The organism is Rhodococcus xishaensis (assembly GCF_004011825.1).
GTDB classification, from domain to species: domain Bacteria; phylum Actinomycetota; class Actinomycetes; order Mycobacteriales; family Mycobacteriaceae; genus Prescottella; species Prescottella xishaensis.
Window position 1 is genome coordinate 57,672 of record NZ_RKLO01000006.1, and the last position, 56,815, is coordinate 114,486.

Genomic DNA, 56,815 nt, shown 5'->3' on the forward strand with positions numbered 1-56,815 from the left:
GGTCTGCAACAGGTGCTCGTGTACACCCTCGACGGGAACGAGCGGTTGTGGTCGAACACCGACTGCTACCCGTACGGCGAGCCGGGGGTGGAGGTCCTCGAGCCGGGTGGGCAGAGGTTCTTCACGATCAGGTGGTCGGGTACGACGTCGGACCCGGGCTGCCTTACTACGCGCAACCAGGTTCAACCCGGCGCCTACACACTGGTCGCCCAGCTTGGTGAGCTGCGCAGTTCCCCGGAGCCCTTCAACCTCGTCTGACGATCGGCTCGGGTTCGCTACTCGTAGGGGCCGGTGATCGAAGCCTCCGCGAGACGGGAGAGCCCCTCGCGGATGTGCCGCGCCCAAAGACCCCCGATGCCGTCCACCGACTGCAGGTCCGCGGAGGTGGCTGCGAGCAACGCTTGCAGTGTGCCGAACGAGCTCACCAGCCGGTTGATCTGCACGAACTGCAGTCGCGGAACCCGGGTCAGGATCCGGTAGCCGCGGGGGCTCATCGGTGCGTCGAGCGCCTCGATGGTGTCGGGGTATCCGAACGTGCTTGCCAGGATCGTCAGGTTCAGCAGGTCGACGTCGGTGAGCTTGTCGAGCGAGGTGAGGGTGTTCTCGACCGCCTCCGTCGCCGCCGGCTCGGGCCCCGCCAGGTAGTCGCGAACCATGAGGTTGCGGACAGCGTCGTTGTCGCCGACCAGTTCTTCGCGCTGCAACGCTAGCTGCCGACCGTCGGTGCCGAGCTCGAGCACGTCCTGCTCGATCTCGGCGGACGTGCGCCGCACCATCTCGAGCCGCTGCACGACGGTGAGCGCGTCACGCAGCGTCACGAAGTCCTCGATCTCGACGACCGAGAGCCGTCGCGTCTCCTCGTCGAGGCGCGCCTTGTACCGCTCGAGCGTCGCAACGGCCTGGTTCGCCCGCGACAGGATGGTTTCCGACGGCTTGATGACGTGACGGATCCCCCTGACGTACACACTCACGATGCTCATCGACTGGCTCACCGACACGACCGGGTAGCCGGTCTGGATCGCCGTGCGTTCGGCGGCACGGTGTCGGGTGCCGGACTCCACGGTCGGGATCTTGTGGTCGGGCACCAACTGCACATTGGCGCGCAGGATGCGGGTGCCATCGGTAGAGAGCACGACGGCACCGTCCATCTTGGACAACTCGCGCAGACGGGTCGGCGCGAACTCGACGTTCAGCTCGAATCCGCCGTCGCACAGGGCTTCTACCTGTTCGTCGTACCCGAGGACGATCAGTGCACCCGTGCGGCCACGGAGGATGCGTTCGAGCGCGTCACGCAGGCTGGTTCCGGGAGCTAGGCGGGCGATGGTGCCGCGGAGCACAGCCTCTGGCGTGGCATCGTTCATCGCGGGATCCCCCTGGTGCGGTTGTGCTTGGCAGTCTGCACTTCGAATTCGATCCGCGTGATCCGACTGAGTTCGACGTCACATCTGGCCGAGCCGTGTTCGGGCCGCGGTCTGGACGGCTCTACATTACCTAGTTGTGAGCAGTACTTGGACCTTGCCCGATGACCTCGTCAAGCCGGAAGTGCCGGACTTTTTCCCGGCTCCCGGCGACCCGCTACCCCAGCACTGGTCGAAGTGTTTCGGTTGCGGTGACGACCAGCCCGCCGGCATGGCGATGAGCTTCACCGCCGGCGAGAACTGCTCCGTGACGGGTCGACTGGAGGTCGCCAAGCGATACCAGGGCGGTCCGGGCGTGATCCACGGCGGCATTCTCTCGTCCGCGTTCGACGAGGTGCAGGGCACGGCGTGCATGATTCTCGCCGTCCCGGTCGTGACCGCACACCTCGAGGTCGACTTCGCCCGTCCCATCCCGCTCGGCGCGGTGCTCGAGTTCCGGGCGCGTCTCGAAGGCACGGTCCGCCGCAAGGTGTACACCTCCTCGGAGGCGTACATCGTCGAGGGGCCAGGCGCCGACCCCAACACCCCGGTCGCGACGTCACGGGGCCTGTTCCTGACGGTCTCGTCCGAGCACTTCGCGCCGACCGCGGCTTTCGTCGACGGGGTCCCGACGTCGCCGTTCGAAACCTCCGCGGTCTGATATTCAGCGAAGGCGCAACGCTCGCAAGGCGTCACCTACGTTCGAGACTTCGACGGGGCGGATGCCCTTCGGGAGGTCTCCGGAATCGACGGGTACCACCGCGCGGGTGAATCCCATCCGCGCGGCCTCCGCGAGCCTGCGGCCGACACCGGTGACTCGGCGGACTTCGCCGGCCAGTCCCACCTCGCCGAGCACGATCGTGCCGGCGGGGATCGGCCGGTCCTTGCCGGCCGAGGCGACCGCGATGGCCAGCGCGAGGTCACACGACGGGTCGGTCATCCGCATCCCGCCGACGGTCGCGGCGTAGACCTCCCGGTCGGACAGCTTGATGCCGTGGCGTCGTTCCAAGACCGCCAACACCATCGACACCCGGGCCGAGTCGAGCCCACTCACTGCGCGACGGGGCGAAGGGTTGTGGGTGGGGGCGACCAGCGCCTGTACCTCGCCGAGCAGCGGACGTTTCCCGTCCATCGTGACGGTGACAGCGGTGCCGGACACCTCGTCGGCTTGATGATGGAGAAAGAGTCCGGACGGGTCGCTGACTCCGGCGATGCCGTCCTCGCGTAGTTCGAAGCAGCCCACCTCGTCGGCCGCGCCGAACCGGTTCTTGATGCCGCGGATCATCCGAAGCGTTGAGTGCCGGTCGCCCTCGAAGTGCAGCACGACGTCCACGAGATGTTCGAGCGAGCGAGGGCCGGCGACCGCGCCGTCCTTGGTGACATGGCCGATCAGCAACACGGGAATGCCGCTGGCCTTCGCGAGCGACGTCAGCGCACTGGTAATGGCCCGCACCTGCGTAACGCCGCCGACGACGCCCTCGACGTCGGCGGCGAGCATCGTCTGCACCGAGTCGACGATCAGCAGTGTGGGGCGGACCTGCTCGATGTGGCCCAGTACCGTCGCGAGATCGGATTCGGCCGCAAGGTATACCCGCTCATGCACCGCGCCGGTGCGATCCGCCCGCAGTCGTACCTGACCGGCCGACTCCTCGCCGGTCACGTACAGAGCTCGGTCGTCGGGCCCACGCGACGCCCACCGGCGGACGACCTCGAGCAGCAATGTCGACTTCCCGACGCCGGGCTCACCGGCGAGCAGCACCACCGAACCGGGGACGACGCCACCACCGAGCACCCGATCGAGTTCGTCGACACCAGTGGGCTTGGCGCGGGTGGCCGTGCCGTCGATCTCGGTAATCGGCGCCGCTGGTGTGGTCGGCAAGAGCGCCGCGGCGCCGCTGCGGGCCAGCGAAACGCCGGGACGGGCCGCCACCGCCGCGAGAGCGGGCGCCTCGTCCATCGAACCCCAGGTGCCGCACTCGGGGCAGCGGCCCACCCACTTCGCGACCGTGTGCTGGCATGACGAACACCGGAAGCTCGACTTCGCTCTTGCCACGCCGGCAGCCTAGTGGGATCACCCGACACCAGACGGTATCCACGCCCGCTCGGTTCTGAAGGCAACCCGACGAAACAGATGATCCCAGGTGACAGAGTCACCTGGGATCATCTGGAAGCGCTGCGGAGAATCCAGGCTGCGGAGAATTCAGTGGGTCAGTGGGCACCTTCGGTCACCACGTCGGGGGACAACTCCGACTCGTGACGCTCGGTGGTGGGGCCGGCATCGACCGGAACCTGCACGACGACGTCGCCGGCGTTCTGGAACGTGAAGGTCACCGGGAAGGTCAGGCCCGGTCGGACGCCCTCCGTGATGTCTTCGAGGGTGACGTCGATCAGGCTCAGGGTCTCGGGGGCCTCCTCGGGAACCGTGATGTCCGGATTGCCAGCACCGAGGGAGGTCTGGGGCCTGATCTCGAGGGTGCCGTCGAGCTCGTCGACGGTGACGGAACCGGCGAAGTCGGTCTGGATGGCCGTCAGCTGGTCGGTCTGGTGCTCGCTGAGGTTGATTGCGGTGAACGCGAGCTGGACGTCGCCGCCGGGCTCGAGGCTGTACTCCTCGGAGTTGGGGTAGACGACGTGCACGTTGCGCAGTGCGATGTTGTCGGCATCGGCCTTGTTGCCGTTCACGGCTGCGACCTGGGTGGCCGTCTGAGAGATCTGACCTGCGCCGCACGCGGACAGCACCAGCGTCGCGCCGGCAGCGAGAGCGACGGCGGTGGCGACTCGACGAGTAGGCGACGCCTTGAGAGCAGTCACGGGTTGTCCTCCATGGGTCAGTTTCACATCCACTAGGCAGAGTAGTAGTCAGCCTCGACCGGTAGTTCGGTGGGTACTCGTAACGACCTCGTGACGGGTCCACAGCAGAGCCTGCGTCGGTCCCCGAAGGTGCCCAGGCGTTCCCGATCCGGCACTTCGGACGGTCGGAAATGCACGATTGAGGCCTCCTGTCAAGCCCTAAGATCAGGCAAGGAAGCCCCTGACCTGCACCGTTGATGAGCCGATCCTTTGGTCACGTGTTAAACTCGGAAGATCGAAAGGGGCACGGGACAGATGATTTTTAAGGTCGGAGACACCGTCGTATACCCCCATCACGGAGCGGCGCTGATCGAGGCGATCGAAACCCGCACCATCAAGGGTGAACAGAAGGAATACCTCGTTCTCAAAGTCGCTCAAGGCGATCTCACCGTCCGCGTTCCCGCGGAAAACGCCGAGTACGTCGGCGTGCGTGACGTGGTCGGCCAGGAAGGGCTCGACAGAGTGTTCCAGGTGCTTCGTGCGCCGCACACCGAGGAGCCGACGAACTGGTCTCGCCGCTACAAGGCGAACCTGGAGAAGCTCGCGTCGGGTGATGTGAACAAGGTTGCCGAGGTCGTGCGCGACCTGTGGCGGCGTGAGCAGGACCGTGGGCTGTCCGCGGGCGAGAAGCGGATGCTGGCTAAGGCCCGGCAGATCCTCGTGGGTGAGCTCGCGTTGGCGGAAGGAACCGACGACGCCAAGGCCGAGACCATTCTCGACGAGGTTCTGGCCGCAGCCTCCTGACGGTGAGCGAGAATCGAGGGCCGGTCGTTGCACTGGTCCCGGCCGCCGGACGCGGAGTTCGGCTTGGTGAATCGATTCCGAAAGCCTTCGTCGAACTGGCCGGTCGAAGCATGCTTTGTCGGGCCGTCGACGGCCTGCTCGAATCCGGGGTCGTGGACACGGTCGTAGTGATCGTGCCCGAGGAACTGGTCGATCGTGCGCGGGCGGATCTACCCGACAGCGTTGTGGTCGTCGCCGGCGGGGATGAGCGGGCCGATTCGGTTCGCGCCGGACTCGCTGCGGCGACCGACGCCGAACTAGTGCTGGTGCACGACGCGGCTCGAGCGCTCACGCCACCGTCGCTGATCGCGCGTGTCGTCGCCGAACTGCACGCGGGCCGCACCGCGGTGATCCCGGTGCTGCCGGTCAGCGACACCATCAAGACGGTCGACGTGCTCGGCACCGTAACGGGCACACCACCGCGTTCGGAGCTGCGAGCGGTCCAGACGCCGCAGGGCTTCGACGCGAACCTACTCCGCCGCGCCTACCGCGACGTCGACGGTGACGCGACCGACGACGCGGGACTTGTCGAACGGCTGGGCGAGCGGGTACGCACCATCGTCGGTGAACCCCAGGCATTCAAGATCACGACACCGTGGGATCTCGCTTTGGCCCGGGCTCTGCTCGGGCAGGCCTGAACCGCGAAACTCCGGGCAGTCCTCGAGCAAGGGAGCTTCACGCGTGCGAGTAGGAATCGGCACCGACGTTCATCCCGTCGAACCCGGCCGCCCGTGCTGGATGGCGGGTCTGTTGTTCGAAGACGCGGACGGTTGCGCCGGACACTCCGACGGCGACGTCGCGGCACACGCGCTGTGTGATGCCCTGCTGTCGGCCGCGGGACTCGGTGACCTCGGCTCGGTGTTCGGCACCGGCCGACCCGAGTGGGACGGCGTCAGCGGTGCGCGGATGCTTGCCGAGGTTCGGCGGCTGCTCGAGGACGCCGGCTACGTCGTGGGTAACGCGGCGGTGCAGATCATCGGCAACAGTCCCAAGATCGGCCCGCGTCGCGAGGAAGCCCAGCGCGTGCTCGGCGACGTCCTGGGTGCACCCGTGTCGGTATCTGCGACGACCACCGACGGACTCGGACTCACCGGTCGCGGTGAGGGCGTCGCCGCGATGGCGACCGCGCTGGTCATCCCCACCGATAGCGCCCGGTAGAATCGCACGTCGTGACCCTGCGCCTATACGACACCGTGACACGGGCTTTGCGCGACTTCGTTCCGCTGACCCCCGGGCATGCGTCGGTGTACCTGTGCGGCGCCACCGTTCAGGGCGAGCCCCACATCGGGCACGTCCGCAGCGGCGTCGCGTTCGACGTCCTCCGGCGCTGGCTGCTTGCGCACGACTACGACGTGGCTTTCGTGCGCAACGTCACCGACATCGACGACAAGATCCTGAACAAGGCCGCCGAGGCCGGTCGCCCATGGTGGGAGTGGGCCGCGACCTACGAGCGGTCGTTCGACTGGGCCTACCTACAGCTCGGGGTGCTGCCGCCGTCGGCGGAACCGCGCGCGACCGGCCACATCACGCAAATGGTCGACATGATGCAGCGCCTCGTCGACAACGGTCACGCGTACGCGGCGCAGGGTGACGTGTACTTCGACGTCGCGAGCTTCCCCGACTACGGCAAGCTGTCGGGACACAAGCTCGACGACGTGCATCAGGGTGAGAGCGAGGCCGCAGGCAAGCGTGACCCGCGGGACTTTACGTTGTGGAAGGCCGCGAAGCCGGGGGAGCCGTCGTGGCCGACGCCGTGGGGGCCAGGACGGCCGGGATGGCACCTCGAGTGCTCAGCTATGGCCGTGTTCTACCTTGGGCGGGAGTTCGATATTCATTGCGGTGGAATGGATCTGGTATTCCCGCATCACGAGAACGAGATCGCGCAGGCGAAGTGCGCCGGCGACGGCTTCGCACGGTACTGGCTGCACAACGGCTGGGTCACGAAGTCCGGCGAGAAGATGTCGAAATCGTTGGGCAACGTACTCTCGGTGCCCAATGTGCTGAAACTTGTTCGCCCGCAGGAACTTCGGTACTACCTCGGCAGCGCCCACTACCGATCGATGCTCGAGTACTCCGAGGAGGCGCTGCAGGAAGCCGCGATCGCGTACCGCCGTTGCGAGTCCTTCGTGATGCGCACGGTCGAACGCGCCGGTGAGGTCCATGTCGGAAAGTGGACCGAGCAGTTCGCGGCTGTGCTCGACGACGACCTGAACGTGCCCGCGGCGCTCGCGGAAATTCACGGACGGGTGCGCGAAGGCAACATCGCACTCGAATCGGGCGATTCGGAGGGCGCGCGAGCACTAGCAGCGCAGGTGCGGGCGATGCTCGGGATTCTCGGTATGGATCCGCTCGACCCGCATTGGACCGAGGCGACGGACAGCTCGGCGGCCATGGGCGCCCTCGACGTGCTCGTGCAGGCCGAACTCGACCGGCGTCAGCAGGCCCGGGCGGACAAGAACTGGGCGTTGGCCGACGAGGTCCGGGACCGGTTGGCAGCGGCGGGCATCGCCGTGACCGATACCCCGAGTGGGCCCGAGTGGTCGCTCGAACGATCTTCTTCCAACGAATCGGGTACGTGATGGCAGGCAATTCGAGTAGGCGTGGTGCGGTCCGGAAGGGCGGGACCAAGAAGGGCCAGGTCGTCGGGTCCGGTGGCAAGCGCCGTAAGGGCCTCGAGGGGCGTGGCGCCACGCCTCCCGCCGAGGCACGGACCAAGCATCCCGCAGGCAAGAGGGCTCGCGCATCCGCGAGGGCCGCGGAACAACGCCAGGCCCAGCGCGTCGCGGCGATTCGCCGAGCCGAGGACGCCCCGGAAACGGTGCTCGGACGCAATCCCGTCGTCGAGTGTCTGCGCGCGGGTGTGCCGGCGACCGTGCTGTACGTGGCGGTGGGTGCCGAGACCGACGATCGGCTCAAGGAAGCGGTACAGCGCGCCGCCGACACCGGCATCTCCATCCTCGAAGTACCGCGGACCGATCTGGACCGGATGAGCTCGAACGGGATGCACCAGGGCATCGCACTCCAGGTGCCGCCGTACAGGTACGCACACCCGGACGATCTGCTCACCCGGGTCCGCTCCGACCAGGAACCGGCGTTGCTGGTCGCGCTCGACAACATCACCGATCCTCGCAACCTCGGTGCCGTGGTGCGTTCGGTGGCTGCTTTCGGTGGTCACGGCGTCGTCATTCCGCAGCGTCGCAGCGCGAGCGTCTCGGCGGTCGCGTGGCGTACCAGCGCCGGTGCGGCGGCCCGAATGCCCGTCGCACGAGCCACGAATCTGACTCGTACGCTTAAGGATTGGCAGGCCAAGGGCATCCAGGTCGTGGGCCTCGACGCGGGCGGCGACACGAGTCTCGACAACTACGACGGCACCGACCCGGTCGTGATCGTCGTCGGCTCCGAGGGCAAGGGTCTTTCTCGGCTTGTTCGCGAAACGTGCGACACGATCCTCAGCATCCCGATGGCCGGTGAGGTCGAGTCGCTCAACGCATCCGTCGCCGCCGGTGTGGTGCTGTCCGAGATCGCCCGGCAACGCCGCGGCTGACCGTGCACCGGATCGCTACACCCGGTGAAATCTGATGCGAGACCCCGGTCGTAGCTGCGCTGCGGCCGGTATGTCGTCTTCCACGACGACCGCGATCACCGGGTAGCCACCCGTCACAGGGTGATCGACCAGAAACAGCACCGGCATGCCGTTCGGTGGCACCTGCAACGCCCCGGTCACCATGCCCTCGCTGGGCAGTTCACCTTGGTTGGCCCGGAGCAGCGGAGCCGGACCCTCCAAACGTGTGCCGACCCGGTCGGTGTCGGCGGTTACCTCCCACGTCTGCCGCACAAGTGCCGTCCGGGAGTCGGGCGTGAACCAGTCGTCCCGCGGGCCCATGTGGATCCGCAGTTCGACTGGGTCGGTGGCCGGCGCCGGAGGGGGAACGAAGTTCTCGATCGGCAACTCGCCGTGCAGGTTTCCGATCAGGAGTCGGACCGAGTCGCGGATCGGTTCGGGGCCGATCCCGGAGAGGGTGTCGGTGCAGCGGCTGCCGAGGACGGCGGGGACGTCGATCCCGCCACGTACCGCGAGATAGGAGCGCAGTCCGGCAAGGGCGATACCGAGCGCCACTTGGTCGCCGTCCTGCAGATGGATCGTCGAGTAGAGCGGGCCGGGCGCGCCGTTGATCGTGAGGGGGGTGGGCGCGCCGGTAACCGCGATCGTCGCCGGACCGACCGCGCGAATCTGGAGTCCGCCCAACGTGACCTCGAGGGCGGCGGCCGATGGGTCGTTACCGACGAGGCGGTTGGCACAGTCGTGCGCGGTGATGTCCGCGGCGCCCGCAACCCCAACTCCCAGTGACGCATGGCCGACCCGCCCACGATCTTGGACGGTGGTACGCGCGCCGGCGCGCAGGACTTCGAGCCATGCCATGCGTCGATTGTTGCCGATCGAGCTGGGACGCAAGCCCGGACGACCAACCTCACACGGCGACGAATGTGACCGCCACGCCTGGCCGCAACAGCGCCGGCGGGTCGCGGTCGACGTCCCACATTCGTTCGGTAGTCGTTCCGATCAGTTGCCAACCACCCGGTGAGCTGCGGGGATAGATCCCGGAGAACTCGCCGGCGAGCCCGACGGCACCTACGGGGACCGTCATACGGGGTGAGGCGCGGCGGGGGACGTGCAGGCGCGGGTCGCCACCGATGAGGTAGCCGAAGCCCGGACTGAAGCCGACGAACGCCACGGTCCACGTTCGGCCGGTGTGGGCGGCGACGACACCGTCAGCGCCGAGCCCGGTGAGCGCGCCGACCTCCTCGAGATCGGGCCCGTCGTAGTGGACAGGGATCTCGATGTGGTCGATCTGGGACGGGTCCTCGGCGTTCATCGGCGCGGTCGCTCGCACCCACGCCGCGATGCTGTCGGGTCGGGCTCCGTGGAACTGGACGAGGACGGTGCGAGCCGCGGGCACGAGATCGGTGACGGCGGGGTGGCATTCGGCCACGAGTCCTCGGTAGTGCGCGAGCGTCTCGTCGAGCCCGTCGAACTCGACCAGCAGCGCCCGGTCTCCCGCGTCGAGGATGCGCATCACACGAACGGCTTCACTTGGATCTTCTTGTCGTCGAGGAGCTTACGGATCGCCGCCGCCATCTCGACGGCAGCAGGCGTGTCACCGTGCACGCAGATCGTCTCCGCCGGAACCTCGATCCGTGACCCGTCGATCGCTTGTGTCGTTCCCTTGGTGACCAACTCCAGCACCCGCTGCGCGACTGCGTCGGGTTCGTGCAGGACCGCTCCCGGCTCGGTGCGAGGGACCAGACGGCCCTCGGGGGTGTAGGCGCGATCGGCGAACGCCTCCCGGACGGCCCGGAGTCCAGCCGCCTCGGCCTCCTCGAGGAAGGCCGATCCGGGTAGGCCGAGAACCGGCAGCGACGGATTCACCGCGCGCACCGCATCGACGACGGCGCGCGCCTGATCGCGATGGTGCACGATCGCGTTGTACAGCGCGCCGTGTGGCTTGACATACGTGACAGCGGAACCGGCCGCACGGGCCAACGCATCGAGCGCGCCGATCTGATAGATGACGTCAGCGGCCAGATCCGCGGACGAGATGTCGATGAATCGTCGTCCGAATCCGGCGAGGTCGCGGTAGCCGACCTGTGCACCGATCCGCACCCGGCGTTCGGTCGCATCGCGGCAGGTCCGGAACAGCGTGGTGGGGTCACCGGCGTGGAAGCCACATGCGACGTTCGCGCTCGTGACGAGGTCGAGCATCGCCGCATCGTCGCCGAGGGTCCAGGCGCCGAAGCTCTCGCCGAGGTCACTGTTGAGATCGATCACCGCCATGATGTTGATCCTAGGCCGACCCCGGGTGGGACTCAGGCCGCTATTCGCTCCTCCACGACAACGGCGACCCGTCCCGAGGTCCGGCGACGGGCCGACCCGATCCCGCGGCACACCAGGTAGATCATGAACGAGATGGCGGTGACGAAAGTCGACACCGGCACGCCCGGGGCCAACGAGAGCAGGATGCCGCCGACCGCGGCGAGTTCGGCGAATGCGACAGCGAGCACCGTCGCCCGCAGCGGGCTGGCGGTGACGTGCGCGGCGGCGGCCGCCGGGGTGATGAGCAGGGCCATCACGAGGAGGGCGCCGACGATCTGTACGCCCAGAGCGGCGGTGATGCCGACGAGTACGGCGAACACGATCGACAGCCCCCGCACCGGCACCCCACGCGCGGCGGCCACGTCTGGGTCGGTGCTGGCGAACAGCAGCGGACGGTAGACCACCGACAGCGTTCCGAGCACCACGACCGCACACAGCAGCAGCAGCGCGAGCCCGGAGATACCGGGCGCGACGATCTGCCCGACGAGCAGTGAGAAGCTGGTGCCGGTACGGCCCTCGTATGCCCACAGGAACAGCACCGACAGTCCCAGACCGAACGCCATGATCACACCGATCACCGAATCACGTTCCCGTGCTTTGGTTCCCAGCAGACCGAACAGGACGGCCGCCACGACGGATCCGACGATGGCGCCGATACCGACGCCGATGCCGATCAGCAGTGCTGCGGACGCACCGGTCAGTGACAGCTCCGACGTCCCGTGCACCGCGAACGACATCTGCCGACTCACGATCAGCGGGCCGATCATGCCTGCGAGCAGGCCGAGGATCGCGCCGGCGATCAGGGCTTGCTGGACGAAGTCGTACTGCAGCAGATGGGCCGTCGCGGAGACGTCGAACAGACGTGACATCGCGTCGGTGAATTTGTTGCTGCCGAACTCGATGCTCATGCGTGGTCCTCGGTGTGGTGGACGCCCTCGCCGGGGCGGGGCCCGCCGCCGCTGCCGAGCGCGTCGATGGCGTCGCCGGTACCGACGACGACGAGTCGGCCGCGTACGTGCAGTACCTCGACCTCGGTGCGGTACAGCTCGGAGAGCACCTCGGCGGTCATGACCTCGTCGGGGGTGCCGATCCTGAACTGACCGTCCACGAGGTAGAGCACGCGGTCGACGAGCGGGAGGATCGGGTTGATCTCGTGGGTGACGAACAGGACGGCGGTGCCGTGTTGGCGCCGCCGCCTGTCGATCAAGTCCGAGACACGGTGCTGATTCGCGATGTCCAGGCTGAGCAGCGGCTCGTCGCACAGCAGGACCTTGGGGTCGCCAACGAGCGCCTGCGCAATCCGCAGCCGCTGCTGCTCGCCCCCGGACATCGACCCGATCGGGCTGTCGGCGTACGCCTGCGCGCCGACCTGGGCGATCGCGGAGTCTACGATCGCCCGCCGCTTGGCCCGGTCGCGCAGCCCGATGCCCCAGCGCTGTCCGTCGACGCCGAGTCCGACGAGGTCGCGTCCGCGCAGGGGTAGGCCCTCGTCTAGGGACCTCTGCTGCGGCACGTACCCGACGTTCGCGTTGCCGGCACGGGCCGGGGTGCCGGCGATCCGCACGCTGCCGGACGTCGGCGCGAGCTGGCCGAGCAAGACCTTGAGCAGCGAGGTCTTGCCCGACCCGTTCGGGCCGAGGACGGCAAGGAACTCGCCCTGCTGCACGGCCAGGTTCAGATTCGACCACAGGGTACGGTCACCGAACGACAGGCACGTCTCACGCAGTTCGACGGCGGGCGTGGTACCCGTTGCTGTCGTGGTGCTCGTTGTGGTCATGACAATCAGGATGCCGCATTCAGTGCATCAGCGAGTGACTGCGCGGTCTGTGTCTGCCATTGCACGAAGTCCATCCCCTCGGGCAGGGTCTCGGTGACCTCGACGACGGGAATATCGGCGGCCTCAGCAACCTCGCGGATACTCTGGGAGACCCTGTCCTCGGTCTGCGTGTTGTAGATCAGTACGCGGACCTTCTTGTCGGAGAGCAGGTCCCGGGTCTCGGCGATCGCCGCCGGCGATGGGTCGGTGCCCTCCTCGACAGCGTTGCTGAACTCCGGGGGAGTGATGTTGTCCAGTGACGCGGCCTCGATCAGGTAGTGCGCGATCGGTTCCGTTTGTGCCACGGGTTCGCCGCCGTACGCGGAAGCGATCTCAGCCGTCGTCTCCGAGACCTGTCGCAGTTGCGCGCGGAACGCCTCCGCGTTGTCGGTGTACGTCGCAGCGCCTTCGGGGTCGAGCTTGCCGAGTTGCTCGGCTATCGCGCTCGCGGTGGCGTCGACGGTCGGCATGTCGTACCAGACGTGCTCGTTCTCTGCTCCATGCGCGTGGCCGGCGTGCTCTTCCTCGGACTCGCCCGCGTGTGCGTCGGCGGCTTCTTCGTCGGAGTGGGCGGCGTGTTCTTCCGCGGACTCGCCCGCGTGCTCGTCTGTGTCGGAGTCGCTCGCGTGCTCGCTGGTGCCCTCCTCGTACAGTTCGAACGCGTCGACGATCGGCTTGTCCTGGGTAGACCCGAGAATGTCCTCGACGAACTGGTCGTAGCCACCGCCGTTGAGGACGACGAGCGACGCGTCGACGATCTTGGCGGCGTCGGAGGGACTGGCCTCGTACGAGTGTGGGTCGGCGGACGGCTCGGTGATGATCGAGGTGACCTCGAGCCGGTCTCCGGCGACGGCCTGCGCGACGCTGCCCCACACATTGGTAGATGCAACGACGCTGATCTGCCCGTCGGCGTCGGGAGAGCTACCGCAGGCGGTCAGGAACGCCGCGGCGAGGGTCGCTCCGGCGGCCACTGTGGCCGAACGCAAAGCAAGGGACTTGCGGGATATGCGCACAACTTTCTCCTGGTCACGATTTCGAAACGGCCCGGTTTGGAACGGCCGCGGCTCCTTATTGGTAACGGTTCTCGTTTACACTTTAGCGGAGTCATTTTGGTCGCTTCTCACCAGGCAGCCATCCGAGTTAGCTCTGTTGTCGCCGAGCCGCTACCGTCCCGTTATGCCAAGGTCTCGTCAGCCGCGCCCCCGAGCCACGCTGGCGTCGCTCGCCGCCGAGCTGAAGGTCTCGCGGACGACCGTCTCCAATGCGTACAACCGACCCGACCAGTTGTCGGCCGAGTTGCGCGAACGGGTGCTGCTCGCGGCCAAGCTGCGCGGCTATCCCGGACCCGATCCGGTGGCCCGCTCACTTCGCACCCGACGTGCCGGGGCGGTCGGCTTGCTACTCACCGAGGCGCTGAGCTACTCGTTCCGGGATCCGGCCGCGATGAGCTTCCTCGCGGGCCTCGCCGAATCGTGCGAGGCTGCCGGGCAGGGCCTGCTGCTCATACCAGCCGGGCCCGGCACCGACGACGCCGAGGCCGCTGCGGTGGTCCAGCAGGCCGGAGTCGACGGCTTCGTCGTGTACTCCGTCGCCGACGATGACCCCTACCTCGCGGCAGTGCGGGAGCGGCGCCTGCCGACCGTCATCTGTGACCAGCCACGGGGGGTGCCAGGGGCCTCGCTGGTCGGCATCGACGACCGGGCCGCGATGAGGAAGGTTGTCGACCACCTGATCGATTTGGGACACCAGGAGATCGGTGTCCTGTGCATGCGTCTCGGTTGCGAACGCTCCGACGGCGTCGTCGAGCGGGAGCGTCTGCACGCCCCCAATTTCCACGTCCAGCGCGAGCGCATCGCCGGAGTCCAGGACGCACTCGCGGATGCCGGCCTGGACCCGACGTCGCTCACCGTCGTCGAGCGGTACGAGCACACCGCCCGCGCCGGGCAGTCCGGCGCCGCAGAGGCACTCGCGGCCAACCCGCGTATCACCGCCCTCGTGTGCACCACTGACGTCCTCGCACTCGGTGCCTTGGACTGGGCACGACGCGAGGGCGTCGACGTCCCAGGCCAGCTGTCGATCACCGGTTTCGACGGCATCGAACAGGCCCTACGCGAGGGCCTGACCACGGTGCGTCAACCGCAGGAGGACAAAGGTCGACGTGCCGGCATCCTATTGCTCTCAGACTCCGACTCCGGCGTCGCTACCGTCGAGACACTAGAGACGCAACTGGTGGGCGGTCGGACCACCGCGTCCCCACCCGGACACGCCGTCGAGTCGGTCATCGCCGAGACGGCGTAAGGGCGGACGTCAGGTCTCGGCGAACCTGTCGGAACTGAGCAACTGTGCACAGCGCAGCAGGCCGAGATGGCTGTACGCCTGGGGGTGATTTCCTAGTGAGCGCTCGGTGACTGGGTCGTACTCCTCGGCGAGTAGGCCCGTCGGACCTGCCGCATTCACCAACTGCTTGAACAGCGCCTCGGCATCGGAGCGTTGCCCGATCAGGAGGTACGCCTCGACCAACCACGCGGCGCAGAGGTGGAATCCGCCCTCGGAGCCCGGCAGTCCGTCGTCGTGGTGGTACCGGTACACGGTCGATCCGCTGCGCAGTTCGGCCTCGGTCGCGACGACGGTCGCCGCGAACCGCTCATCGGCGGGGTCGATCAGCCCGGACAGTCCGATGTGCAGCGTCGCTGCGTCGAGGTCGGTGCCGTCGTAGGCCGCCGTGTAGGACTCGACGTCGGCGTTCCAGCCCTTCTCGGTCACCTCCTCGGCGATCTCGTCGCGCAACGCAGCCCACCCAGCGCCGGCCTTGCGGCCGAAGTTCTCGGCCAAGGTCAGCGCCCGGTCGACGGTGAGCCAGCCCATCACCTTCGAATACACGTGGTGGCGCGGGTTGTCGCGGATCTCCCAGATGCCGTGGTCGGGCTCAGTCCAGCGTCGTTCCACCGCGGAGACCATGGCGCACACCAGTTCCCAGTCTCGGTCGGTGAGCGCCCCGGAACCAGTGATGCCCTTCTTCTCGCGCGCGTGGGAGAGGCTCGAGATCAGATCGACGATGGGTCCGAACACGTCGAGTTGGACCTGCTGGTTGGCGGCGTTGCCGACGCGCACCGGCCGCGATCCCGCATATCCGGGAAGCGAGTCGATCACCGCCTCCGGTGGCAGTCCGCTGCCGTACAGCGTGTACAGCGGGTGCAGGCGCTCTGGGCCGGAGAGCGTCTCGAGCACGCCGTGTACCCATTCGAGGTAGCCCTCGGCCTCCTCGAGCGAACCCAGGCTCACAAGCGCCGACGCCGTCAGCGCGGCGTCACGCAGCCAGCAGTAGCGGTAATCCCAGTTGCGCACGCCACCGATCTCCTCCGGCAACGAGGTGGTCGCCGCCGCGATTATCGATCCGCTCGGGGCGTGGACCAGTCCGCGCAGCGTCAGCGCCGACCGCTTCATCAGATCCCGTTTCAGCGGGGGTAGCTCGAGAGTCTTCGCCCAGTCCCGCCAGTACGACTCGGCGATCTCGCGCCGCTCTGGCTCGGGTGTGTTCGATGGACTGAGATCGTCTGTTCCGAAACGTAATTCGAGCACGATCGGGCCCTGTGAGGGGTCGACGACGGCGTATGCCGTTTGCTGCGTGCCGTCGGTGGTGATGTTCCAACGCACGCCGGGAGAGCGCAGCACCATGGGTTCGTTGGTGCCGAAGACCCGCAGGCCGTCGGTGTCAGGCTCGAACTGTACGGGCACCTGGCCGAACTCGGGACGAGGAGCAAAGCTCACGACCGCCTTCGCCCGACCGGTGATGACGCGGGTCAGGTCGGTACGGCCGGCGTCGACGTCGTGCGGCAGGTAGTCGGTGACCGCGAGACTGGCCCACCGGGTCTGCACCGTCATGGTGCTGTCGATGTACTGCTGGCTCAGCGGCAGTGCCTCCCGCTGCGGACCGACGCTGAAGTGTCCGGCCTCGGTACCGCCGAGCAGGTGCGCGAACACCGCGGCCGAGTCCGGCTCGGGGTGGCACATCCAAGTCACGTTCGCATCGGGGGTGATGAGGGCGACCGAGCGGGGGCTGGCAAGCATCGTCAGCCGCTCGATCGGTGGTGCGTCCGCGCCGGAGAGCCACGTGCGCCGCTCCTCGAGCAGGAGCGCCAGCGCGGCCGCGACGTCCTCGGACGAGTCGACGCGGTACTCGGCCGAAGTGTCACCCTCACCGACCTTGATGCCGATGTCCGGGCCCTGCAGGCGTCTGAAGGCCTTCTCGTCGGTGACGTCGTCGCCGAAGAAGACCGTGGCGGTCGCGGCCTCCTGATGGCGGAGGATGTCGAGTGCGTTGCCCTTGTCCGTTGGGATGACAGCGAGCTCGATGACAAACTTGCCTTCGGTCACCTGCACTCCGGTCCACAGCGCGGCTTCGGCGTGGACCGCGGCGAGGGCCTTCGCCCCCACCTCCGGAGTGGCGTTGCGTACGTGCAGCGCCGCGCTGGCGGGCTTTGTCTCTACGGACACCCCGGGGTGCAGGTCCGCGATCCGGGACAACTCCGATGTCACCTCGCCCAGCAGCTTGCGGGCGTTCGCGTCGATCGCGTGCACGAATCCGATGTCGAACTCCGATCCGTGGCTGCCGACCAGCTGGACTTCGACCGGCAGCCGCGACAGCGTTGCGAGGTCCTTGAGTGCGCGCCCGGAGATGACTGCGGCGGTGGTGCCGGCGAGCCCGGCCAGAGCGCGCAGTGCCCGCACCGATTCGGCATGGGGATACGCCTTCTCCGGATCGGAGACGAACGGCGCCATCGTGCCGTCGTAGTCGGACGCCACCAGCAGGCGAGGAGTCCGGGCCACGGTGGACAGGGCCCGGCGGAGTTCGATCGGCAGATCCAGAGCGCTCACAGAAACAAACCTAAGCGATCGGAGGCACGCTGGCGCACAGTCCTCCCCCCGCTGGTGCGGCGGACACCACCTATACGTGTGCTTTCGATCCGTTGCCGAGGAGCAGCTCGACCGTCAGTTCCAGACGCTTCGCGACATCGGTGGCCGAGGATCGGCGGGTGAGCCACGCCACAAGGTTCGACAGCCACACGTCGCTGATGACGCGCGCGATCGCGAGCTCTTCCTCGGTGGGCACCCCGTCGGTGATCGCACGGGCGAACAAGGTGTCCATCAGCTTGCCGACCTGATCGACCTCGGCGGCCGCCGACGCGTCGGCAAACATGAATGCGCGGGTCATGGCCTCGGCGAGCAGGGGATCGCGCTGCATGGCCTTGGTGATCTGGCCGAGGATGAGCTGCATCCGCTCGAGCGGGCTGCGGCCCGGCGGGATCTTGCCTTTCGACTCGATCCGTGCAAACTCGCGGGCGAGCGCGGAGACGAGCAAGTGCACCTTCGACGGGAAGTAGCGGTACAGCGTGCCCACGGCGACATCCGCGCGCTCGGCGACCGCCCTCATCTGCACTGCCTCATAGCCGCCCTTGGAGGCCAGCGCGAGGGTGGCGTCGAGGATCCTCTTGCGTCGCTCACGCTGAGCGTTCGAACTGAGGTCGTCGTCGCTGAGGGTCGAGACCGGCCCCCCGGCGGCCTGGGATCGTGATGAGGTGGTCATCGACAGTAGTTCCTTCGCACCTTGACTCCTGACTGCCGATCATATTAGAACACGTTCTAGATGAAGTTGTCATCAAGAGAGGTGTAGCCGTAGTGACAATCGCCACGACCGACGAACAGAAGGCTGTCCAGAGGTCGATTCAGGCGTGGGCCCGCTCCGCGAACCCGACCGCCATCCTACGCGAGGGACCTGGGGATTTCTGGCGTCAGTCGTGGCCCGCCGTCGCCGAACTCGGGCTGTTCGCGGTGGGTGTTCCCGAGTCCGTCGGCGGCGTCGGCGGCGAGATTGTCGACTTGGCCGCGATGTTGGAACAGACGGCGGCCGAACTCGTGGGTGGCCCACTATTGCCCACCGCTCTCGCCGGACTGGTCCTCGGACGCAGCGCCGATGCCGCCGCCAAGCAATGGGCCGGGGAGATCGCAGAAGGCGATCTCCCGGTCTCGATCGTGGTCGATGGGGGTGACCTGTCCTCCACCGCCGAAGCCGACGGAGGATTGGTCCTCAGTGGCCATGCGGGCAACGCTCTCGGTGGCGGACCGGACATCGCGGTCCTCGTGCCGGTACGCGCCGGAGACGACCTCGTGTGGTGCCTGGTCGACGGTGCTGCACCAGGTCTGGTGGTCGAGGAGCTCGACATCCTGGACAAGAGTCGCGGCACGGCCCGAATCCGTTGTGAGAAAGTTGTAGTGGCGCCGGACCGGATCGTCTCGGGCGTGGCGCCGGAACTCGTGCTCGACCTCGCGGCGGCGCTCGCGGCCGCGGAGGCGGCCGGCGTGGCCGGTTGGACCCTGAACACCGCGGTCGAGTACGCCAAGATCCGCGAGCAGTTCGGCAAGCCGATCGGCTCGTTCCAGGCGATAAAGCACCTGTGTGCCGAAATGCTGTGTCGTACCGAGCAGACGCGCGCGGTGGCCTGGGATGCCGCGGTCGCGGCCGAGGAAGCCCTGCCGGACCCGGACACGGGTCGGTCCGCTGTGTCGGAACTGCCGATCGCCGCGGCCGTGGCCGCATCCATCGCGCTCGATGCGGCGGTCCAGAATGCGAAGGACTGCATTCAGATCCTCGGCGGCATCGGCTTCACCTGGGAGCACGACGCGCACTACTACCTGCGCCGCGCGGTCTCGCTCAAGCAGTTCCTAGGTGGCAGCAACCGCTGGCGTGCCCGGGTGACGGAACTGACCCGGGCCGGTGCCCGCCGCCATCTCACGATCGATCTGTCCGAACTCGAGTCGGAGCGCGCGGCGATCCGCGCCGACGTCGCCGCCCTCGCGGATGTGCCGGACTCGGAACGCCGCGTCGCGCTCGCCGAGTCGGGGTACGCGGCACCGCACTGGCCGCGTCCGTACGGTCGCGGCGCTAGCGCCGCCGAGCAGATCCTGATCGCCGAGGAGATGGCCGCCGCCGGCATCGACCGCCCCGACCTCATCATCGGCTGGTGGGCGGTTCCGACGATCCTCGAACACGGAAGTCCGGAGCAGATCGAACGTTTCGCGCTGCCGACGCTGCGCGGCGAGATCACCTGGTGCCAGTTGTTCAGCGAACCCGGTGCCGGATCGGACCTGGCGTCGTTGCGCACGACCGCGGAGAAGGTCGACGGCGGCTATAAGCTCAACGGGCAGAAGGTCTGGACGTCGCTCGCCCGCGAGGCGGACTGGGCGATCTGCCTGGCGCGCACCGACAAGGATGCGCCCAAGCACAAGGGCATCACGTACTTCCTGCTCGACATGCGTACCGCCGGGATCCGAATCTCGCCGCTGCAGGAGATCACCGGCGAGGCACTGTTCAACGAGGTCTTCCTCGACGACGTCTTCGTCCCCGATGAGTGCGTCGTCGGGCAGGTGAACGGCGGGTGGAAGCTGGCCCGCACGACCCTGGCGAACGAGCGGGTCGCGATGGGCGGGGGGTCGTCGCTCGGCAAGGCGGTCGAGGAACTACTCGAACTCGCGGGTGATCCCGATCCGGTGACCGCCGACCGCCTGGGCGCACTGATCGCCGAGGCGCTGGTCGGATCACTGCTCGAGCTCCGCACGACACTGCGCCAACTCGACGGCCAGGATCCCGGGCCGGCGTCGAGTGTGCGCAAGCTCGTCGGAGTACGCAATCGTCAGGACGTGGCGGAGTTCGCCGTCGAGCTCGCGGGTGAGGCCGGCTGGGTCGAGGGTCCGCTCACGCGGGAGTTCCTCAACTCGCGGTGCCTGTCCATCGCGGGGGGCACCACCCAGATCCTGCTGACGGTCGCCGCCGAGCGTCTGCTGGGGTTGCCACGCGACTGACCTGCGGCGGGGTCCGGTCGCAGGAGAAATTGGTGGAACGTGTTCTCGTGCGACCGGACCTTTCTTCGATATCCTGCAGGTGATACAACAGGAACACGTTCTAAATCGTAGGCGGGATTGGCAGCGTGGATTTCTCTCTGGATCAGACACAAGAAACGGTGGCGGAGATCGTCGTGGGTCTGCTGGCTCGCGAGCACACCGATCCTGCCGACACCGGCGGCTTCAGTGACGAGTTGTGGCAGGCGCTGGCGAAAGCCGACCTGCTCTCGCTCGCCGTGCCGGAGCGGCTCGGCGGTGACGGCTTGGGTGTGCTCGAGATCGCGACGACGCTCACCGAGATCGGGCGCGGTGCCGCGCCCGTCCCGGCGCTCGCGACGCTCGGCTTCGGCGTCCTCCCGGTGCTCGCGCTTGGTACTGCCGAGCAGCAGGACGCGCTGCTCGACGGCGTGGCGACCGGGCGGGTGCTCACCGCTGCACTGGCGGAGCAGGGTGCTGCGTTCCCCGCGACGCCGTCGACGACCGCTGTGGCGGATGGAGACGACGTCGTCGTGACCGGGCACAAGATCGCGGTGCCGTTCGCGGACATCGCTCACCGCATCCTGGTGCCAACCGACGGCGGAGTGGTGCCGGTGGCCCCGGACGCGCCGGGGGTCACGCTCACCAAGAGCCCTAGTTCGGGCGGTGGGCCGGAGTTCTCGGTCCGGCTGGACGCGGTCCGGGTTCCATCAGCGGACGTCCTCGGCGAGGGACTCGACGGCGTCGCGGCTCTTTACCGGTTTGCTCTCGCGAGCATCGGTGCCTACGCCGACGGACTCCTCGCCGGTGCCACTGCACTGGCCGCCGAGCACCTGTCCACCCGGGAGCAGTTCGGCAAGCCGCTCGCGACCTTCCAGGCCGTCGCCCAACAGATTGCGGACGTCTACGTTACGTCCCGGACGCTGCACGTGTCCGCGCTCGCCTCCGTGTGGCGGGTGTCCGAAGAGCTCGATGCCGCAGACGATCTCGATGTGATGGCTTACTGGATCGCGACCGAGGTCCCGGGCGCGATGCGGACGCTGCATCACCTGCACGGCGGTATCGGCGTCGACGTCACGTACCCGATGCATCGCTACTTCTCCATCGCCAAAGACTTGGCGCGCCTCGTCGGCGGCGCCTCGTACCGACTCGACCTCGTGGGGGCCCGGTGTTCATCGATCTGACACCCGAGCAGCGTGAGCTGCAGGCGGAACTGCGCCGCTACTTCTCCGAACTGATCTCTCCGGCCGAAGCCGAAATCATGATGACCGAACGGCACGGCCCCACCTACCGCGAGATCATTCGCCGTATGGGTAAGGACGGCTGGCTCGGTGTCGGTTGGCCCGTCGAGTTCGGTGGCCGCGGCTTCGGCGAGATCGAGCAACAGATATTCGTCAACGAGGCCGTGCGAGCGGACATTCCGCTGCCGTCCGTCACGCTGCAGACCGTTGGCCCGACGCTGCAGGTGTACGGGACCGAGGAACAGAAGCGCAAGTTCCTGCCCGCGATCCTCGCCGGCGAGGTGCACTTCGCGATCGGCTACTCCGAGCCCGATGCGGGTACCGACCTCGCCGCGCTACGAACCACGGCGGTCCGCGACGGCGACGAGTACGTCATCAACGGCCAGAAGATCTTCACCACCGGTGGCCACGACGCCGACTACATCTGGCTCGCGGTTCGCACCGGCGACGCCGAGTCCCGGCACCGCGGCATCTCGATCCTGATCGTCGATACGAAAGATCCCGGTTTCTCATGGACGCCGATCATTACCTCCGACGGCGCACATCACGTCAACGCCACCTACTACTCCGACGTCCGTGTCCCGGCGAGCATGCTCGTCGGCGAGGAGAACAGGGGCTGGAAGCTCATCACGACGCAGCTCAATCATGAACGCGTCATGCTCGGACCCGCCGGTCGGGTGGCTGGCGTGTACGAGAAGGTGTACCACTGGGCGGCCAAGCGGAATCTGTTGGACCTGCCCGACGTCCGCCGTGGACTGGGCGAGATCCATGCCACCTACCGCCTCAACGAACTGCTGAACTGGCAGGTCGCCGCGGCGACCGGCGACGTCGACATCGCCGATGCGTCGGCCACCAAGGTCTTTGCGACCGAACGTATTCAGCGCGTGGGCCGGATCGCGGACGAGATCGTCGGCGCTCACGGCGACCCAGGTGATCCCGAGACTGCAGCACTCATGCGCTGGCTCGACGTCCACGTGAAGCGAAACGTGGTCATCACCTTCGGTGGTGGCGTCAACGAGGTCATGCGTGAGCTCATCGCCATGGCCGGACTCGGACTGCCGAAGGTGCCGCGATGACAGACAACGACACGACAGCACAGATCCTCTCCGGCGCCGAGCAGGTCAGGGCGGGTGGGCCGAGCAAGGCGCGTGCCGGCCGCGATCCGATCAACATGCCGATGATCCGCAACTGGCTCGAGGCGATCGGCGACGAGAACCCGATCTACGTGGACGAAGACGCGGCGATTGCGGCGGGCCACGGCGGTCTCGTGGCACCGCCCGCGATGGCGCAGGTGTGGACCATGCGCGGCCTCGGCGCAATCCGTGAGGAGGACGATCCGCTCGGTCGGATGACACAGATCCTCGACGATGCCGGGTACACGTCGGTGGTCGCGACCAACTGTGACCAGACCTACCACCGCTACCTTCGTCCAGGCGAGGAGGTGACCATCGAGTCGACGCTCGAGGACGTGGTCGGCCCGAAGAAGACCGGGCTCGGCGAGGGCTGGTTCTTCACCACACGCCACTTCTGGAAGGTGGGCGACGAGGTCGTCGCCGAGATGCTCTTCCGGATCCTCAAATTCGCTCCACCGAGTACGTTGTCGACCGAGACTGCTTCGGTCCCTGATGATCTCGATCCATCACGGATGCTCCGACCGATGCCGTCGCGCGACACCCAGTTCTTCTGGGACGGCGTTGCCGCGCACGAGTTGCGGATCCAGCAACGACCGGACGGATCGCTGCAACACCCCCCGGTACCGGCGGTGTGGAAGGACAAGACCGAGACCACCGACTACGTGGTCGCCTCCGGTCGCGGCACCGTCTTCAGCTTCGTCGTCCATCACGCCCCCAAGGTTCCGGGCCGCTCGCTGCCGTTCGTGGTGGCGCTCGTCGAACTCGAGGAGGGCGTTCGCATGCTCGGCGAGCTGCGCGACGTCGACCCGTCCGAGGTCGCGGTCGACATGCCGGTGGAGGCGTGCTACCTGGACTTCCCGGGCGATGACGAAACCGGGAACGAGCCCTGGACGCTGTACGCGTGGCGTCCGGTGAAGGAGTCGTAGATGACCAGCGCACTCGAGATCTCCGTCGGCGACAAGCTCCCGGGCCTGTCCATCCACGGGGATCCAACGTTCATCGTCTCGACGGCGTTGGCCACCAGAGACTTCCAGGACGTGCACCACGACCGGGACAAAGCACAGCAGCGAGGGTCCAAGGACATCTTCGTCAACATCCTCACCGACACCGGGTTGGTGCAGCGATTCGTCACCGACTGGGCCGGTCCGCGGGCGCGGATCACGTCGATCAAGCTGCGCCTCGGTGTGCCGTGGTACGCATACGACACGCTGCACCTGTCCGGTGAGGTCGTGGCGGTGGAAGACGGGGTCGTGACGGTCAAGATCGTCGGCAAGGACAGCCTCGGGGACCACATCACGTCCACGGCCACTTTGGTGATGAACGACGACTCGGATGGAGGACGAGCATGAGCGGGCTGTCCGGGAAGGCCGCGATCGTCGGCATCGGTGCCACCGACTTCTCCAAGGACTCAGGACGCAGCGAACTGCGCCTGGCAGCCGAGGCGGTCAAGGCGGCGCTCGACGACGCGGGACTGAAGCCGTCCGACGTCGACGGTCTGACGTCGTTCACGATGGACACCAACACCGAAGCGGCCGTTGCTCGTTCGGTTGGGATTCCGAGTCTGAAGTTCTTCAGCCGGATCCACTACGGCGGCGGCGCGGCGTGCGCCACCATCCAGCAGGCAGCGATGGCGGTCGCGACCGGGGTCGCGGACGTCGTGGTGGCGTACCGAGCCTTCAACGAGCGGTCGGGCGCCCGCTTCGGTCAGGTCAACGCCGGGCTGGTGCAGCAGGTCAACTCCTCGGGTACGGACAACGCGTTCTCGTACCCGCACGGGCTGGGGACCCCGGCGTCGTTCGTCGCGATGGTCGCCCAGCGGTACATGCACGTCTACGGCGCCACCAGTGAGGATTTCGGCCGTGTCGCGGTCGCAGACCGCAAGCACGCCGCTACCAATCCCAAGGCATTCTTCTACGGCAAGCCGATCACGCTCGAGGACCATCAGAACTCACGGTTCATCGCCGAACCGCTGCACCTGCTGGACTGCTGCCAGGAGTCCGACGGTGGCATCGCGATCGTCGTCACCTCGCCGGAGCGGGCCCGCGATCTGCCGAACAAGCCGGCGATTGTCGCGGCGGCAGCGCAGGGCAGCGGAGCCGACCAGTACATCATGACCAGCTACTACCGCGACGGCCTGACAGGACTGCCCGAGATGGGGCTGGTCGGGGACCAGTTGTGGGAGCAGTCGGGGCTGCGTCCTTCCGAGATGCAGATGGCGGTGCTCTACGACCACTTCACCCCGTACGTACTGATGCAGCTCGAGGAACTCGGCTTCTGCGGTCGCGGCGAGGCTCGCGATTTCATCGCCGACGGTGCGATCGAGCTCGGTGGGCGGTTGCCGATCAACACGCACGGCGGCCAACTCGGTGAGGCGTACATCCACGGGATGAACGGCATCGCCGAGGGGGTGCGGCAGATCCGGGGCACCTCGGTCAATCAGGTGCCCGACGTCGAGAACGTCCTCGTGACCGCCGGCACGGGTGTGCCCACCTCGGGACTCGTGTTGTCCGCGTAGTTGTTTCGGTCACTCGGCGTAGCTCGTGCCCAGCGTTAGTTCCCGCCATTGCTCCACATCGGAGCCGCGAGCCTGGTAGACGCTCTGAAACCTGTCGTAGGCGTCCTCGCCGAGCAGGAGCAGGAACGGTGAATCCGGAGCTTCGACGGCTGTGACGATCGCCCGCGCGGCCTTCGCGGGGTCTCCCGGCTCCTTGCCGTACCCGGTGGCGTTCTCCTTGCGTCGCTTTCCTGCCGTCTCGGCGTAGTCGACGAGCGCCTCGGCGGACTGGGCCAGCGAGCGGCCCGCGAACTCGGTGCGGAACCCACCGGGTTCGACGATCGTCACACTGATGCCGAGCGGTCGGACTTCCTTCTGGAGCGATCCGGAGAGTCCCTCGAGCGCCGCCTTGGTCGCCGCGTAGTAGCCGGATCCGACCGCCGTGCTCCGGGCGCCGATCGAGGAGATGTTCACTATCGCGCCCGTACGCCGCGCCCGCATGCCCGGCAGCACAGCCTTGATCATCGAGACCGCCCCGAAGAAGTTGGTGTCGAACAACCGCTGGACGTCGTCCTCATCGCCCTCTTCCACTGCGGCGCGGTAGCCGTACCCGGCATTGTTCACAAGGACCTCGACACCGCCGAACCGGGCCTCGGCGCGCTCAGTCGCCGCCGTCACCTGCGCGGGGTCCGTCACGTCCAGACCGACCACGAGCGCAGTGTCCGGGTACGAGTCGACGAACTCTTGCAAGGCGGCGGTGTTGCGGGCGGTGACGACCGCGTCGTGGCCGCGCGCGAGCACCTCGCGGGCGAGCGCGCGACCGAGGCCGCTCGAGCAGCCCGTGATGAGCCAGGTGGACATGTCGATTACTTCCTTTCGTCGACGACCGCTGAAGTTGCAGCAAACTGGACTTGACTCGCGGAAGTGCAGCGTCGGGCTTCCGAAGTGCCCGCCGAGACCCTTCGGCCTGCGTAAGGTGTTTCGCTGACGGGCCGCGGCATGTGCCGCAACATCCGGTGAGTTGGTCCTGGAGCGAGGAGGGACGTCACGGTGGCACTGCGCGGGTGGCGACCGAAGGCGTTCCGTGTCGGGGAGGATCCGGACCCACGATTCTCCCTCGCGAACGAGCGGACCTTCCTCGCCTGGATTCGAACCGGCCTCGGGCTGATCGCAGGCGCGGTCGGTCTGGAGGCGTTCGGGGGGGAGGTGGCGTCACCGGGCATCCAAACCGCCCTTGTGGTGGGGTTGCTCGTCGGTGCGGTCCTGTTGGTCGTCTCCGCGTTCGTGCGCTGGATGGGTGTGGAGGCGGCGATGCGGAAGGGCGGCAGTTTGCCAGTGCCCGCCATCGCAGCACTGGTGGTGTTCATAATCGCCGCCGCCGGCATCACATTGCTCGTGGTGGTGATGCGTTGAGCGGGGAGCAGGCGGGGCACCGGGATCCCGGGCTGCAACCCGAGCGGACGACACTCGCATGGGTGCGTACGGCCGTGGGTCTGGCCGCGGTCGCCTTCCTTTGCCTACGGTACGTTCCAGGATCGTCGGTGATGGTGCAGGTGATCGGGACATGGACGATCGTGGTGGCATCCGCGGTGGTGGTGACCGCACGTAGTCGAAACGAACGGGTCGCTGAACGTTTCGAGGCAGGTCGCACCGTATATCCGTTCCTTCAACTGTTGGTCCTGACCGTCACGGTGGCGGGACTCGCGGGCGCGTCGGCCATCATCATTCTCGTCGTCGGGCGGTGACAATCGCATCGCCGACGACGGGATCTGCCATCGTGTGCCCAGGGTTTACCAGCGGTCGTACCAGGGGTCGAAGCGGCCTTCGTGAGAGATCCACACCGCCGCGAGCACGATGTAAGCGATCGCGAGAAGTACCAGGATGCCGCCGAGAATCCACAGTGACAGCTGGCCGAGCCTACGGACTCGCTCGGAGGCGGCTTGGGCACCGGCGTGGTCGCCCCTGGTCCAACGTGGATAGACCTCGAACGCATTGCTGAATGCAGAGAATGCGAGAGGCCAGAAGGCAACCAGGGCGGCCACTGCCCAGCCGGCATTGGTCGGCGGTGGGGGTGGAGGTTGCCCGGGTTCTGCAGGGCCGGGAGGGGGCGGGGGAGGTGCAGGTTCTGGATTTGTCGAGGTCATGACAGCAACACCTCATTCGCATCTGCCACCAGTCACCCTCGACGTTACACCGACGGCTAGAGGGAGCGGGCATGAAACGACGCCGGTGACACCTGCGGATTCGCGTGGTGTCACCGGCGTCGCTGTCGGATCAGGACCGGCTACGGGAGCAGCTGATCCATGAAGTCGTTCGTGAAGATGCGGTGCGGATCGATCTCGTTGAAGCGAGCCAGCGCCGTGTCCCAGTTCTCCGACGCTGGTACGCCCTCGCGGTAGGTGGCGGGCATCTTGTTCGCGATGATGTCAGGGTCGGTGTACGGATCCGGGCCGAACGCCCAGCCCTTCGACCACTCCGGACGGAACGTGGCGTTGCCGTCGTTGTAGTGCGACCGCATCCACTGCTCCATCTCCTGGTAGAACTCGAACATTCCGGGGGTGCCCGGAACGCCGAGAACGTTCAGCCAGATGGCAACGTCCCAGTCGGGCTGATCGGGACGCGGACGAACCGCCGAGATGGTCGGCGGACCTGCCGACGGCACCAGGACATCGGCTGCCTGGTCGAGTCCGCAGCAACGGATCTCGACCGGGCCGTTCAGCGGGTACTTTCCCTGGGAGCGGTAGAACTCCATGCGCTCGTTGAACCATTGCGTGAAGTCGTAGATCACAGTGGCGATGTTGGCGCGACTGGTGATGACGGCGCCGCCGCCCTCCGTCAGACGCATTGTCGTGGCCTTGATGTAGAACTGGACGTCCTTCGACCAGCCCCAGATGTCCCTGGTATTGGTGAACGTCAGGCCGTCGGAGGTGACGGCGTACATCGCCCTGCCGAACGCCGGTGCGATCGAGGGGCTTCCGGAGGTGATTTCTCCGAGCATGTCGGTGACCCACTCCGGCAGGTTGTCGGAGAAGGTGTAGTTGTAGGGCTTCGTCACCTCCTTTGACTGAGGTGGCTTGGTCGGCGCGACCGACCAGACCTTCATCCACGGCTTTTCGGTGAAGGGGTACCAGATCGCCTCAGCGCGGCCACTTTCGGCGATGAACTTCTCGAAGGTTCGTCCCTCGGCGCCCTTCGGTGCGAACAGTTCCTCCCACGGGATGTTGGTGTAGCTCTGGCATCGTTGACGCACGTTGGGGCCGGCCTGCATGGTCACCGACGTCAGGAAGCAACGACCGAGATTGGTGAGCATCGGGGTGATCGCGGGATCGTTGCGCTGGTAGGTCCTGAGCGCGTACTTCTCACCGTCCCAGACCACGGCGGTAAGTTCGGTGATGAGGTTGCTCAGGGATCCGAAGGTGTTGCCCGGTACCGGTGCTTCACCGTCAGCCGGCAGGGCTGCACCGTGCGCGTCGACGGCGAGTGCGCCGGCGACCGACAGCACGCCGGGAGCCGGCAGGTTGGCCCAGCCGAGGTTGTGCTTCTCCAGTTCGGCGCAGATCGACTCGATGCTCGCGCCCGCACCGGCGGTGACGGTCGCGGGGGACCCGGACGGGTTCACTTCCACCGAGTCCAGGTGCGCCATCGTGTCGGCCAGGATCACCTTCTCCACGTTCGAGTCGTGCACGACCGTCAGCGGGGTCCAGCCGTGCATCGCACCGCGGGGACGGACCTTGTAGCCGTTCTCGTGTGCCCAATTGACAAGGCGGACGACGTCGTCGGGAGTCTTCGGCGAGCAGACCCAGGTGGCGTCCAGCATGATCTCCTTGGACCAGTTCTGGTACGCCTGCTGGAAGAGGTTGATTCCTTCGGGGAAGTCGGGCGGAGTGGGAAGCGGTTCCACCGGTCCCGAGGAACCAAGGGAACCAAGCGATCCCAAGGATCCGGCGGGAACTGCGAAGGCCGGAGTCCAGGCGCCCGCAAACGCGCCTGCCGCGACGGCGCCGGCGCCCGCGGTCAGGAAGCCTCGCCGCGACATCCGCGGCTGCTCGTCGAATGACGTCATTTTCGTGTACTCCAAAGTGTTGAGGGGGAATCGAGGGGTGTATTTGTCCCGGTCGGGTCGACAAGTATGTCGACCCGACCGGTACAGGCGGGATGTCGCTACGCGACGGTGAGCACGACGTCTGCCAGGGCCGGTGACTCGTCGCGTTCGGGAACAGTTGCCGAGAGCAGTAGTTGGCTGCCCTCTCGCCAGATTCGCGTCCGCAGCGTCTCGCCGGGAAAGACCACTCCGGCGAATCGCGCCCGGAATCCTTTGACGCGATTGGAATCACCGTCGAGGATGGTGTCGGTCGCCGCCTTGCAGACGATGCCGTACGTGCAGAGTCCGTGCAGAATCGGTGCGGGGAAGCCTGCAGCCGAGGCGAAGTCGGGATCCGAATGAAGCGGATTGCGATCCCCACACATCCGGTAGAGGAGCGCTTGCTGCGGCAGGACCGGTGAGATCACCTCTGCATCGGGTGCGCGATCGGGTAGGTCGACGGATTGTGACGGTCCTCTTTCGCCTCCGAAACCGCCTTCTCCGCGCGCGAAGATGGATGACCGTGCAGTCCACAGTGGTGAGCCGTCCAGCGCCACGGTCGACGACTCCTGCACGATCACCGCGGCCTTGCCCTTGTCCCACACCTCGGCGATGCGGGTGGTCGTTCGAGCTGATCCGCTAGCCGGAATAGGCTGGTGCACTGTCACTTCCTGGGTGCCGTGGACGACCTTGGCCAGGTCGATCTCGACTCCGGGGAACGATACGCGCGGCGCCTCAGTGGCGTGGATGCTGGCGACGACGGTCGCGAAGGTCGGGAGGACCTGCGGCTCGGCGTCGTCGAGGTACCGCAGCTCGTGCGGGTCGAGCGGGCGGGCACCCGCGCCGATCCCGAGGTGGTAGAGCTGCACGTCCGAGGGTGTCCAGGAGAACTCCTGGCCCGGGAGCTCGGCTCCGATCGCAATTGACGGATCGATGGGCACTGGTCTCTCCTGTCAGTTCTTCACGGATTCCGCAGCGGCACGGGCCCGGATGGCGACGTCGAGCGCGGCCAGGTACGCGAACGTCATCGCGGGGCCGATCGTCGCGCCGGGGCCGGCGTAAGTGTGTCCCATGACGGGGGAGCTACAGTTGCCGGCGGCATAGAGACCCTCGATGACCGAGCCGTCCTCGCGGAGTGCACGACCGTCGACGTCGGTGACGATGCCACCCTTGGTCCCGAGGTCGCCCGGGACCATCTTGATCGCGTAGAACGGTGCCTTGCTGATCTCGCCGAGGCTCGGGTTCTTCAGGCGGGGATCGCCGTAGTAGTGGTCGTATCCGCTGTCACCGCGGCCGAAGTCCTCGTCCTTGCCATTGCGTGCGAAGCCGTTGAAGCGTTCGACCGTCTCGGTCAGAGTCTCGACCGGCAGCTCCGTCTTCTCGGCCAGTTCGGCAATTGTGTTCGCCTTGACCACGATTCCCGCCTTGAGCCAGCGGCCCGGGAACGGCGAGCGCGGCGTGATGCCGGCGAAGGTGTACCGGTTGCGGTAGCGCTGGTCGAGGATCATCCAGGTGGGGATGTTCTCACCGGGTCCCTCGCCCTGGCCGTAATCACCGCCGTACATCGTGTGAACGGCCTCGACGTAGGGCGCGGCCTCGTTGCCGAAGCGCTTACCACGCGTATTGACCATGATGGAGCCCGGCAGGGTGCGCTCGGACAGCGCGAACCAGGGTCCGCCAGTGAGCGGGATCGAGGGGCCCCACCACGCGTCGTCCATGAAATCGACAGCGGCACCGAGCTTCTGGCCGGCGGCGATGCCGTCGCCGGTGTTGGCCTTGGCGCCGACGGTCCACTCGGTGCCGATTGGAGCACGCTGGTACTTCTTGCGCATCTCGTCGTTGTGCTCGAATCCGCCGGAGCCCAGCACGACGCCGTAGCGGGCGTGGATGATCTGTTCCTCGCCGTCGACCAGCACCTTGACGCCGCGCACGACGTCATCTTCGGTATGGAGATCGGTGAGCGGGGTGCCCAGCAGGATCGGGACACCGGCGTCGCGCAGGCCGATCCGCAGTCCGGCCATGAGGGCCTGGCCTCGCACCAGCAGGTCCTTGCCTCGAACCTTGGCGGCCAGGAACCGCATTCCGACCTTCATCGCGCGCAGCGGGCCGCGACGGTTACGCATGAGCAGGTTGAGCCAGCGGAAGTCGGCCTGGGTGATGACGAAGTTCTTGGGGCCCTCCACGTAGTCCGGCTCGAGATTCTTGCGGTCGTCGCCGAGACGGTTGCCGTCGAACGGGGTGGGCTCGACGGAGCGTCCGCCGAGACGTCCGCCGGGCGCCTCGGGGTAGTAGTCCGAGTAGTTCGGGACCCACTGCAGTTCCAGCGCACTGTTCTTCAACACGAACGAGAGCATCTCGGGGCCACGATCGATGTAGGTATCGATCTTCTCCAGCGGAACGACGTCGCCGATGATGTTGTGGAGGTAGGTGCGGGCCGCCTCGGTGGTGTCGGTGACGCCGTCGCGCTCGAGCACCTCGTTGTTCGGGATCCAGACACCTCCGCCCGACCGTGCGGACGAGCCGCCGTAGTGTGCGGCCTTCTCCACGACGACCGCGCTCAGGCCCTGATGTGCGGCGGTCAGGGCGGCGGTCATACCGGCAGCACCGCTGCCGACGACGACGATGTCGTATTCCTGCTTGCTCATGTAGAACACGTTATAGAATGGGATGGCTGCCAGTCCATGCTTTCTGCCAGTAAGTATGGCTGGGAGCACCGACCGTGACGATGGCAAACACACACGCGTTGCAGCCCTCTTCGTGGTGTCTGCGTTCGTCGCGGCAGTCCTGCGGTTCGAGTAGGAGTTCACATGACGAAGGCAAGTGTCGCAATCGTGGGTTCCGGCAACATCAGCACGGACCTGCTCTACAAGTTGCAACGTTCCCGCTGGATCGAGCCGCGCTGGATGATCGGCATCGATCCCGCGAGCGAGGGCCTCGCACGCGCCCGGAAGATGGGCCTCGAGACGTCAGCCGAGGGCGTCGACTGGTTGCTCGACCGGCCCGAGAAGCCCGACCTGATCTTCGAGGCGACCTCCGCGCACGTACACCGCGATGCCGCACCCCGGTATGCCGAGCACGGAATCCACGCAATCGATCTGACCCCGGCCGCGGTCGGCCCAGCCGTGGTGCCGCCGGCGAATCTGCGCGAACATCTCGACGCTCCGAACGTCAACATGATCACTTGCGGTGGTCAGGCGACGATCCCGATCGTCTACGCGGTTTCCCGTGTCGTGGACGTGCCGTACGCGGAAGTGGTCGCGTCGGTTGCGTCGGTGTCCGCCGGGCCGGGAACACGCGCGAACATCGATGAGTTCACCAAGACCACCAGCCGCGGTGTCGAGGTGATCGGCGGTGCCCGCAAGGGGAAAGCCATCATCATCCTGAACCCCGCCGAGCCACCGATGATCATGCGCGACACCATCTTCTGCGCGATCAGCGAGGACGCCGACCGCGACGCGATCACTGAATCGATCCAGAGCGTCGTCGCGGACGTCCAGCAGTACGTCCCCGGGTATCGACTACTCAACGAGCCCCAGTTCAGCGGCCCGACCGTCGTCTCGGGCGGGCATGCCACCGTCACGGCGTTCGTCGAGGTCGAGGGTGCCGGCGACTTCCTGCCGCCGTACGCGGGCAACCTCGACATCATGACCGCCGCGGCAACCAAGGTGGGCGACGAGATCGCCCGAGAGCTTCTGAGTGTGAAGGCGTGAGCGACATGGGCAACAGCGGCAAGATCGGCCGGACCGACAGTGTTCACACCGACGGGGTTCACTTCGACGGCACGTGGGACATCCGCATCACGGACACCTCGCTGCGCGACGGGTCCCACCACAAGCGGCACCAGTTCACGGGCACCGAGGTCCGCGACATCGTCGCCGCCCTCGACGGCGCCGGTGTGCCGGTCATCGAGGTCACCCACGGCGACGGACTCGGTGGATCCTCGTTCAACTACGGATTCTCGAAAACCCCTGAGCAGGAATTGATCAAGATCGCGGTCGAGACCGCCAAGCGGGCGAAGATCGCGTTCCTCATGTTGCCCGGTGTCGGTGTCAAGGAGGACATCGTCGAGGCGCAGGACAACGGCGCGTCGATCTGCCGCATTGCGACGCACTGCACCGAGGCCGACGTCGCCATCCAGCACTTCGGGCTCGCTCGCGACCGCGGTCTCGAGACCGTCGGCTTCCTGATGATGGCGCACACCGTGACGCCCGAGAAGCTCTCCGAGCAGGCCCGCATCATGGCCGACGCCGGCTGCCAGTGCGTGTACGTCGTCGACTCCGCCGGCGCGCTCGTTCTCGAACAGGTGACTGAACGGGTCGAGGCGCTTGCTCAGGAACTGGGCGACGACGCCCAGGTCGGCTTCCACGGCCACGAGAACCTGGGGCTCGGCGTCGCGAATTCCGTCGCGGCGGTCCGGGCCGGGGCCAAGCAGATCGACGGCAGCACTCGGCGTTTCGGTGCCGGAGCCGGTAACACCCCGGTCGAGGCGTTCGTCGGCGTCTGCGACAAGATCGGTGTCAAGACCGGCATCGACTTCTTCGCTGTGGCCGACGCCGCGGAGAACGTCGTCCGCCCCGCGATGCCGGCCGAGTGTCTGCTCGACCGGCAGGCTCTGATGATGGGCTATTCCGGCGTCTACTCGAGCTTCCTCAAGCACGCCGAGTTGCAGGCCGAGCGCTACGGCGTCTCCGCGGCCGAGATGCTCGTGCGGGCGGGTAAGCGAAAGCTTGTGGGTGGTCAGGAGGACCAGTTGATCGACATCGCGCTCGAGTTGCAGCGCGAGGACACGGCGCAATAGGTCCGAACCGGACACAATGCGAAAGGGCGTGCATCCCGTGGGATGCACGCCCCTCCTCATCACACAAACATCAGGTTCGTTTCCGCGGGTTCGCTAGGACTCCGCGTCACGCACCTCGATGATGCCCTCCAGCACCGCGTGTTCGATGCTGTCCAGCAGACGCGGGCAGGTCTGACGTGACCCGGTCCGTCCGCCCGAATCGGCGAACTCCGGGCACACTTCCGCCGGATCGGCCTGCCACTGGATGCTGGTATGCCTGTAGCTGTTCTTGCGCACGAGCACACACGTGCCACACGACCGGCACTGCACCTCCTGCAGCCCCGCGTCGAGGTAATTGTGCTCGTCGGCGGCGGTTTGTGCACGGACGGCCTCGACCCGGGCAGGGCTGTCTGCATAGCTGGGGGCCTTGGCCCAAGTCGAGGTCATCGTCACACTCCCGTCTTGTGCTCGGCGCCGTCCGCGTCGGCCTTCGCGGCCTTCTCCCGGGCCTGACGAGCCAGGTTCTCGTCGACCTCACGCTGCCACGCTTCGACAGCCTTGGTGGTGTCGATCTCGAACTCGAAGCGCTGCGTCATCTTCTCGTCGACGTCGGCGACGTCGACGTAGAACTGCTGGTACCAGCGGCGCAGTTGGTAGACCGGCCCGTCCTCCTCGCACAGCAGCGGGTTATCGATCTTGGTCTTGTTCTTCCAGATCTTGACGTCCTGCTCGAAGCCCATCGTGACGCCCTCGGTGAACTTGGCGGCGATCTTGTCGGTGGTGGCATCGTCGAGGCCCTTGGGCTTCTCCACGCTCACGCCGTACATGAGCACGAACGAGTCCTGTGTGACCGGGTAGTGGCAGTTGATCAGGATGCTCTCGGCCTTGTAGCCGCTGTAGTCGTTGTGCAGCCAGTTGATCATGTACGACGGGCCGAAGTAGGACGCCTCCGAGTCGAGCACCGACTCGCCGTACTGGGTACCCATGTTCTGCACGTCCGGTCGGCCGTGGTTTTGCAGGTACTGCGATGCGATGTGGCCCTCGAAGACGTTCTTGAAGTACTTCGGGAAACCGAAGTGGACGTAGAAGAAGTGCGCCATGTCCACGACGTTGTCGACGATCTCACGGCAGTTCGAGCCCTTGACGAGGATCCGATTCCACTGCCAGTCGGTCCACTCGTCGGTGAAGACCTGCGGAATGTGCGGGATCGTGATGTCGTCCGGCGGAGGGTTGCCCTCCGGGTCGTTCCACACGAACAGCTGCTTGTTCTCCTGCAGCGTGATCCACGAGCGCGTGCGGGCGATCGGCGGCACGCGGCGGGCGTACGGAATGTCGGTACACTTGCCATTGCCACCCCAGCGCCAGTCGTGGAACGGGCACGCGACCGAGTCGCCCTTGATCTCGCCCTGGCTCAGGTCACCACCCATGTGACGGCAGTACGCGTCGAGTACGTGGAGCTTGTTCTGACTGTCCGCGAAGATCACTAGCTTGGTGCCGAATGCCTCCACCGCGTGCGGCTTGCCGTCGAGAAACTCGCTCTCCAGGCCGAGGCAGTGCCAGCCGCGTGCGAAACGCGTCTGTGCGGCTCCCACATCGATCTCACGAATCTGCGCCATCAGTACCTCACATCCCTTCGCGGCATTTGCTAGAACACGTTATAGAACTTCAGTCGATTCCGCTAGATTCTGGGGCCTTGGCATTGGCGACGACTAGTGGTTACCGGTCGCGTTTGCTTTTCCTCGACACGGAAGAGAACGTGTTCTAGTCTCAGGGCAGTGAACATCGATTCAAAGACGGGAGCGTCCAGTGGATGACCATGACAGCCGCGAGGTGATGGGTCGGATCGACGCGCTACTGCCGGTGCTGCGTGAACGCGCGCAGGAGACCGAAGATCTGCGCCGTATCCCCGACGAGTCCATCAAAGCCCTGCAGGAGAGTGGTTTCTTCCGCCTGCTGCAGCCCAAACAGTGGGGCGGCTACGAGGCCGATCCCGTCACCTTCTTCACAGCGGTGCGCAATATCGCTAGCGCTTGTGGTTCCACCGGCTGGGTCGCCGGAATTCTCGGCGTCCACAACTGGCATCTCGCGTTGTTCGATCAGCAGGCGCAGGAGGACGTCTGGGGCGAGGACACCGACGTTCGCATTTCGTCGTCGTACGCGCCGATGGGTGCCGGTGAGGTCGTCGACGGCGGCTACAAGGTCAACGGTGCGTGGGCGTGGTCCTCGGGCTGCGACCACGCGACGTGGGTCGTTGTCGGTGGACCGGTCATCAAGGATGGCCGGCCCGTCGACTTCGGCAGCTTCCTGATCCCCCGCGAGGACTACGAGATCGACGACGTTTGGAACGTCGTCGGTCTGCGCGGTACCGGCAGCAACACCATCGTCGTGAAGGACGCGTTCGTACCGCGTCACCGCTTCCTCAGCTTCAAGGCGATGAACGACCTCGCCTCTCCGGGCCTGCAGCAGAACACGGCTCCCGTCTACAAGATGCCCTGGGGCACTGTCCATCCCACGACGATCTCGACCCCGATCGTCGGTATGGCCTACGGCGCGTACGACGCGCACGTCGAGCACCAGGGCAAGCGTGTGCGCGCGGCCTACGCGGGCGAGAAGGCCAAGGACGACCCGTTCTCGAAGGTCCGCATCGCCGAGGCGTCCAGCGACATCGACGCTGCGTGGCGACAGCTGTCCGGCAATGTTGCTGACGAGTACGCGCACCTGATTGCCGGCGAGGAGGTTCCGATCGAGCTGCGTCTGCGCGCCCGGCGGGACCAGGTCCGCGCCACCGGTCGCGCCATCGCGTCCATCGACTTGCTGTTCGAGAACTCGGGCGCCACTGCCCTGGCCAACGGCACTCCGATCCAGCGCTTCTGGCGAGACGCGCACGCTGGCCGGGTCCACGCCGCCAACGACGCCGAGCGCGCCTATGTGATGTTCGGTGGCGCCGAGTTCGGTCTGCCCTTGACCGACACGATGGTCTAGGGGCGAACCGTGACGGCAACAGAGGAACTCACATACGACTCGACTTCGCGCTTCGCACAGGTTCGGCCGGATCTGAGGCTGCACTTCCACGAGGCAGGGGCCGGCAACGGCCCGACGATCGTGCTGCTGCACGGTGGTGGCCCGGGTGCGTCGTCGTGGTCGAACTTCGCCAAGAACATCCCGGTTCTGGCCCAGCGGTTCCACGTGATCGCGGTCGACCAGCCCGGCTACGGCCAGTCCGACAAGCCGACCGAACACCCGCAGTACTTCCGGCACAGCTCGTCGGCGCTGAAGGATCTGCTCGACACCATCGGGATCACCGAACGTGTTCATCTACTGGGTAATTCGCTCGGAGGCGGCGCGGCGGTGCGGTTCGCCCTCGACTACCCGGATCGCGCCGGTCGGCTGGTGCTCATGGGCCCCGGCGGCCTGAGTGTCAACCTCTTCGCACCGGACCCCACCGAGGGCGTCAAGAACCTCGGCAAGTTCGCGTACCAGCCGACGCGGGAGAACCTCGAGGCGTTCCTTCGCATCATGGTCTTCGACCAGAACCTGATCACCGACGAACTGATCGACGAGCGCTTCGCGTCGGCGAGCACGCCTGAGTCGCTCGCGGCGGCGAAGGCGATGGGCAAGTCGTTCTCGAGCTCGGAGTTCGAGCTCGGCATGTTGTGGCGTGACGCCTACAAGCTGCGCCAGCGGGTGCTACTCATCTGGGGCCGCGAGGACCGCGTCAACCCGATCGATGGTGCGCTGGTGGCACTCAAGATGATTCCGCGAGTGCAGCTGCACGTGTTCGGCGGCTGTGGTCACTGGGCGCAGCTCGAGAAGTTCGACGAATTCAACCGACTCGCGAGCGACTTCCTTCTGGACGGGAGCAAGTAATGGGTATTCGTTCACTCGCCTACATGCGCATCGAGGCCACCGACATGGCCGCGTGGCGCGAGTACGGTCTCAAGGTCCTCGGCATGATCGAGGGCAAGGGCACCAACCCGGACGCCCTGTACCTGCGGATGGACGACTTCCCTGCCCGGTTGGTGATCGTGCCGGGTGAACGCGACCGACTGCAGGTGTCCGGTTGGGAGACCGCGAATGCGGCTGAACTGCAAGAGGTGCGGGACAACCTGCGCGCGGCGGGCGTGCCGTTCAAGGAGGGTACCGCCGATCAACTCGTCGACCGCCGCGTCGTCGAGATGATCACGTTCGAGGACACGTCGGGTAACACCCTCGAGGTGTTCCACGGCGCCGCGCTCGAACACCGTCGCGTGGTGAGCCCTTACGGACACAAGTTCGTCACCGGTGAGCAGGGTCTGGGCCACGTCGTGCTCACCACCAACGACGACGAGGCGTCGCTGCGGTTCTACCGCGACGTGCTCGGCTTCAAGCTACGTGACTCGATGCGACTTCCGCCGCAGCTCGTCGGCCGGCCGGAAGACGGGGAGCCGGCATGGCTGCGCTTCCTCGGCTGCAACCCGCGTCACCACAGCCTTGCCTTCCTGCCGTTGCCGAACCCGACGGGAATCGTGCACCTGATGGTCGAGGTCGAGAACTCCGACGACGTCGGACTCTGTCTGGACCGCGCACTGCGCAAGAACGTGAAGATGTCCGCGACGCTCGGTCGCCACGTCAACGATCTGATGCTGTCCTTCTACATGAAGACCCCAGGCGGTTTCGACGTCGAGTTCGGTTGCGAGGGACTCGAGGTCGAGGACGACAAGTGGATCGCACGGGAGAGCACGGCCGTGAGTTTGTGGGGTCACGACTTCACGGTGGGGATGAAACCGTGACATCGCCCGACGCGGTGTCCTCGCCCGACAAGGGCGGGGAGACCGCAACCGGAGCTGAGATCGATCCCCGCCAGTTCCGGAACGTCCTCGGCCAGTTCTGCACCGGCGTCACGATCATCACTACGGTCGACGACGGCTCCCCGGTCGGGTTCGCGTGCCAATCGTTCGCGGCATTGTCCCTCGAGCCGCCGCTCGTGCTCTTCTGCCCCACCAAGGCGTCGCGGTCGTGGGCGGCGATCGAGCGGTCGGGCCAGTTCTGTGTGAATGTACTCGCCGAGGAGCAGCAGGCGACTTGCGCTCGGTTCGGTTCTCGCGAGCCGGACAAGTTCGCCGGAATCGACTGGTCGCCTTCCCCGTTGGGATCGCCGATCCTGACGGGTTCGCTCGCGCACATCGACTGCACGGTGGAGACGGTCCACGACGGCGGCGACCACTTCGTGGTGTTCGGGCGGGTCCATTCGATGAGTGAGGTCAGGACAGAGCGGCCACTGTTGTTCTACCGGGGGCAGTACACCGCGATCGAACCGGACAAGACGGTGCCGGCGAAGTGGCGGGACGACCTCGAGGCGTTCCTCACCACGGTCACCGAGGACACCTGGTTGTAAGACCTGCCCCGGGGAAGGTTGGAGGGCCCCTTCACGCGCGCTTGGCGTGTGAAGGGGCTCTCGCCTGTTGGCGAGGTTGTTCCGGAGTTTTGTGCGCGAGTCCGACTCGGGTGATCAACGGTGCCACTGAGAGTCCGTCGTGCGCATCGCCAATCTGTCAGCCCCTTGATAGCCGGAACTCAGGCTGGGCGCAGGGAGGGTGTGACGTGACGTTGCACAACCTCCCTGCGCCGCGTCAAGCTTCCGACGTGCGCTGAAGCAGCAAATGCGCCTTACCGATCGCCCGCCTTGGACAAGGAATCGATCGGGAGATACACCCGCGATCCGGACTCGGCGAACTCGGCGGCCTTGTCTGCCATCCCCGCCTCGATCGCTTCCACGGAATCGAGGCCACGCTCGGCGGCGTACTTTCGCACATCGGCGGAAATCCGCATCGAGCAGAATTTGGGGCCACACATCGAGCAGAAGTGGGCTGACTTGGCAGGTTCCGCCGGCAGAGTCTCGTCGTGGAACTCCCGCGCGGTATCAGGGTCCAGGGAAAGTGCGAACTGGTCGTGCCAGCGGAACTCGAACCGCGCCCGCGAGAGTGCGTCGTCCCGTTCCTGTGCACGCGGATGCCCCTTGGCGAGATCGGCAGCGTGGGCGGCGATCTTGTAGGTGATGACACCGGTCTTGACGTCGTCGCGGTTCGGCAGGCCCAGATGTTCCTTCGGGGTCACGTAGCAGAGCATCGCGGTCCCCGCCTGAGCGATCATCGCGGCACCGATCGCGGACGTGATGTGGTCGTACGCTGGGGCGATGTCGGTGGCGAGCGGGCCCAGGGTGTAGAACGGGGCCTCCTCGCACAGCTCCTCCTCGAGTCGCACGTTCTCGACGATCTTGTGCATGGGCACGTGCCCAGGGCCCTCGATCATGACCTGCACTCCATGCGATTTCGCGATCCGAGTGAGCTCGCCGAGGGTGCGCAGTTCGGCGAATTGGGCCTCGTCGTTCGCGTCCGCAATCGATCCCGGCCGCAACCCGTCGCCCAGTGAGAACGTGACGTCGTAGCGGTGGAGGATCTCGCACAACTCCTCGAAGTGCGTGTAGAGGAACGACTCCTGATGGTGGGCGAGACACCAAGCAGCCATGATGGACCCACCACGCGAGACAATTCCCGTGACTCGATTCGCGGTCAGCGGAACGTAACGCAGCAGAACACCCGCGTGCACGGTCATGTAGTCCACACCCTGCTCGCATTGCTCGATCACGGTGTCGCGGTAGATCTCCCACGTCAATGCGGCCGGATCGCCGTTGACCTTCTCGAGGGCCTGATAGATCGGCACCGTTCCGACCGGCACCGGGGAGTTACGCAGAATCCACTCACGCGTTTCGTGGATGTTCTTGCCGGTGGACAGATCCATGATCGTGTCGGCGCCCCAGCGGGTGGCCCACACCATCTTCTCGACTTCCTCGGCGATCGAGGACGTGACGGCACTGTTGCCGATATTCGCGTTGATCTTCACCGCGAACGCCTTACCGATGATCATCGGCTCGAGTTCTGGGTGACGACGGTTGGCCGGGATCACTGCCCTGCCGGCGGCGACCTCCTCGCGAACGAGCTCTGGTGAAACACCCTCGCGGACTGCGCAGTACCGCATCTCTGGGGTGACGATTCCGGCCCTGGCTGCGTCGAGTTGCGTACCGTCTCGGTCGGCCACCCACGATGCGCGAATAGGCGGCAGACCGGAGTCGAGGTCGATATCGGCGTTAGGGTCCGTGTACGGCCCCGACGTGTCGTAAAGGTCGAGATGCTCGCCATTGGTGAGGTGGACGCGCCGCACCGGGACACCGATCCCGACGCCGGACTCGACATACGCTTTGGCGCTGCCCTCGATCGGGCCAACGGTGACAGAGGCAGGACTGGATCCAGCTTTGCTCATAGCAGGTACTCCCTACGCCGGCATTACCCGGACAGGTTCGACGGTCGACGGCCCTAGCCGTCCTCTCAGCCCGCTGGTGCGGGCCCCCGTGTGTGCGTTCGGTAGTTGTCACAGGTTGCCCCGTGCACTGCGTGAGGCTACCCCGTGATCAAGCTGTACCCACGCAAGGTGGGGTACTGACCTTCGGCGCCGAAGTAGTCACCGGAGAAAAAGGGACGCACGCGTGATGGCAATTCTCCGGACCCGGAACGGGGAAGGGCCCCTTGTGCACTCTCGGCGCACGAAGGGACCCTTCAGCTTTCCGCTGGTCAGCGGACCGTGAACTCCGCTGACGTGCCGGTGAGGGGGAACACCGCGCCGACTGGATTCTTCCAGTTGCCGAAGTGCTGGATCCGGTAGGTGCCGGACGGGGTGCCCGCCGGAACGTCCCACGTGATGCGCGCAATCGAGGCGTTGGTTCCGTCGCGGCGCCAGCGGTACTTGGTGGACCAGTCACCGTCATCGGCGTGGCGCAACCAGCGGTCGCCGTCGCGTCGCTGCACCTCGAAGAACGTCCCGCCGCGGCGCAGATCGTTCTTGGGGTGGCCGGTGACGAACTCGGCTGCCACCTGCTCGCCCGCGCCGATGTTGCCCGCCGGCTGGACGACGACGTCGCCGAAGTTTCGCCCGGGCGGCGGCGCGTCGAACGGGAACTCACGCCCGAACCCGGGCTGGAAGCCGGAGACATCACGCGGCGCGGGACCGCGAGGGACGTCTACTCCCGACCTCATCGCGGAAGCCAGAGCCGCGAAGCCCTGTTGGTAGGCGGGCAGGGTGTTGCGACCGAACAGCGTCGAGCCACCCTCGTATTGCTGCTCGTCGTACTCCTCAGGGGTGGTGCAGTAACTCGAGTACGCGTTGGCGTAGCCCTGGAAGATGACGTTCTCGAGCGGAACACCCAGTTCCTCGGCGACCGTCCGCCGGATGCGTAGACCCGACACGATGGTGAACTCGGCCGGCCCGCCGACGACGTAGACGTCACCGATACGGATGATCTGGATCTTGAGCACGTTCGGCACCCAGCCGTCCGGGGGCAGCAGGCCCACCGGAACCAGCACCATCTTGGGAGCCTGCGCGTCGGCGAGCCATTGCGGAGTGGGGGTGTCCATACCGCCGAGTGCGCCGACCAACGGGTTGCGAGTGCCCTCGGAGAAGATCTCGATCGCGGGGCCGTCCTCGGTGCTGCCCGCGGCCATCGCGGCGCCGATGGCCGCCGGCGCGGTGCGACGCGTCTGCCCGTCGGATGTGTACTTGCCGTCCACCACCTGGTTCGCCATGTCGAGGTACATGATTCGGCTGTCGACGGTGGTCGACGACGACGCTATCGCGTTCCCGAACGCCTCCCGGGCGGCAGCCACCTGGCGTTCACCGATGATGCGCGTGTTCTCGAACTCGTCCTTGGTGGGCCCCTGGCCGGGCGCGAGGTGCAGGTTGGGGGACATGTCGCCGGTGTTCGTCTGCGGGAAGGAGGCGACGAAGCCCGGCCTGCCGTCGAGGTAGCGCACCCCGGCGACATCGTGTTCCCAGAAGTAGGAGGCGGCACCCTTGTTGTCACCGGAGATCAGGTGGTTCTTGTTGGTCAGCGACGCGCAGTGTGTGGGGAACCAGGCGATGGCGCCGATGTTGCCACCACCCTGACTGATCTTCAGCACGCGCATCGCGGTGTCGATACCGAGCGGGTAGTAGTCCTTGTCGTGCTGGGGGTTTCGGTCGAAGGCGACGCGGGATCGGTTGACGCTGGCGTTCGTCAGTTCGCTGCGCCCGTACGAGACCGTGCCCGTCGCGAGGTCGTCGTGGGCGGTGATGATCGCTTCGACAATGCCATCGACCTCGGCGTCGAACACCTGTGGCTGGAAGCCCAGCGTCGCGAGACTGTACGCGTAGTCCTGCGAGGCTCCGCCACATGCCGCGTGCGAGTGCACGGCCGTGAGCATCACGTTCTTCTCGGTGTACAGGCCACCGAACCTCTCGGCGAGACGCGCCAGAACCGCGTCGTGCACCGCCTGGAACACCATGCAGGCGTCGGTGCAGACGTAGACGACGCGGTTGTCAGCGCCGTCGGCGAAGACGTACGCGCGCACACGGGTCCGCTGGTGTAGTCCCTCGGCCCGCTGGTCGAACTGCGAGTAGCCCATCATGCCGTTCTCGGCGATCGGCCCCGTTATGTCCGACAAGCCGACGCCGACCCGGAATCCCGAGTGTGGCGCCTGGGCGCGGGCCGGGGCGACCGCGGAGCGGGGTTGAGCTGAAGCGGTCGAGTTGGCAATGGCCGCGAATACCGGTGCGGTCGCGGCCCCCGCCAGCACGCTGCGTCGACTGATCGTCACGTGGTAGTCCTTTGCGCGAGGTCAAACTGAACTGGTCAATTGTCCAAGTGTCCAGCACACACGACACGGTCTCGATGCGCAAGGGGCACTTCGAGTCCGTCGAGTCTCTGAGTGTCAGACGGGTGTTGCGTCACCGAAGGTCATCCGTAGATCGGGGATCGTGGTTGCCAACAGTGCTCTGCGGGGCAGGCCGAGCGAGCGCAGTTCGTCCGCGATCGGGTGGTCGCCCAGATGCAGAGAGACACCCCCGATCCTGGATCGGACCCCGGTGGAGCGCATGTCCCATTGCGTCGACCGGGTAACCCCGTCCAGGTGCGAGTACGCCACGAGAGACGTGTTGGTGCCGCCACCAGGTGCCGGAAGGCCCTGCTTGACAGTTATTTCCGCGATCAGGTGGCCATCCTGGCTGACCCTGCCGCGACGGACGTCGCTGACGTGGTCGGCCTCGAAGTCGGCCAGGATCTTGGGGAAGCCCCAAATCCCGCGTCCGGCAGCGAGAGTGAATTCACCGTCGACGGGCAACCGGTGAATCAGTGCACCGGAATCGCCGGTGACCAGTGAACGTAGATCGCTCAGCACGGATGTCCGTCGGCGGCGGTGGTTGCGAACCATGAAGGTGACGCCGAACTCGTTGTACGGGCCGAGGTCGCCGTCGATGTAGTCGACGAATACCAATCCACAGAGGCCGTGGCCTGGCCGGTACTGAAGGAGCTCGAGCCCCGTGTGGTCGATCAGGTTCTGCGCGGCTGCGGAGGGAACCGAGTACATCGCCATGAATGCAGAAGCGGTCCGGACCTCGACCGGCATGTCGACCTTTTTGCCGAGCACCTCATGCGACGTCACTGCGACACCACTGCGCCCCAGGCCGTCGGCGAACGCTCCGGAGTCCGTGTCCGAACCCATCGCTTCTCCCTTCCTCCACGGATACCCCGCTGATAGTAGGAACAAGTTCTACTATCTGGGAAGAGTTGGGCGATTCTCGAGACTTACGGATGCGTCGATACTGGACCGCGAAGGATGTCGCGGCGGTGAATTGTCAGTGCTGAACAGTCAGGGGGACTGCGCGCAGTTCGGCGGGGGGACGTCGTGGGAGAGCGGGCTGCCGACGGGGTTGACGAACAGCGCGAGCAACACCATCGGGACCGATCCCAAGTTGCGGGCCATGTGGACGTAGCCGCTGCCGCTCGGTTCGATGAGTGTGTCGCCGGCGTTGTAGATGCCGTCGATCGCGCAGTCCGAAGCGTAGTGCGTCAACGTGCCCTCGGTGATGATCCCGTACGGCTCGCCGTCGTGGTAGTGCCAGCCCGTCGTGCCGCCCGGCGCGATGGTGATCCGGGTGAGGATGTAGTCCTTGTCGCCGATCCTGGCCTCTGCCAAGGTCTCCCCAGCAACGCCCTCGCCCGGAGTCGCGGACGCTGTTGCGGGGACGAGGTCGAGTGCCATCACGGTGGCCGCGACGGCGAGGATGTACGTGAGTCGCATGGAGGTCCTTCCCGTGCCGTCTCTTCCCGATAGCCGGGCGGGGTCCGTTCCTAGGCGGGGGCGCCGAGGTTCATCTCGTCGGGGTGGAGTCCGACGCGGTCACCGTTCTCGAGTGCCGCGATGTCGGTGAGGTCCTGATCGGTGAGTTCGAAGTCGAATACGTCGATGTTCTGCGCGATCCGGTCGTCGTGGGTCGATTTCGGGATCACGATCAGGCCGTTCTGCAGGTGCCAGCGGATGAGGACCTGCGCAGGCGATTTTCCGTGCTGCTCGCCGATCCGCGTGATGACCGGGTCATTGAGCAGAGTGTTGGGCTTGGACGCCGGGCCCCATCCGGAGTTGCTGGTGCCGCCGAGTGGGCTCCAGGACTCGACGGCGATGCCGTGGAGGGCTGCGAAGTCGCGGATCGCGTGTTGGGGGAGGTGCGGGTTCAGTTCCACCTGGTCGACGACGGGCAATGCGCCGCCGCGGTCGACGAGGTCCTGTAGATGGTGCGGTTCGAAGTTGCATACGCCGATCGCCTTGGCGCGTCCGGAGGCGGCGATCGTCTCGAGGGCGTCCCACGTGCGCAGGCGGATGTTCCGGTCCAGCAGCGGCCAGTGGACGAGGTACATATCCACGTAGTCGAGGCCGAGTCGGGACAGGCTCGCATCGAAGGCTGCTAGCGCAGGCTCGTACCCCTGGTCGGAGTTCCACAGTTTGGTGGTGACGAAGATGTCCTCACGAGGCACCGACGAGCGCGCGATGCCCCGGCCCACACCCTCCTCGTTCTCGTAGGTCGACGCGGTATCGAGGTGTCGATAGCCCGCCTCGTCGAGCGCGAATCGGACGGCGCGCTCGGTCTGGGCGTTCGTGGCCTGCCACACTCCTAGGCCGAGTTGGGGGATGACGGTTCCGGAACTCAGGGTGATCGATGGAGTGGTCATGAATCCAGGCTAGGGGCGATGGCGCCGTGCCGCTGGGGAGTTGGCCGCTGGGCAGTTACCCGCCCTGCGCCGGCGGCTGCGACCACATATGCGTGAGGAACTCGAAGCTGGGGACGTCGTCGAGCGAGATCATCGATTCGTAGATCCGTTCGTACGTCGTCCGGGCGATCCGCCAGCGGCCATCGTCGCCGCGGCGGTAGCTGTCCCGGTAGTAGCCGGCACCCGTGATCAGGCGCCGGGCCGCGGGAACGATGACGGTGTCCTCGAAGGCCCACGAACCCTCCGCGGTCCCACCGTTGACGGTGATCTCGGGATGATTGGCGATGTGCACGGAGGTGACCTCCGTCCCCAAGGCATTCCGCATGAACCCGACCAGGGTTTCGCGGCCCTCGAACACCAGGGGTTCGCTCAGTGCATGCGTTCCGTACTCGGCGACGATGCCCTCGTCGAGGGTGTCGGCGAACTCGTCCCACTGTTTGAGGTCCAGGGTGCGGAAGTATCGATACTTGAGCTGGCGGAGCTCCTCGAGCGCGGCCAGCTCTTCGAAGGTGCGGGTGTCCATGGCCGGAGCATCACACAGCAGACCGGTTGCGTGAGCGGATTCGGCCGAATAGTCCGTTTTGGCGGGCTTTGGGTCCAGTGTCAGCCTAGGGTGACCACCATGCGACTCACCTTGATGCGATCCGCAATCCTGACCGCGGCGCTATTCCTGGCCGCAGCCCCTGCAGTCGCCCACGCTCAAGACTCCAGCGGTGGCGGGAGCCTTCCTGCAGGCAGCAGCGGCAGCTTCACGGGTTCCGCTGAGACCGTATTCGAGGCTTATCGATTCGACCGGACCTACACCCGGGAGCAGATCACCGAGTGTCGGGAAGATGCCGCAGGCGACATCGCAACCGGCTGGCCCTCGTGCCCCACGGCACCGATCACCGCGCTGGACCTCGCTGCAGCACGCCTGATAGTCGGCTCCATGGAGCTGGTGTTCGGCGGCTCCTTGGGTTGATTCAGCGCACCGCCTTTCGGGTCGGCGCCACGTCCTGTGGTGTCGACCCGATCGGGCACCGCAGCGAGGCAACTGCAGACGAGGGTGCCGCCATACCGAGGAACATCGAGGACGTCAGGCCGAATCCGGCTGAGCGGAATCGCAACAACCCGCCAGCCAAAAACTGATCTGACGAACTGATCTCGAGAACGGCTGTGCCCCCGGATCAGCTCCGGGGGCACAGCTCTGTGTGGTGCGTAAGTTGCGGCGGGGTCAGAAGATCTCTGCACAACCGCCCGCTCGCCCAGCACATCGTGCAGTCGACTTCTGAAACTGACATCCGGCCGGTGACGGACGGTGCGGAAGAGTCCCGAATCCGCTCTCGGCTCTCGTACCTGCGATCATCGGGGGGTGACGCGAATCAGGCTGGTGGCATCCGACCTCGACGGGACCCTGCTGCGGTCCGACGGGACGGTCTCACAGCGGACGGCCCGGGCGATGGCCGCGGCCAGCGATGCCGGCATCGAGGTGGTGTGGGCGACCGCCCGCGCCCGGCACTCGGTCGGTCCGCTGGCCCTCTCGTGCGGGTTCCGCGGCGAAGTGATCTGCGCCAACGGTGCGATCACCCTCGACCTCGCCGAGGGCACCCCCGAGATCACCGCCACCGTCTCGATCGAGATCACCGAGGCCGTCGCGGTCATGGACCGTGTCCGCACGCTCGTGCCGGGCGTGGTGTTCGCCAACGTCGGGCCCACTACCTTCGTGGCCGAGCCCGAGTACGCGGCGCTGTGCGACCACACCGACCACCAACGGACCCTCGACGAGATGATCCTCGAGGAGCGGTTGCCGCGGATGGGGGAGCCGATGGTCAAGATCGTCGCTCGGCATCCCGAGGTGCCCGGTCGTGAGCTCTACCGTCTGGCGCTCACGGCCGGAATCGATGGGGTCGAGCTGACTCACTCGGGTGCCCCGTACATCGAGATGGCGGCGTCAGGTGTGTCGAAGGCCAGCGCACTCGCGAGGCTTTGCGCATCGAGAGGTATTGCAGCGCACGAGGTTGCGGTGATCGGTGACGGCGTCAACGACGTACCGATGTTGACCTGGGGTGGCGCCGCGCTGTGCCCCGAAAACGCGTTGCCGGAGGCGCGTGCGCTGGCCGAGCGGGTGCTACCCAGCAACGACGATGACGGCGTCGCGCAGTACCTCGAGGAACTGCTGGCCTGACTGCTTTTTGACTACACCGGGGCCGATCAGCGCCCCGGCGCAAGACCCGAACTCACGTGTGCAGACCCGCGAACGATTCCATCTCCTCGAGATACTGCTCGGGCTGCCCGAACAGCTGCGAGCTACCGTGGGCGCGCTTGAAGAACAGGTGCGCGTCGTGCTCCCACGTGATCGCGATGCCTCCGTGCAACTGGATCGCATCGCCGGCGACGGCGTTGAACGCCTCCGAGCAGTAGGCCTTCGCGACCGCGGCATCCGCAGCAGCCGATGGCAGCCCCTCGCCCAGCGAATGGACCGCCGCGTACGAAGCGGACCGCGCCGTCTCCACCAGGAAGTACAGATCGGCCATGCGGTGCTTGAGCGCCTGGAAGCTGCCGATCGCGCGACCGAACTGCACACGTTCCTTGCTGTAGTCCACCGTGATCTGCAGGCAGCGCGCCGCGGCACCGACCTGCTCGGCGGACAGCGCGACGATCGCGATGTCGCGGACCCGCTCGAGCGCAGCGGACGCGTCGCCGACAGTGAGCCGCACGGCCGGGGCGGATGCGAACTCCACCACCGACATCGGGCGGGTCAGGTCCATGGTCGGCAGCGCGCGACGCGTCACGCCGCCAGCGGACGGATCGACCTCGAACAGTGCGATCGCACCGTCCTCACCCTCGACTGACGCCGCGACGATCAGCACGTCTGCATGTGCGCCGTCGAGCACATAATGCGCGGTGCCCGAGACGGTGAAACCGTCGGCATCGCGGCCGGAGGCTGTGCACGCGACATCCTTGCTGCGCCAGCGGCCCTCGGGACCCACCCAGCACAGCGCGGCGATGGATGAACCCTCGGCGATACCTGGCAGCAGGCGCTCGCACGCCTCGGTGTTGCCCGACGCCAGGATCGCCTGCGCGGCCAGGACCACCGAACCGAACATCGGTGACGGCGTCAACGCCGCACCGAGCTCCTCGAGCACCAGATGCTGCTCGACGACGGTGGCACCGAAGCCGCCGAACTCCTCCGGGATCGCGAGCGCCGCGACACCGACCTGCTGGCACAGCACCTCCCACAGGCCGCGGTCGAACGCCTCGCCGGACTCGAGCGTTCGGCGCAGCGCGGCCGCGTCGGCGCGCTTGTTCAGCAGCTGGGCAACCGTCTTGCGGAGCTCGAGCTGCTCCTCCGTGAACACTCCGACCCCACTCACAGCGCGCTCGCAATCCGTGCACGGTGCGCGGCGGCGGTGCCCCACGCGGACTGCAGGGCGCGCACCTTGGTCAGCCACAGCGACAGGTCGCACTCGAGGGTGTAGCCGATCGCGCCGTGAACTTGCAGCGCCTTGCGCGATGCCAGGTAGGCGGCGTTCGCGGCGGCGACCTTCGCGGCCGAGACGTCGCGTCCGACGGTGGCAGTGCCTTCTGAGCCTTCTGAGCCTTCTGAGCCCTCGGCGATGGAGATCGCCGCGCCGTACACCAGGGGGGTCGCCATTTCGACGGCGACGAGGGCGTCGGCGAGATGGTGCTTGACGGCCTGGAAGCTGCCGATGACGCGCCCGAACTGCGAGCGGTTCTTGGCGTACTCGGTGGAGATGTCGATCATCGCGTGGCCGGCGCCGATCAGCTGTGCCGAGACGGCGAGAACGGCTAGGTCGTAGGCCTTCTGCGCGGCGACGGCGACGTCCGGACCCTGTGCCAGCGTCTCGACCGGCTCGACCTCGAACAGGCGACGGGCCGGGTCGACCGATTCGAGTCGCGTGCTCGCGCGGACCAACTCGAGGGTGTCACCGGAGACACGCAGCACCGGGTCGGCAAGGTCGCCGTCGAGGGCGCGCGGTGTCGACGGCTCGAAGACCAGCGACGCGAGCGAGGAACCCTCGGCGATGCCGGGCAGGAAGCGCTTGGCCAACTGCTGGTCTCCCAGCGACGACAGCAGGGCCGGGACGGCGGCGGCGGTCTCGAGGATCGGGCCCGGGACCGCAGCGCGGCCCAGCTCGATGAACGCGACGGCCAGGTCGGCCGGATGGGCATCGATGCCGTCGAACTCCTCGGGCACGGCGAGCGCGGTCACGCCGGTCTCGGCGAGCTGCTGGAGCAGCGCGCGTCCGGACGCGGTGTCGTTCTCGCCCCACGCACGGACGACGGCCGGAGTGTTGGCGCCTGTGAGCAGAGCGCGGAGACTGTCCGCGAAGTCACGCTGCTCGGTGGACAGGGAGAATTTCATCGATCCGCCTTCGGGAGTCCGAGCAGACGCTCGGCAACGATGTTGCGCTGAATTTCGTTGGTACCGGCGTAGATCGGGCCGGATAGCGAGAACAGGTAGCCGTCCTGCCATTTGCCGGCGAGCTCGCCGTCGGCGCCCAGCAGATCGAGAGCGGTCTCGTGGATGCGGACGTCGAGTTCGGACCAGAAGATCTTGTTGATCGAACCCTCGACGCCGAGTGGGACGCCCTCGAGCATGCGGGTGACCGTGCCCCAGGTGTGCAGGCGGTACGCCTCGGCTCCGATCCACGCGTCGACGACGCGATCGCGGGCTGCAGTGTCGGTGGCGTCGGCGTGGGCCTTCCACACCTCGATCAGCCGGTCGACCGCAGAGGTGAACCGGCCCGGGCTGCGAAGCGACAGGCCGCGCTCGTTGCTCGCTGTGCTCATCGCCACGCGCCAGCCGTTGTCGACCTCACCGACGACGTCGGCATCCGGGACGAACACGTCCTCGAAGAAGATCTCCGCGAAGCCCGGTTCGCCGTCGAGCTGGGGGATGGGGCGCACCGTGACGCCGTCCGCGGTAAGCGGGAACATGAAGTACGTCAGACCCCTGTGGCGCTGCGCCTCCGGGTCGGAGCGGAACATGCCGAAGCCCCAATCCGCGTAGGCGGCGCGCGAGCTCCAGGTCTTCTGCCCGTTGAGGATCCAGCCGCCTTCGGTGCGGCGTGCCGTAGAGCGGATGCCGGCGAGGTCGCTGCCGGCCTCCGGCTCCGACCAGGCCTGCGCCCAGATGTCGTCGGCGCGGGCCATGCGCGGCATGATCCGTGCCAGCTGCTCCTCGGTGCCGTGCTCGAACAGTGTCGGTGCGAACAGGAAGATGCCGTTCTGGCTGACTCGACCCGGTGCGCCGGCCTTGTAGTACTCCTCCTCGAAGAGCACCCACTCGATCATCGACGCGTCGCGGCCCCCGAGCTCCGACGGCCACGAGACCACCGACAGCCGGGCGTCGGCCAGCTTGCGTTCCCACTCGCGGTGGGCCTCGAAGCCCTCCGCGGTGTCCATCGACGGCAGTGGCTCCGCCGGGACGTTGGCGGCGAGCCATTCGCGCACTTCCAGCTGGAAGGCGCGGGCCTTCTCATCCAGTTCGAGATCCACTATTTCGCCTTCGCTTTCATACTGTTGACGTCCATTCCCCGAAGGAGGCCCTGCCCGTCATGCCTTGCCCTCGCGCAGATCGTTCTTGAGCACTTTGCCGGAAGCGTTGCGTGGCAAAGAGCTGACGATCCTCACCTCGCGCGGGATCTTGAAGTTCGCCAGCCGCTCCTTGCAGAATGCGATGACCTCTCCCTCCGTCACGGTCGCGCCCGGCTTCGCAACTACGTACGCGCGGCCGACCTCGCCCATCCGCTCGTCCGGGATACCGATGACGGCCGCCTCGGCAACGGATTCCATTCGTGCGAGGGCATTTTCGACCTCGGCCGGGTAGACGTTGAATCCGCCGGAGATGTACATGTCCTTGAGACGGTCGGTGATGTCGAGGTAGCCGCGTTCGTCGAGCACCCCGACGTCGCCGGTGTGCAGCCAGCCGTCCTCGTCGATCGTCTTCTTTGTCGCCTCGGGGTCGTCGAGGTAGCCGAGCATGATGTTCTCGCCACGGACGAGGATCTCGCCCTGCTCGCCGATCTTGACCTCCATGCCGGGGATCGCCCGGCCGGACGAGGTCGCGACGGTGACGGGATCGTCGTCGGTGCGGCACATCGTCACCACGACGGCTTCGGTCTGCCCGTAGGCGGTGAGGACGGCGTCGTAGCCGATCTCGGACTGCAGGCGCTCGACGAGGACGACCGGGACCGTGGCCGCGCCGGTCACGGCGACCCGCAGGCTCGACAGGTCGAAGTCTGCGCGGTTCGGGAAGTCCAGTATCGACTGGTGGATCGTCGGCGCGCCGGGCAGGACGCTGATCTTCTCGTCGGCGATCATCGCCATCACCTTCGGCATGTCGAAGACGGCCATCGGAACCATGGTGGCGCCCTGCAGGATGCACACCATGATTCCGGCCTTGTAGCCGAAGGAGTGGAAGAAGGGGTTGATGATCAGGTAGCGGTCGTTCGGTTCGACCTCGGCGCACTCGGCCCACGCGTCGGCGATGCCGACCGTCTGCCGGTGAGCGGTCACCACTCCCTTGCACTTTCCGGTCGTGCCCGAGGTGAACAGGATGTCGGCGACGTCGTCGGGCGAGACGGCGCGGGCGCGGGCGTCGGCGGCCTCGACGGTGACGGCCTCGGCCGCGGCCGGCAGCTGATCCCACTCGAGAATCTCGCCGCCCGGCAGTTCGGTCGTCGATGCATCGGACGAGGGATCGTCGGATGGGGTGCGCACGACGAGTTTGAGCGCGGCAAGGCCGTCGGGCCCGGCGGCCTCGAGAAGGTTTGCGAGACGGTCGTTGCCGAGGAAACGGTCGGGCACGACCAAGGCCTTGGCCCGGGTGCGCTCGAGGAGTTCGAGTGCCTCGTGGCCGGTGTAGCGGGTGCTGATGGGAACCAGGGTGGCGCCGACGTACTGGGCGGCCAGGAAGATCTCGACCCAGTGGTGGGTGTTGGGGGCCCAGACGGCGACGCAGTCGCCGGCCTCGATGTCCTTGGCCATCAGCGCCCGAGCCGCGGTGCGCACGCGATCGAGGAGCTCGGTGTAGGTGATGCGGTCCGATCCGTCCGCGACAGCCTCGTTCGATCCGAATTGCTCAGCGGCGCGCCACAGCGCGGCCGGGGTCGTCCGGGGCTCGGTGGTCACAGTCGTGCTCACAATCTCTCCTCGACGAGGCCTACAAAGCAAGTGCTTGGTAGGGTACCGTATCGCTGTGGACGTTAGCCAGGGTATTGAGACCAGCGCTAGGACAGCCGCTGACGAGGCTTTTGCGCGGGAGATTCGTGATTGGCTGGAAGAGAACCTCACTGGGAAGTTCGCCGAACTGAAGGGCCTGGGCGGGCCGGGACGTGAGCACGAGGCGTTCGAGGAACGTCTCGAGTGGGACCGCCACCTGGCCGCCGCCGGCTGGACCTGCCTCGGGTGGCCGAAGGAGTACGGCGGCCGCGAGGCGACGTTGAGCCAGCAGGTCATCTTCCACCAGGAGTACGCGCGTGCGAACGCGCCTGCGCGCGTGAGTCATATCGGCGAGGAGCTGCTCGGCCCGACGCTCATCGCGTTCGGCACGGAGGCGCAGAAGAAGCGCTTCCTCCCGGGCATCAAGACCGTCACCGAACTGTGGTGTCAGGGCTACTCCGAGCCCGGCGCAGGCTCCGACCTCGCGAACGTGTCGACGACGGCGCGCCTCGAGGGGGACCAATGGGTCGTCAACGGCCAGAAGGTGTGGACGTCGCTCGCGCACCTCGCCGACTGGTGCTTCGTCGTGGCGCGCACGGAGCCGGGCTCGTCCCGCCACAAAGGCCTGTCGTACCTGCTGGTTCCGATGAAGCAGGAGGGCGTCGAGGTTCGCCCGATCATCCAGCTCACCGGTACATCCGAGTTCAACGAGGTGTTCTTCGACGACGCCCGCACCGACGCCGACCTGGTCGTCGGCGGTGAGGGCAACGGGTGGGGCGTCGCGATGGGCACACTCACCTTCGAGCGTGGCGTTTCGACTCTCGGTCAGCAGATCGGCTTCGCCCGTGAGCTCGCCTCGATCGTCGAGTTGGCCGAGCGTAACGGTGCCGCACAGGATCCCGCGATCCGCAACAAGCTCACCCGTGCGTGGATGAGCCTGCAGGTGATCCGTGCACATGCGCTGCGCACGCTCGCCAGTGTCGACGCCAGCACCAGCGGTGGCGAGGCGTCGGTCGCCAAGCTCCTGTGGGCCAACTGGCACCGCGGTCTCGGAGAGCTCGCGATGGAGGTTCAGGGTGCGGCCTCGCTGGTGGGCGTCGAGAACACCGAGCCGGGCGAGGAACTGAACGACCTGCAACGGTTGTTCCTGTTCACCCGCGCCGACACCATCTACGGCGGGTCCAACGAGATCCAGCGCAACATCATCGCCGAGCGCGTGCTCGGCCTTCCCCGAGAGGCACGCCCGTGACCGCCACTGTGAAGTCCCCCCTGTCTGTCGTCCCGGAGGAGATCGAAGGCCACAACCTGCTGAAGGGCAAGAAGGTCGTGGTGACGGCTGCAGCCGGAACCGGCATCGGCTTCGCGACCGCACGTCGCGCGCTACTCGAGGGTGCAGACGTGCTGGTATCCGACTTCCACGAGCGTCGTCTCGGCGAGACCGTCGATAAACTGTCGGGCGAGTTCGGTGGCCCGCGGGTCGAGTCGTTCGTGTGCGATGTCTCGAGCACCAAACAGGTCGATGCGCTCATCGCCGGTGCCGCCGAGAAGCTCGGCCGCATAGATGTTCTCGTCAACAATGCCGGCCTCGGTGGCGAGACCCCGATTGTCGATATGACCGACGAGCAGTGGGACCGCGTCGTCGACATCACCCTCACCAGCACCTTCCGTGCCACCCGCGCTGCGCTGCGCTACTTCAAGAGCGTCGAACACGGCGGTGTCCTGGTGAACAACGCGTCGGTGCTGGGCTGGCGTGCGCAGCACTCACAGTCGCACTACGCCGCCGCGAAGGCCGGTGTCATGGCGCTCACCCGCTGCTCGGCGATCGAGGCTGCGGAGTACGGCGTGCGTATCAACGCGGTCGCGCCGTCCATCGCACGCCACCCCTTCCTGGCGAAGGTGACGAGCGACGAGTTGCTCGACACCCTGGCGTCGCGCGAGGCCTACGGACGCGCCGCCGAGGTCTGGGAGGTCGCCGCGACCATTGCAATGCTCGCGAGCGACTACACCACCTACCTGACCGGCGAGATCGTCTCGATCTCCAGCCAGCGCGCGTAAGTCGCCGTCCATGAGCGTGGCCGAGCGTGGCATCGGTGCAGATGAACTGAACCGATGCCGCATTGGGGCGCCCCGGAACGGCGCCCGACGAGCGAAGAACGAAGCCCTAGCAATCGCTTGGTTGGTAGGATACCGAGCATGACCCCACCCCGAGGCGCCGACGAGTCTTCGAACAAGTCCGGGCGTCGCGCCGAGCTTCTCGAGCTCGCCGCCAGCCTGTTCGCCGAGCGTGGCCTGCGGGCCACCACCGTGCGCGATATCGCCGACGCGGCGGGCATCCTGTCCGGCAGTCTCTACCACCATTTCGACTCCAAGGAGTCCATGGTGGACGAGATCCTGCGGGGGTTCCAGGATGACCTTTTCGGACGCTACCGCGAGATCGTCGACTCCAACCTGGGCTCACGTGAGACCTTCGAGGCCCTCGTGATCGCCTCGTTCGAGGCCATCGACGCCTCCCACAGCGCGGTCGCGATCTATCAGGACGAGGTCAAGCACCTCGCCTCCAATGAGCGGTTCGCGTACCTCGCCGAGCGCAAACAGGAGTTCCGCAACCTGTGGGTCGGGGTGCTCGAGGCTGGTGTCGCCGATGGCAGCTTCCGCCAGGATCTCGACATCGAACTGGTCTTCCGTTTCATGCGCGACACCGTCTGGGTGGCCGTGCGCTGGTATCGGCCGGGCGGCTCGATGACCGCCGAGGCCGTCGCCAAGCAGTACCTTTCCATCGTTCTCGACGGGCTCACGAGCCCCGACGTCCGCAAGTAACTCGACAACCAGGAGCCGTCAATGTCCGAGGTTTACATAGTCGACGCCATCCGCACCCCGATCGGCAAGAAGAACGGCGGCCTTGCCCCGGTCCACCCGATCGACCTGGGCGCCCACATCATCAAGACACTCGTCGAGCGCACCGGTATCGATCCGGCCAACGTCGACGACGTCATCTTCGGTTGTGTCGACGCGATCGGCGGACAGGCCGGCAACATCGCGCGCATGTCATGGCTGGCCGCGGGCCTGCCGCAACACGTCCCGGGCGTGACGGTCGACCGTCAGTGCGGCTCGAGCCAGCAGGCCCTCCAGTTCGGCGCACAGGCGATCCTCGCCGGCACCGCGGACCTGATCGTCGCCGGCGGCGTCCAGAACATGAGTCAGATCCCGATCTCGGCCGCCATGA

At 66.6% G+C, this 56,815-nt stretch carries 56 protein-coding genes and 1 riboswitch (2 of these 57 only partly in view); of the genes, 28 read left to right on the forward strand and 28 right to left on the reverse strand.

What is annotated here, in order from left to right:
• Positions 1 to 258, forward strand: partial view of a hypothetical protein gene (locus tag EGT50_RS14470; RefSeq protein ID WP_127955371.1) — the end only. It extends 384 nt beyond the left edge of the window; only the last 258 of its 642 coding nucleotides appear in the window; its start codon lies off the left edge, out of view; its stop codon occupies positions 256 to 258.
• A gap of 17 nt (positions 259 to 275) precedes the next feature.
• On the opposite strand, the gene disA is transcribed toward EGT50_RS14470, so the two are convergent.
• Complete coding sequence (disA, locus tag EGT50_RS14475; protein WP_127955372.1) at positions 276 to 1,361, reverse strand: DNA integrity scanning diadenylate cyclase DisA; 1,086 nt, start codon at positions 1,359 to 1,361, stop codon at positions 276 to 278.
• 136 nt (positions 1,362 to 1,497) lie between these two features.
• Between disA and EGT50_RS14480 the strand changes: the two genes are divergently transcribed.
• Complete coding sequence (locus tag EGT50_RS14480) at positions 1,498 to 2,058, forward strand: PaaI family thioesterase (protein WP_127955373.1); 561 nt, start codon at positions 1,498 to 1,500, stop codon at positions 2,056 to 2,058.
• A 3-nt stretch (positions 2,059 to 2,061) separates the two neighbouring features.
• On the opposite strand, the gene radA is transcribed toward EGT50_RS14480, so the two are convergent.
• Positions 2,062 to 3,450, reverse strand: a complete 1,389-nt coding sequence (radA, locus tag EGT50_RS14485; protein WP_127955374.1) for a DNA repair protein RadA — start codon at positions 3,448 to 3,450, stop codon at positions 2,062 to 2,064.
• A gap of 155 nt (positions 3,451 to 3,605) precedes the next feature.
• Positions 3,606 to 4,208, reverse strand: coding sequence for a copper chaperone PCu(A)C (locus EGT50_RS14490; RefSeq protein WP_127955375.1), 603 nt, complete (start codon positions 4,206 to 4,208; stop codon positions 3,606 to 3,608).
• 294 nt (positions 4,209 to 4,502) lie between these two features.
• Between EGT50_RS14490 and carD the strand changes: the two genes are divergently transcribed.
• From carD to rlmB, 5 genes are read left to right on the forward strand one after another with little or no spacing between them, the layout of a single operon-like run.
• Positions 4,503 to 4,991: an RNA polymerase-binding transcription factor CarD gene (carD, locus tag EGT50_RS14495; RefSeq protein ID WP_127955376.1), complete on the forward strand. Its 489-nt coding sequence runs from the start codon at positions 4,503 to 4,505 to the stop codon at positions 4,989 to 4,991.
• Positions 4,992 to 4,993: 2 nt separating this feature from the next.
• Positions 4,994 to 5,668, forward strand: a complete 675-nt coding sequence (gene ispD, locus EGT50_RS14500) for a 2-C-methyl-D-erythritol 4-phosphate cytidylyltransferase (RefSeq protein ID WP_127955377.1) — start codon at positions 4,994 to 4,996, stop codon at positions 5,666 to 5,668.
• A 43-nt stretch (positions 5,669 to 5,711) separates the two neighbouring features.
• Complete coding sequence (gene ispF / locus EGT50_RS14505; protein WP_127955378.1) at positions 5,712 to 6,188, forward strand: 2-C-methyl-D-erythritol 2,4-cyclodiphosphate synthase; 477 nt, start codon at positions 5,712 to 5,714, stop codon at positions 6,186 to 6,188.
• Between the two features lie 11 nt (positions 6,189 to 6,199).
• Positions 6,200 to 7,609 (forward strand): cysteine--tRNA ligase, encoded by a 1,410-nt coding sequence (cysS, locus tag EGT50_RS14510; RefSeq protein ID WP_127955379.1) that lies wholly within the window; start codon positions 6,200 to 6,202, stop codon positions 7,607 to 7,609.
• Positions 7,609 to 8,574 carry a 23S rRNA (guanosine(2251)-2'-O)-methyltransferase RlmB gene (rlmB, locus tag EGT50_RS14515; protein ID WP_127955380.1) on the forward strand — a complete coding sequence of 322 codons (966 nt, stop codon included), beginning with the start codon at positions 7,609 to 7,611 and terminating at the stop codon, positions 8,572 to 8,574. Before cysS ends, rlmB begins: the two co-directional genes overlap by 1 nt.
• A gap of 15 nt (positions 8,575 to 8,589) precedes the next feature.
• Here the strand turns inward: rlmB and EGT50_RS14520 are convergent, their stop codons facing one another.
• From EGT50_RS14520 to EGT50_RS14545, 6 genes are read right to left on the reverse strand one after another with little or no spacing between them, the layout of a single operon-like run.
• Positions 8,590 to 9,450 carry a 5-oxoprolinase subunit C family protein gene (locus EGT50_RS14520; protein ID WP_164873423.1) on the reverse strand — a complete coding sequence of 287 codons (861 nt, stop codon included), beginning with the start codon at positions 9,448 to 9,450 and terminating at the stop codon, positions 8,590 to 8,592.
• 49 nt (positions 9,451 to 9,499) lie between these two features.
• The gene (locus EGT50_RS14525; RefSeq protein ID WP_127955381.1) at positions 9,500 to 10,105 is read right to left on the reverse strand and encodes a 5-oxoprolinase subunit B family protein; all 606 of its coding nucleotides are present in this window, start codon (positions 10,103 to 10,105) and stop codon (positions 9,500 to 9,502) included.
• On the reverse strand, positions 10,105 to 10,863 hold the full coding sequence (locus tag EGT50_RS14530; RefSeq protein WP_127955382.1) for a LamB/YcsF family protein: 759 nt from the start codon (positions 10,861 to 10,863) through the stop codon (positions 10,105 to 10,107). The genes EGT50_RS14525 and EGT50_RS14530 overlap by 1 nt, the downstream gene beginning before the upstream one ends.
• Positions 10,864 to 10,895: 32 nt before the next feature.
• Positions 10,896 to 11,810, reverse strand: coding sequence for a metal ABC transporter permease (locus EGT50_RS14535; protein ID WP_127955383.1), 915 nt, complete (start codon positions 11,808 to 11,810; stop codon positions 10,896 to 10,898).
• Positions 11,807 to 12,679, reverse strand: coding sequence for a metal ABC transporter ATP-binding protein (locus tag EGT50_RS14540; protein WP_127955384.1), 873 nt, complete (start codon positions 12,677 to 12,679; stop codon positions 11,807 to 11,809). The genes EGT50_RS14535 and EGT50_RS14540 overlap by 4 nt, the downstream gene beginning before the upstream one ends.
• A 5-nt stretch (positions 12,680 to 12,684) precedes the next feature.
• Positions 12,685 to 13,731, reverse strand: coding sequence for a metal ABC transporter solute-binding protein, Zn/Mn family (locus tag EGT50_RS14545; protein ID WP_127955385.1), 1,047 nt, complete (start codon positions 13,729 to 13,731; stop codon positions 12,685 to 12,687).
• A gap of 163 nt (positions 13,732 to 13,894) precedes the next feature.
• On the opposite strand from EGT50_RS14545, the gene EGT50_RS14550 reads away from it, so the two are divergent.
• The gene (locus tag EGT50_RS14550; protein ID WP_127955386.1) at positions 13,895 to 15,016 is read left to right on the forward strand and encodes a LacI family DNA-binding transcriptional regulator; all 1,122 of its coding nucleotides are present in this window, start codon (positions 13,895 to 13,897) and stop codon (positions 15,014 to 15,016) included.
• Positions 15,017 to 15,025: 9 nt separating this feature from the next.
• On the opposite strand, the gene otsB is transcribed toward EGT50_RS14550, so the two are convergent.
• A complete protein-coding gene (otsB, locus tag EGT50_RS14555; RefSeq protein ID WP_127955387.1) occupies positions 15,026 to 17,593 on the reverse strand; it encodes a trehalose-phosphatase in 2,568 nt (855 codons plus the stop codon).
• 70 nt (positions 17,594 to 17,663) lie between these two features.
• Positions 17,664 to 18,302 (reverse strand): cholesterol catabolism transcriptional regulator KstR, encoded by a 639-nt coding sequence (gene kstR, locus EGT50_RS14560; RefSeq protein WP_127945933.1) that lies wholly within the window; start codon positions 18,300 to 18,302, stop codon positions 17,664 to 17,666.
• 92 nt (positions 18,303 to 18,394) lie between these two features.
• Between kstR and EGT50_RS14565 the strand changes: the two genes are divergently transcribed.
• The 6 genes from EGT50_RS14565 to EGT50_RS14590 all read left to right on the forward strand — a co-directional run bounded on the left by EGT50_RS14565 (position 18,395) and on the right by EGT50_RS14590 (position 25,479).
• Positions 18,395 to 20,575 carry an acyl-CoA dehydrogenase gene (locus tag EGT50_RS14565; protein ID WP_127955388.1) on the forward strand — a complete coding sequence of 727 codons (2,181 nt, stop codon included), beginning with the start codon at positions 18,395 to 18,397 and terminating at the stop codon, positions 20,573 to 20,575.
• Between the two features lie 125 nt (positions 20,576 to 20,700).
• On the forward strand, positions 20,701 to 21,774 hold the full coding sequence (locus EGT50_RS14570; RefSeq protein WP_127955389.1) for an acyl-CoA dehydrogenase family protein: 1,074 nt from the start codon (positions 20,701 to 20,703) through the stop codon (positions 21,772 to 21,774).
• The gene (locus EGT50_RS14575; protein ID WP_127955390.1) at positions 21,759 to 22,907 is read left to right on the forward strand and encodes an acyl-CoA dehydrogenase family protein; all 1,149 of its coding nucleotides are present in this window, start codon (positions 21,759 to 21,761) and stop codon (positions 22,905 to 22,907) included. Before EGT50_RS14570 ends, EGT50_RS14575 begins: the two co-directional genes overlap by 16 nt.
• On the forward strand, positions 22,904 to 23,890 hold the full coding sequence (locus tag EGT50_RS14580) for a bifunctional MaoC family dehydratase N-terminal/OB-fold nucleic acid binding domain-containing protein (protein WP_127955391.1): 987 nt from the start codon (positions 22,904 to 22,906) through the stop codon (positions 23,888 to 23,890). Before EGT50_RS14575 ends, EGT50_RS14580 begins: the two co-directional genes overlap by 4 nt.
• Positions 23,891 to 24,313, forward strand: a complete 423-nt coding sequence (locus EGT50_RS14585; protein WP_127955392.1) for a MaoC family dehydratase — start codon at positions 23,891 to 23,893, stop codon at positions 24,311 to 24,313.
• A complete protein-coding gene (locus EGT50_RS14590) occupies positions 24,310 to 25,479 on the forward strand; it encodes a lipid-transfer protein (RefSeq protein WP_127955393.1) in 1,170 nt (389 codons plus the stop codon). The genes EGT50_RS14585 and EGT50_RS14590 overlap by 4 nt, the downstream gene beginning before the upstream one ends.
• Positions 25,480 to 25,488: 9 nt before the next feature.
• On the opposite strand, the gene EGT50_RS14595 is transcribed toward EGT50_RS14590, so the two are convergent.
• Entirely contained in the window at positions 25,489 to 26,319 is an 831-nt protein-coding gene (locus EGT50_RS14595; RefSeq protein ID WP_127955394.1) for an oxidoreductase, read from the reverse strand.
• A gap of 189 nt (positions 26,320 to 26,508) precedes the next feature.
• On the opposite strand from EGT50_RS14595, the gene EGT50_RS14600 reads away from it, so the two are divergent.
• Both EGT50_RS14600 and EGT50_RS14605 read left to right on the forward strand, forming a co-directional pair.
• Positions 26,509 to 26,871 (forward strand): YidH family protein, encoded by a 363-nt coding sequence (locus EGT50_RS14600; RefSeq protein ID WP_127955395.1) that lies wholly within the window; start codon positions 26,509 to 26,511, stop codon positions 26,869 to 26,871.
• The gene (locus EGT50_RS14605; RefSeq protein ID WP_127955396.1) at positions 26,868 to 27,203 is read left to right on the forward strand and encodes a DUF202 domain-containing protein; all 336 of its coding nucleotides are present in this window, start codon (positions 26,868 to 26,870) and stop codon (positions 27,201 to 27,203) included. The genes EGT50_RS14600 and EGT50_RS14605 overlap by 4 nt, the downstream gene beginning before the upstream one ends.
• 45 nt (positions 27,204 to 27,248) lie before the next feature.
• Here EGT50_RS14605 and EGT50_RS14610 read toward each other — a convergent pair whose 3' ends face one another.
• The 4 genes from EGT50_RS14610 to kstD form a co-directional block, all read right to left on the reverse strand.
• The gene (locus tag EGT50_RS14610) at positions 27,249 to 27,602 is read right to left on the reverse strand and encodes a CD225/dispanin family protein (protein ID WP_127955397.1); all 354 of its coding nucleotides are present in this window, start codon (positions 27,600 to 27,602) and stop codon (positions 27,249 to 27,251) included.
• Positions 27,603 to 27,742: 140 nt separating this feature from the next.
• Complete coding sequence (locus EGT50_RS14615) at positions 27,743 to 29,521, reverse strand: cholesterol oxidase substrate-binding domain-containing protein (RefSeq protein ID WP_127955398.1); 1,779 nt, start codon at positions 29,519 to 29,521, stop codon at positions 27,743 to 27,745.
• A 98-nt stretch (positions 29,522 to 29,619) separates the two neighbouring features.
• Positions 29,620 to 30,480: a MaoC/PaaZ C-terminal domain-containing protein gene (locus EGT50_RS14620; protein WP_127955399.1), complete on the reverse strand. Its 861-nt coding sequence runs from the start codon at positions 30,478 to 30,480 to the stop codon at positions 29,620 to 29,622.
• Positions 30,481 to 30,492: 12 nt separating this feature from the next.
• Positions 30,493 to 32,184: a 3-oxosteroid 1-dehydrogenase gene (gene kstD, locus EGT50_RS14625; RefSeq protein WP_164873424.1), complete on the reverse strand. Its 1,692-nt coding sequence runs from the start codon at positions 32,182 to 32,184 to the stop codon at positions 30,493 to 30,495.
• A gap of 162 nt (positions 32,185 to 32,346) precedes the next feature.
• Here kstD and EGT50_RS14630 point away from each other — a divergent pair, with 162 nt between their 5' ends.
• Positions 32,347 to 33,249, forward strand: coding sequence for an acetaldehyde dehydrogenase (acetylating) (locus EGT50_RS14630; RefSeq protein ID WP_127955401.1), 903 nt, complete (start codon positions 32,347 to 32,349; stop codon positions 33,247 to 33,249).
• 5 nt (positions 33,250 to 33,254) lie between these two features.
• Complete coding sequence (dmpG, locus tag EGT50_RS14635) at positions 33,255 to 34,337, forward strand: 4-hydroxy-2-oxovalerate aldolase (protein WP_127955590.1); 1,083 nt, start codon at positions 33,255 to 33,257, stop codon at positions 34,335 to 34,337.
• 93 nt (positions 34,338 to 34,430) lie between these two features.
• Here the strand turns inward: dmpG and EGT50_RS14640 are convergent, their stop codons facing one another.
• On the reverse strand, positions 34,431 to 34,769 hold the full coding sequence (locus EGT50_RS14640; RefSeq protein WP_127955402.1) for a hypothetical protein: 339 nt from the start codon (positions 34,767 to 34,769) through the stop codon (positions 34,431 to 34,433).
• Complete coding sequence (locus tag EGT50_RS14645) at positions 34,766 to 35,932, reverse strand: Rieske 2Fe-2S domain-containing protein (RefSeq protein WP_127955403.1); 1,167 nt, start codon at positions 35,930 to 35,932, stop codon at positions 34,766 to 34,768. Before EGT50_RS14645 ends, EGT50_RS14640 begins: the two co-directional genes overlap by 4 nt.
• A 217-nt stretch (positions 35,933 to 36,149) precedes the next feature.
• Here EGT50_RS14645 and hsaA point away from each other — a divergent pair, with 217 nt between their 5' ends.
• From hsaA to hsaB, 4 genes are read left to right on the forward strand one after another with little or no spacing between them, the layout of a single operon-like run.
• The gene (gene hsaA, locus EGT50_RS14650) at positions 36,150 to 37,298 is read left to right on the forward strand and encodes a 3-hydroxy-9,10-secoandrosta-1,3,5(10)-triene-9,17-dione monooxygenase oxygenase subunit (RefSeq protein WP_206615848.1); all 1,149 of its coding nucleotides are present in this window, start codon (positions 36,150 to 36,152) and stop codon (positions 37,296 to 37,298) included.
• Between the two features lie 9 nt (positions 37,299 to 37,307).
• Complete coding sequence (hsaD, locus tag EGT50_RS14655; RefSeq protein ID WP_127955405.1) at positions 37,308 to 38,183, forward strand: 4,5:9,10-diseco-3-hydroxy-5,9,17-trioxoandrosta-1(10),2-diene-4-oate hydrolase; 876 nt, start codon at positions 37,308 to 37,310, stop codon at positions 38,181 to 38,183.
• On the forward strand, positions 38,183 to 39,085 hold the full coding sequence (gene hsaC, locus EGT50_RS14660) for an iron-dependent extradiol dioxygenase HsaC (RefSeq protein ID WP_127955406.1): 903 nt from the start codon (positions 38,183 to 38,185) through the stop codon (positions 39,083 to 39,085). The genes hsaD and hsaC overlap by 1 nt, the downstream gene beginning before the upstream one ends.
• Positions 39,086 to 39,099: 14 nt before the next feature.
• Positions 39,100 to 39,690: a 3-hydroxy-9,10-secoandrosta-1,3,5(10)-triene-9,17-dione monooxygenase reductase subunit gene (gene hsaB / locus EGT50_RS14665; RefSeq protein WP_127955591.1), complete on the forward strand. Its 591-nt coding sequence runs from the start codon at positions 39,100 to 39,102 to the stop codon at positions 39,688 to 39,690.
• Positions 39,691 to 39,962: 272 nt separating this feature from the next.
• Here hsaB and thiC read toward each other — a convergent pair whose 3' ends face one another.
• The 6 genes from thiC to EGT50_RS14695 form a co-directional block, all read right to left on the reverse strand.
• On the reverse strand, positions 39,963 to 41,612 hold the full coding sequence (gene thiC / locus EGT50_RS14670) for a phosphomethylpyrimidine synthase ThiC (protein ID WP_127955407.1): 1,650 nt from the start codon (positions 41,610 to 41,612) through the stop codon (positions 39,963 to 39,965).
• A riboswitch (TPP riboswitch) is annotated at positions 41,605 to 41,712 on the reverse strand. Its footprint overlaps the gene before it by 8 nt.
• Positions 41,713 to 41,920: 208 nt before the next feature.
• Positions 41,921 to 43,978 (reverse strand): neutral/alkaline ceramidase, encoded by a 2,058-nt coding sequence (locus tag EGT50_RS14675; protein ID WP_127955408.1) that lies wholly within the window; start codon positions 43,976 to 43,978, stop codon positions 41,921 to 41,923.
• 114 nt (positions 43,979 to 44,092) lie between these two features.
• On the reverse strand, positions 44,093 to 44,821 hold the full coding sequence (locus EGT50_RS14680; protein ID WP_206615849.1) for an acetoacetate decarboxylase family protein: 729 nt from the start codon (positions 44,819 to 44,821) through the stop codon (positions 44,093 to 44,095).
• A 207-nt stretch (positions 44,822 to 45,028) separates the two neighbouring features.
• On the reverse strand, positions 45,029 to 45,460 hold the full coding sequence (locus EGT50_RS14685) for a cupin domain-containing protein (RefSeq protein WP_127955410.1): 432 nt from the start codon (positions 45,458 to 45,460) through the stop codon (positions 45,029 to 45,031).
• Positions 45,461 to 45,510: 50 nt separating this feature from the next.
• Positions 45,511 to 46,386, reverse strand: coding sequence for an aldo/keto reductase (locus EGT50_RS14690; protein ID WP_127955411.1), 876 nt, complete (start codon positions 46,384 to 46,386; stop codon positions 45,511 to 45,513).
• Between the two features lie 55 nt (positions 46,387 to 46,441).
• A complete protein-coding gene (locus EGT50_RS14695; RefSeq protein WP_127955412.1) occupies positions 46,442 to 46,948 on the reverse strand; it encodes a nuclear transport factor 2 family protein in 507 nt (168 codons plus the stop codon).
• A gap of 99 nt (positions 46,949 to 47,047) precedes the next feature.
• On the opposite strand from EGT50_RS14695, the gene EGT50_RS14700 reads away from it, so the two are divergent.
• Positions 47,048 to 47,386, forward strand: coding sequence for a hypothetical protein (locus tag EGT50_RS14700; protein ID WP_127955413.1), 339 nt, complete (start codon positions 47,048 to 47,050; stop codon positions 47,384 to 47,386).
• Positions 47,387 to 47,776: 390 nt separating this feature from the next.
• Entirely contained in the window at positions 47,777 to 48,589 is an 813-nt protein-coding gene (locus EGT50_RS14705) for an HAD family hydrolase (RefSeq protein WP_127955414.1), read from the forward strand.
• Positions 48,590 to 48,641: 52 nt separating this feature from the next.
• Here the strand turns inward: EGT50_RS14705 and EGT50_RS14710 are convergent, their stop codons facing one another.
• From EGT50_RS14710 to EGT50_RS14725, 4 genes are read right to left on the reverse strand one after another with little or no spacing between them, the layout of a single operon-like run.
• Entirely contained in the window at positions 48,642 to 49,778 is a 1,137-nt protein-coding gene (locus EGT50_RS14710) for an acyl-CoA dehydrogenase family protein (protein ID WP_235870768.1), read from the reverse strand.
• Complete coding sequence (locus EGT50_RS14715; protein ID WP_127955415.1) at positions 49,775 to 50,791, reverse strand: acyl-CoA dehydrogenase family protein; 1,017 nt, start codon at positions 50,789 to 50,791, stop codon at positions 49,775 to 49,777. The genes EGT50_RS14710 and EGT50_RS14715 overlap by 4 nt, the downstream gene beginning before the upstream one ends.
• Positions 50,788 to 51,927, reverse strand: a complete 1,140-nt coding sequence (locus EGT50_RS14720) for an acyl-CoA dehydrogenase family protein (RefSeq protein ID WP_127955416.1) — start codon at positions 51,925 to 51,927, stop codon at positions 50,788 to 50,790. The genes EGT50_RS14715 and EGT50_RS14720 overlap by 4 nt, the downstream gene beginning before the upstream one ends.
• A 57-nt stretch (positions 51,928 to 51,984) precedes the next feature.
• On the reverse strand, positions 51,985 to 53,562 hold the full coding sequence (locus EGT50_RS14725) for a FadD3 family acyl-CoA ligase (protein ID WP_127955593.1): 1,578 nt from the start codon (positions 53,560 to 53,562) through the stop codon (positions 51,985 to 51,987).
• Between the two features lie 67 nt (positions 53,563 to 53,629).
• On the opposite strand from EGT50_RS14725, the gene EGT50_RS14730 reads away from it, so the two are divergent.
• From EGT50_RS14730 to EGT50_RS14745, 4 genes are all read left to right on the forward strand, one after another.
• Positions 53,630 to 54,841: an acyl-CoA dehydrogenase family protein gene (locus EGT50_RS14730; RefSeq protein ID WP_127955417.1), complete on the forward strand. Its 1,212-nt coding sequence runs from the start codon at positions 53,630 to 53,632 to the stop codon at positions 54,839 to 54,841.
• On the forward strand, positions 54,838 to 55,647 hold the full coding sequence (locus EGT50_RS14735) for an SDR family oxidoreductase (RefSeq protein ID WP_127955418.1): 810 nt from the start codon (positions 54,838 to 54,840) through the stop codon (positions 55,645 to 55,647). The genes EGT50_RS14730 and EGT50_RS14735 overlap by 4 nt, the downstream gene beginning before the upstream one ends.
• A gap of 138 nt (positions 55,648 to 55,785) precedes the next feature.
• Positions 55,786 to 56,409, forward strand: coding sequence for a TetR/AcrR family transcriptional regulator (locus EGT50_RS14740; RefSeq protein ID WP_127955419.1), 624 nt, complete (start codon positions 55,786 to 55,788; stop codon positions 56,407 to 56,409).
• Between the two features lie 21 nt (positions 56,410 to 56,430).
• Positions 56,431 to 56,815: the beginning of an acetyl-CoA C-acetyltransferase gene (locus EGT50_RS14745; protein ID WP_127955420.1), read on the forward strand. Its footprint extends 770 nt past the window's final position; the window shows 385 of its 1,155 coding nt (coding positions 1–385); it begins with the start codon at positions 56,431 to 56,433; its stop codon lies off the right edge, out of view.

What these genes read in the sequence shown, in the direction of transcription:
- kstR (WP_127945933.1), bottom strand. Translation starts at nt 18,302, where the DNA reads ATGACCACCTCATCACGATCCCAGGCCGCCGGGGGGCCGGTCTCGACC.
- EGT50_RS14540 (WP_127955384.1), bottom strand. Translation starts at nt 12,679, where the DNA reads ATGACCACAACGAGCACCACGACAGCAACGGGTACCACGCCCGCCGTC.
- disA (WP_127955372.1), bottom strand. Translation starts at nt 1,361, where the DNA reads ATGAACGATGCCACGCCAGAGGCTGTGCTCCGCGGCACCATCGCCCGC.
- EGT50_RS14685 (WP_127955410.1), bottom strand. Translation starts at nt 45,460, where the DNA reads ATGCGACTCACGTACATCCTCGCCGTCGCGGCCACCGTGATGGCACTC.
- EGT50_RS14535 (WP_127955383.1), bottom strand. Translation starts at nt 11,810, where the DNA reads ATGAGCATCGAGTTCGGCAGCAACAAATTCACCGACGCGATGTCACGT.
- EGT50_RS14740 (WP_127955419.1), top strand. Translation starts at nt 55,786, where the DNA reads ATGACCCCACCCCGAGGCGCCGACGAGTCTTCGAACAAGTCCGGGCGT.
- carD (WP_127955376.1), top strand. Translation starts at nt 4,503, where the DNA reads ATGATTTTTAAGGTCGGAGACACCGTCGTATACCCCCATCACGGAGCG.
- EGT50_RS14695 (WP_127955412.1), bottom strand. Translation starts at nt 46,948, where the DNA reads ATGGACACCCGCACCTTCGAAGAGCTGGCCGCGCTCGAGGAGCTCCGC.
- dmpG (WP_127955590.1), top strand. Translation starts at nt 33,255, where the DNA reads ATGGGCAACAGCGGCAAGATCGGCCGGACCGACAGTGTTCACACCGAC.
- EGT50_RS14690 (WP_127955411.1), bottom strand. Translation starts at nt 46,386, where the DNA reads ATGACCACTCCATCGATCACCCTGAGTTCCGGAACCGTCATCCCCCAA.
- EGT50_RS14530 (WP_127955382.1), bottom strand. Translation starts at nt 10,863, where the DNA reads ATGGCGGTGATCGATCTCAACAGTGACCTCGGCGAGAGCTTCGGCGCC.
- EGT50_RS14525 (WP_127955381.1), bottom strand. Translation starts at nt 10,105, where the DNA reads ATGCGCATCCTCGACGCGGGAGACCGGGCGCTGCTGGTCGAGTTCGAC.
- EGT50_RS14585 (WP_127955392.1), top strand. Translation starts at nt 23,891, where the DNA reads ATGACCAGCGCACTCGAGATCTCCGTCGGCGACAAGCTCCCGGGCCTG.
- EGT50_RS14630 (WP_127955401.1), top strand. Translation starts at nt 32,347, where the DNA reads ATGACGAAGGCAAGTGTCGCAATCGTGGGTTCCGGCAACATCAGCACG.
- EGT50_RS14700 (WP_127955413.1), top strand. Translation starts at nt 47,048, where the DNA reads ATGCGACTCACCTTGATGCGATCCGCAATCCTGACCGCGGCGCTATTC.
- EGT50_RS14715 (WP_127955415.1), bottom strand. Translation starts at nt 50,791, where the DNA reads ATGAAATTCTCCCTGTCCACCGAGCAGCGTGACTTCGCGGACAGTCTC.
- EGT50_RS14550 (WP_127955386.1), top strand. Translation starts at nt 13,895, where the DNA reads ATGCCAAGGTCTCGTCAGCCGCGCCCCCGAGCCACGCTGGCGTCGCTC.
- kstD (WP_164873424.1), bottom strand. Translation starts at nt 32,184, where the DNA reads ATGAGCAAGCAGGAATACGACATCGTCGTCGTCGGCAGCGGTGCTGCC.
- EGT50_RS14610 (WP_127955397.1), bottom strand. Translation starts at nt 27,602, where the DNA reads ATGACCTCGACAAATCCAGAACCTGCACCTCCCCCGCCCCCTCCCGGC.
- EGT50_RS14645 (WP_127955403.1), bottom strand. Translation starts at nt 35,932, where the DNA reads ATGGCGCAGATTCGTGAGATCGATGTGGGAGCCGCACAGACGCGTTTC.
- hsaC (WP_127955406.1), top strand. Translation starts at nt 38,183, where the DNA reads ATGGGTATTCGTTCACTCGCCTACATGCGCATCGAGGCCACCGACATG.
- rlmB (WP_127955380.1), top strand. Translation starts at nt 7,609, where the DNA reads ATGGCAGGCAATTCGAGTAGGCGTGGTGCGGTCCGGAAGGGCGGGACC.
- thiC (WP_127955407.1), bottom strand. Translation starts at nt 41,612, where the DNA reads ATGAGCAAAGCTGGATCCAGTCCTGCCTCTGTCACCGTTGGCCCGATC.
- EGT50_RS14615 (WP_127955398.1), bottom strand. Translation starts at nt 29,521, where the DNA reads ATGACGTCATTCGACGAGCAGCCGCGGATGTCGCGGCGAGGCTTCCTG.
- hsaA (WP_206615848.1), top strand. Translation starts at nt 36,150, where the DNA reads ATGGGTCGGATCGACGCGCTACTGCCGGTGCTGCGTGAACGCGCGCAG.
- EGT50_RS14590 (WP_127955393.1), top strand. Translation starts at nt 24,310, where the DNA reads ATGAGCGGGCTGTCCGGGAAGGCCGCGATCGTCGGCATCGGTGCCACC.
- EGT50_RS14595 (WP_127955394.1), bottom strand. Translation starts at nt 26,319, where the DNA reads ATGTCCACCTGGCTCATCACGGGCTGCTCGAGCGGCCTCGGTCGCGCG.
- EGT50_RS14520 (WP_164873423.1), bottom strand. Translation starts at nt 9,450, where the DNA reads ATGGCATGGCTCGAAGTCCTGCGCGCCGGCGCGCGTACCACCGTCCAA.
- EGT50_RS14580 (WP_127955391.1), top strand. Translation starts at nt 22,904, where the DNA reads ATGACAGACAACGACACGACAGCACAGATCCTCTCCGGCGCCGAGCAG.